At 40.8% G+C, this 57671-nt stretch carries 46 protein-coding genes and 4 pseudogenes (2 of these 50 running past the window's edge); 9 read left to right on the forward strand and 41 right to left on the reverse strand.

Annotated features, from left to right (window positions below; genetic code table 11):
• The 9 genes from LXF01_RS17035 to LXF01_RS17075 all read right to left on the reverse strand — a co-directional run.
• Positions 1-1263, reverse strand: the 5' portion of a protein-coding gene (locus tag LXF01_RS17035; RefSeq protein WP_233945507.1) for a RecQ family ATP-dependent DNA helicase. 843 nt of this gene lie to the left of the window's left edge; only the first 1263 of its 2106 coding nucleotides appear in the window; it begins with the start codon at positions 1261-1263; its stop codon lies beyond the left edge, outside the window.
• 71 nt (positions 1264-1334) lie between these two features.
• Positions 1335-4826: a BREX-1 system adenine-specific DNA-methyltransferase PglX gene (gene pglX, locus LXF01_RS17040; protein ID WP_233945508.1), complete on the reverse strand. Its 3492-nt coding sequence runs from the start codon at positions 4824-4826 to the stop codon at positions 1335-1337.
• Positions 4827-4872: 46 nt separating this feature from the next.
• Positions 4873-8553: a BREX system P-loop protein BrxC gene (gene brxC / locus LXF01_RS17045; RefSeq protein ID WP_233945509.1), complete on the reverse strand. Its 3681-nt coding sequence runs from the start codon at positions 8551-8553 to the stop codon at positions 4873-4875.
• A 41-nt stretch (positions 8554-8594) separates the two neighbouring features.
• Positions 8595-9170 carry a DUF1788 domain-containing protein gene (locus tag LXF01_RS17050; protein WP_004281985.1) on the reverse strand — a complete coding sequence of 192 codons (576 nt, stop codon included), beginning with the start codon at positions 9168-9170 and terminating at the stop codon, positions 8595-8597.
• A 16-nt stretch (positions 9171-9186) separates the two neighbouring features.
• A complete protein-coding gene (locus LXF01_RS17055; protein WP_121523422.1) occupies positions 9187-9798 on the reverse strand; it encodes a DUF1819 family protein in 612 nt (203 codons plus the stop codon).
• 10 nt (positions 9799-9808) lie between these two features.
• A complete protein-coding gene (locus LXF01_RS17060; protein WP_121523420.1) occupies positions 9809-10675 on the reverse strand; it encodes a WYL domain-containing protein in 867 nt (288 codons plus the stop codon).
• A gap of 120 nt (positions 10676-10795) precedes the next feature.
• Complete coding sequence (locus LXF01_RS17065) at positions 10796-11815, reverse strand: HNH endonuclease (protein ID WP_233945510.1); 1020 nt, start codon at positions 11813-11815, stop codon at positions 10796-10798.
• Complete coding sequence (locus LXF01_RS17070; RefSeq protein ID WP_233945511.1) at positions 11808-12392, reverse strand: class I SAM-dependent DNA methyltransferase; 585 nt, start codon at positions 12390-12392, stop codon at positions 11808-11810. The genes LXF01_RS17065 and LXF01_RS17070 overlap by 8 nt, the downstream gene beginning before the upstream one ends.
• A gap of 78 nt (positions 12393-12470) precedes the next feature.
• Positions 12471-14105, reverse strand: a complete 1635-nt coding sequence (locus LXF01_RS17075; RefSeq protein WP_233945512.1) for an HNH endonuclease — start codon at positions 14103-14105, stop codon at positions 12471-12473.
• A gap of 582 nt (positions 14106-14687) precedes the next feature.
• Between LXF01_RS17075 and LXF01_RS17080 the strand changes: the two genes are divergently transcribed.
• Both LXF01_RS17080 and LXF01_RS17085 read left to right on the forward strand, forming a co-directional pair.
• A complete protein-coding gene (locus LXF01_RS17080) occupies positions 14688-15437 on the forward strand; it encodes a metallophosphoesterase family protein (protein WP_233945513.1) in 750 nt (249 codons plus the stop codon).
• A gap of 513 nt (positions 15438-15950) precedes the next feature.
• Positions 15951-16133 (forward strand): hypothetical protein, encoded by a 183-nt coding sequence (locus LXF01_RS17085; RefSeq protein WP_180009562.1) that lies wholly within the window; start codon positions 15951-15953, stop codon positions 16131-16133.
• A 41-nt stretch (positions 16134-16174) separates the two neighbouring features.
• Here the strand turns inward: LXF01_RS17085 and LXF01_RS17090 are convergent, their stop codons facing one another.
• The 8 genes from LXF01_RS17090 to LXF01_RS17125 all read right to left on the reverse strand — a co-directional run bounded on the left by LXF01_RS17090 (position 16175) and on the right by LXF01_RS17125 (position 25081).
• The gene (locus LXF01_RS17090) at positions 16175-16450 is read right to left on the reverse strand and encodes a hypothetical protein (RefSeq protein WP_233945514.1); all 276 of its coding nucleotides are present in this window, start codon (positions 16448-16450) and stop codon (positions 16175-16177) included.
• A 140-nt stretch (positions 16451-16590) separates the two neighbouring features.
• Complete coding sequence (locus LXF01_RS17095) at positions 16591-16773, reverse strand: hypothetical protein (RefSeq protein ID WP_180024857.1); 183 nt, start codon at positions 16771-16773, stop codon at positions 16591-16593.
• Between the two features lie 157 nt (positions 16774-16930).
• Positions 16931-17702 (reverse strand): IS5 family transposase gene (locus LXF01_RS17100; RefSeq protein ID WP_233945515.1). Its coding sequence is split into 2 segments (ribosomal slippage): positions 16931-17491 and positions 17493-17702, totalling 771 coding nucleotides; the frame shifts between segments, so codons are not numbered across the junction.
• A gap of 372 nt (positions 17703-18074) precedes the next feature.
• Positions 18075-18365, reverse strand: coding sequence for a hypothetical protein (locus tag LXF01_RS17105; RefSeq protein WP_180124865.1), 291 nt, complete (start codon positions 18363-18365; stop codon positions 18075-18077).
• Between the two features lie 64 nt (positions 18366-18429).
• Positions 18430-21816 carry an integrase gene (locus tag LXF01_RS17110; protein WP_233945516.1) on the reverse strand — a complete coding sequence of 1129 codons (3387 nt, stop codon included), beginning with the start codon at positions 21814-21816 and terminating at the stop codon, positions 18430-18432.
• Positions 21813-24116, reverse strand: a complete 2304-nt coding sequence (locus LXF01_RS17115; protein WP_233945517.1) for a hypothetical protein — start codon at positions 24114-24116, stop codon at positions 21813-21815. The genes LXF01_RS17110 and LXF01_RS17115 overlap by 4 nt, the downstream gene beginning before the upstream one ends.
• A 1-nt stretch (position 24117) precedes the next feature.
• Positions 24118-24657, reverse strand: coding sequence for a hypothetical protein (locus LXF01_RS17120; RefSeq protein WP_233945518.1), 540 nt, complete (start codon positions 24655-24657; stop codon positions 24118-24120).
• Between the two features lie 217 nt (positions 24658-24874).
• Complete coding sequence (locus LXF01_RS17125) at positions 24875-25081, reverse strand: helix-turn-helix domain-containing protein (protein WP_005399592.1); 207 nt, start codon at positions 25079-25081, stop codon at positions 24875-24877.
• 1072 nt (positions 25082-26153) lie between these two features.
• Between LXF01_RS17125 and LXF01_RS17135 the strand changes: the two are divergent.
• Positions 26154-26532: pseudogene (locus LXF01_RS17135) on the forward strand (transposase domain-containing protein); the annotation flags it as partial.
• Between the two features lie 727 nt (positions 26533-27259).
• On the opposite strand, the gene LXF01_RS17140 reads toward LXF01_RS17135, so the two are convergent.
• From LXF01_RS17140 to LXF01_RS17175, 8 genes are all read right to left on the reverse strand, one after another.
• Entirely contained in the window at positions 27260-29506 is a 2247-nt protein-coding gene (locus tag LXF01_RS17140; RefSeq protein ID WP_233945519.1) for a DEAD/DEAH box helicase, read from the reverse strand.
• Positions 29507-29567: 61 nt separating this feature from the next.
• A complete protein-coding gene (locus LXF01_RS17145; protein ID WP_233945520.1) occupies positions 29568-30758 on the reverse strand; it encodes a site-specific integrase in 1191 nt (396 codons plus the stop codon).
• A gap of 282 nt (positions 30759-31040) precedes the next feature.
• Positions 31041-31640: a hypothetical protein gene (locus tag LXF01_RS17150; RefSeq protein WP_233945521.1), complete on the reverse strand. Its 600-nt coding sequence runs from the start codon at positions 31638-31640 to the stop codon at positions 31041-31043.
• A 657-nt stretch (positions 31641-32297) separates the two neighbouring features.
• Positions 32298-32576, reverse strand: coding sequence for a hypothetical protein (locus LXF01_RS17155; protein ID WP_233945522.1), 279 nt, complete (start codon positions 32574-32576; stop codon positions 32298-32300).
• Between the two features lie 60 nt (positions 32577-32636).
• Positions 32637-32978 (reverse strand): hypothetical protein, encoded by a 342-nt coding sequence (locus LXF01_RS17160; RefSeq protein ID WP_233945523.1) that lies wholly within the window; start codon positions 32976-32978, stop codon positions 32637-32639.
• Positions 32953-33513: a hypothetical protein gene (locus LXF01_RS17165; protein WP_233945524.1), complete on the reverse strand. Its 561-nt coding sequence runs from the start codon at positions 33511-33513 to the stop codon at positions 32953-32955. Before LXF01_RS17165 ends, LXF01_RS17160 begins: the two co-directional genes overlap by 26 nt.
• 79 nt (positions 33514-33592) lie before the next feature.
• Positions 33593-33751 carry a hypothetical protein gene (locus LXF01_RS17170; protein WP_233945525.1) on the reverse strand — a complete coding sequence of 53 codons (159 nt, stop codon included), beginning with the start codon at positions 33749-33751 and terminating at the stop codon, positions 33593-33595.
• Between the two features lie 113 nt (positions 33752-33864).
• Positions 33865-35046 carry a hypothetical protein gene (locus tag LXF01_RS17175; RefSeq protein ID WP_233945526.1) on the reverse strand — a complete coding sequence of 394 codons (1182 nt, stop codon included), beginning with the start codon at positions 35044-35046 and terminating at the stop codon, positions 33865-33867.
• Between the two features lie 285 nt (positions 35047-35331).
• Here LXF01_RS17175 and LXF01_RS17180 point away from each other — a divergent pair.
• Positions 35332-36422, forward strand: a protein-coding gene (locus LXF01_RS17180; protein ID WP_151725855.1) for an IS4-like element ISAba1 family transposase whose coding sequence is annotated in 2 segments (ribosomal slippage) — positions 35332-35872 and positions 35872-36422 — 1092 coding nt in all. Because the reading frame shifts where the segments join, the coding sequence is not laid out codon by codon here.
• Here LXF01_RS17180 and LXF01_RS17185 read toward each other — a convergent pair.
• Entirely contained in the window at positions 36329-37987 is a 1659-nt protein-coding gene (locus LXF01_RS17185; RefSeq protein ID WP_233945527.1) for a type I restriction endonuclease, read from the reverse strand. The two genes, LXF01_RS17180 and LXF01_RS17185, sit on opposite strands and share 94 nt — an antisense overlap.
• Positions 37988-38806: 819 nt before the next feature.
• On the opposite strand from LXF01_RS17185, the pseudogene LXF01_RS17190 reads away from it, so the two are divergent.
• Positions 38807-38983 (forward strand): annotated as a pseudogene (locus LXF01_RS17190) (IS1/IS1595 family N-terminal zinc-binding domain-containing protein); the annotation flags it as partial.
• Positions 38984-38996: 13 nt separating this feature from the next.
• On the opposite strand, the gene LXF01_RS17195 reads toward LXF01_RS17190, so the two are convergent.
• A protein-coding gene (locus LXF01_RS17195) for an IS4-like element ISAba1 family transposase (RefSeq protein WP_085940648.1) occupies positions 38997-40087 on the reverse strand; the annotation gives its coding sequence in 2 pieces (ribosomal slippage) (positions 38997-39547 and positions 39547-40087; 1092 coding nt in all).
• An 89-nt stretch (positions 40088-40176) separates the two neighbouring features.
• On the opposite strand from LXF01_RS17195, the gene sul2 reads away from it, so the two are divergent.
• Positions 40177-40992, forward strand: coding sequence for a sulfonamide-resistant dihydropteroate synthase Sul2 (gene sul2 / locus LXF01_RS17200; RefSeq protein ID WP_001043260.1), 816 nt, complete (start codon positions 40177-40179; stop codon positions 40990-40992).
• Positions 40993-41078: 86 nt separating this feature from the next.
• A pseudogene (gene glmM, locus LXF01_RS17205) lies at positions 41079-41321 on the forward strand (phosphoglucosamine mutase); the annotation flags it as partial.
• A gap of 235 nt (positions 41322-41556) precedes the next feature.
• Here glmM and LXF01_RS17210 read toward each other — a convergent pair.
• The 13 genes from LXF01_RS17210 to aph(3'')-Ib all read right to left on the reverse strand — a co-directional run bounded on the left by LXF01_RS17210 (position 41557) and on the right by aph(3'')-Ib (position 53569).
• Entirely contained in the window at positions 41557-43050 is a 1494-nt protein-coding gene (locus tag LXF01_RS17210; protein WP_001120888.1) for an IS91-like element ISCR2 family transposase, read from the reverse strand.
• 210 nt (positions 43051-43260) lie between these two features.
• Complete coding sequence (locus LXF01_RS17215) at positions 43261-43485, reverse strand: hypothetical protein (protein ID WP_000743213.1); 225 nt, start codon at positions 43483-43485, stop codon at positions 43261-43263.
• Positions 43482-44177, reverse strand: a complete 696-nt coding sequence (locus LXF01_RS17220) for a recombinase family protein (protein WP_233945528.1) — start codon at positions 44175-44177, stop codon at positions 43482-43484. The genes LXF01_RS17215 and LXF01_RS17220 overlap by 4 nt, the downstream gene beginning before the upstream one ends.
• A gap of 126 nt (positions 44178-44303) precedes the next feature.
• Positions 44304-45470: a tetracycline-inactivating monooxygenase Tet(X3) gene (locus LXF01_RS17225; protein ID WP_024160783.1), complete on the reverse strand. Its 1167-nt coding sequence runs from the start codon at positions 45468-45470 to the stop codon at positions 44304-44306.
• A 189-nt stretch (positions 45471-45659) separates the two neighbouring features.
• On the reverse strand, positions 45660-46325 hold the full coding sequence (locus tag LXF01_RS17230) for a tyrosine-type recombinase/integrase (protein WP_015060916.1): 666 nt from the start codon (positions 46323-46325) through the stop codon (positions 45660-45662).
• 284 nt (positions 46326-46609) lie between these two features.
• Positions 46610-48103, reverse strand: a complete 1494-nt coding sequence (locus LXF01_RS17235) for an IS91-like element ISCR2 family transposase (RefSeq protein ID WP_001120888.1) — start codon at positions 48101-48103, stop codon at positions 46610-46612.
• Between the two features lie 111 nt (positions 48104-48214).
• Complete coding sequence (locus LXF01_RS17240) at positions 48215-48520, reverse strand: LysR family transcriptional regulator (protein ID WP_001255015.1); 306 nt, start codon at positions 48518-48520, stop codon at positions 48215-48217.
• Positions 48521-48547: 27 nt separating this feature from the next.
• Positions 48548-49762, reverse strand: coding sequence for a chloramphenicol/florfenicol efflux MFS transporter FloR (floR, locus tag LXF01_RS17245; protein ID WP_000214119.1), 1215 nt, complete (start codon positions 49760-49762; stop codon positions 48548-48550).
• 216 nt (positions 49763-49978) lie between these two features.
• Positions 49979-50863, reverse strand: coding sequence for a DUF3363 domain-containing protein (locus tag LXF01_RS17250; RefSeq protein WP_001447541.1), 885 nt, complete (start codon positions 50861-50863; stop codon positions 49979-49981).
• Positions 50800-51150 carry a hypothetical protein gene (locus tag LXF01_RS17255; RefSeq protein WP_233945529.1) on the reverse strand — a complete coding sequence of 117 codons (351 nt, stop codon included), beginning with the start codon at positions 51148-51150 and terminating at the stop codon, positions 50800-50802. Before LXF01_RS17255 ends, LXF01_RS17250 begins: the two co-directional genes overlap by 64 nt.
• Before the next feature lie 215 nt (positions 51151-51365).
• Positions 51366-51788, reverse strand: a complete 423-nt coding sequence (locus tag LXF01_RS17260) for a hypothetical protein (RefSeq protein ID WP_000656635.1) — start codon at positions 51786-51788, stop codon at positions 51366-51368.
• Between the two features lie 141 nt (positions 51789-51929).
• Positions 51930-52766, reverse strand: coding sequence for an aminoglycoside O-phosphotransferase APH(6)-Id (locus tag LXF01_RS17265; protein ID WP_000480968.1), 837 nt, complete (start codon positions 52764-52766; stop codon positions 51930-51932).
• Positions 52766-53569, reverse strand: a complete 804-nt coding sequence (aph(3'')-Ib, locus tag LXF01_RS17270) for an aminoglycoside O-phosphotransferase APH(3'')-Ib (RefSeq protein ID WP_001082319.1) — start codon at positions 53567-53569, stop codon at positions 52766-52768. The genes LXF01_RS17265 and aph(3'')-Ib overlap by 1 nt, the downstream gene beginning before the upstream one ends.
• A gap of 101 nt (positions 53570-53670) precedes the next feature.
• Here aph(3'')-Ib and LXF01_RS17275 point away from each other — a divergent pair.
• Positions 53671-54761 (forward strand): IS4-like element ISAba1 family transposase gene (locus LXF01_RS17275; protein WP_085940648.1). Its coding sequence is split into 2 segments (ribosomal slippage): positions 53671-54211 and positions 54211-54761, totalling 1092 coding nucleotides; the frame shifts between segments, so codons are not numbered across the junction.
• A 23-nt stretch (positions 54762-54784) separates the two neighbouring features.
• A pseudogene (locus tag LXF01_RS17280) lies at positions 54785-55317 on the forward strand (IS1 family transposase); the annotation flags it as partial.
• Between the two features lie 119 nt (positions 55318-55436).
• Here the strand turns inward: LXF01_RS17280 and LXF01_RS17285 are convergent.
• On the reverse strand, positions 55437-57671 hold the 3' portion of the coding sequence (locus LXF01_RS17285) for a YfjI family protein (RefSeq protein ID WP_233945530.1). It continues 6 nt past the right edge of the window; only the last 2235 of its 2241 coding nucleotides appear in the window; its start codon lies off the right edge, out of view; the stop codon is at positions 55437-55439.

A 57671-nucleotide genomic window follows, 5' to 3' on the forward strand; every position in this document is an offset into this window, starting at 1 on the left:
GTTTCGACAATATTTATTTTGAGCATCTTTATAAATTGGTGATGGTGATTCAACACTTAAAAATTTTAAAACCGCTTGAATTCGACTAAATTTCAAATTCGTCTTCGATTCAATATCATATAACTTTAATCCACCACATTTTTCAATCGCATCTAAGATTTGTTCAATCTCTTCTTCTTTTGGAAAAGCATTTTGAATAAAGTAAGACTGAATCTCTTGCGTTTCAGCTCCATTCATCAGTATCCCATAAGCGTGATCTATGCCACGCCCAGCACGCCCAACCTGTTGATAATATTCAACGATACTGCCCGGAAGCTGAAAATGAATCACAAAACCTAAATCGGGTTTATCAAATCCCATACCTAATGCAGAAGTCGCCACCAGCACTTTTATGCTATTTGACAATAAAGCCTGTTCTAACCGAATTCTTTCTTGATCATCAGCACCACCATAGTAGCATGCTGCTTTTATACCATGATAGTTGAGCCAATCCGCCAAAAGCTCACTATCTCGTACTGTTTTGACATAAACGATTCCTGTTCCTTCAAGCTGAGGAATTTTTTCGGCTAACCAAGCCATACGTTCAACTCGGCTACTTGTCGGTATATTTTGTAAATACAATGAATTACGTTTTAAATCGCCACGAATGGTTTGTAGATACCGCCCTAACTGCTGATTAATATCGGTAATCACACGGTGATTGGCTGTTGCTGTTGTGGCAAGTATCGGCATATTGGCAGGCATATGCTGTAATACGCGAACAATACGGCGATAATCCGGCCTAAAATCATGTCCCCAATCTGAAATACAGTGTGCTTCATCCACCACAAATAACCCAATATTGGAAATGATATGACTGAGTACATCTTCAATCATTTCATCATTGGCTAATTGCTCTGGAGAAATAATCACTGCATCGACATTTTGATTAATAATCTGCTGTTTTGCAGAATGATTTTGATCTTGGGATTGAGATGAATTAATCGAAACGACTTTAAGACCAAGCTGTCCTGCACGTTCAATCTGGTTACGCATCAAAGCAATCAGAGGTGAAATAATAATGGTCGGGCCTTTACCTTGCATACGCAGTAATTTCGTCGCAATAAAGTAAACCGCACTTTTTCCCCATCCTGTCTTTTGCACAACAAGCAGTTTGGACTGATATTCCACCAGTTGTGAAATGGCTTGAAACTGTCCATCGTGGAATTCAGCCGCAGGATTCCCCGTCATTTCCCGTAACAATGCTAATGCTTGATCTTTCATGTCTAACCGTTGTTATAAAGTCTATATCTCTAAATTTATGAAGAAAGAAGTGAGTTATTCCCCCCTCTTCCTCATGTTATCGCTTTCACTTCAGCCAACAAGTCCCCAAACTTGCCGTAGTTCACTTTCACCCCATCATCTAGATCCAGTGATATACGCTGATCGGCATAATGACGCAGTTTTTCTTCAAAGCTACTCAGTTCAGCTTGTTGCTTATGTAAATCTTGCAGTTTTTTCTCGATACGTTTGATTTCAGCCGCAGAGTCGCTATTTTCTTTAGCATTTTCCAGTGAGTTAGCAAAAGCAGCCATTTTAGAAATGAGTGGCATCACGTATTCGGTACGCATACGTGCCAAGGTACTTTCATTATAGCGGTGCAAGTACACCAATGCCTGGAAAGCCCCTTGCTTACCACTGCTAAATAACCAGTAGATCGGTCGCTTTTTATAGGTCTGCATATGGTCTTTATAAAACTTGGTGGCGAAGTAACGGCGAATGGTGTCTTCCGCGGTTTCATTGACTTTTTTATCTAAGCTTTCTGCGAGCCACTGCATATTGGCATCCAGTATGTCTTTGCCCCAAACGACAGTTAAGAACTCTTGGATACGATGGGTTGCGTCATCTTCAAACCAGTGCATTTCGGTCAGTGGAATAATGCCATCCGCATCGGCTGGGAATTTCAGATAACGACTGGCATCAAAGTCTTGATTGCCTGCATGGGCATAGATCAAGCCCGGTTCATCTAGACTATAACGCCCCATCATGCAGCCAAGTGCATAAGAAACTAAACGCTGGCTGTCCTTTTCACGGTCGGCACGGGTTAATGTGATTTGCTCATCGGGGACATCTGGGGTCAGCTCATCCTGTAAACCATAAGCATCAATAAACAACTTGTTGTTTTCTTCTTCAAGACGTTTCATTTCAGCCACGGCGTCAGAGTTTTGTTGCTGCCAGGTATTAAAAGCTTGCTCTAAATTAGATTGCTGGGTACGAATGATTGGGTTTTGAGTAAAGTCCCATGAGGTTTCATAGTTGTCCCAATCATGTTTAGCTAACATTACTAATGAGTCAATCTTTTTTTCTTCAAAATTCGGAAAGGTTTTAACCGGTAATTTCCTGATTTCACCAGCTTGATAATTCAAAGTTGGACTAAACATCTCCAAATAGTAGCTTGATACCTTAGATAATAAAAATGATGTTATGAGAAACAAATCATCATCATTTTTTGTAAAAGCTGTTGGACAGGCTGAATTAAAAACTACACCGATCGGATCTACCCTCATAGAAAAAAGAGAAGAACTAATCCGAGTCCAACTAGCTCCTTTTTTAAAATAGTAGTTCCTTGAAGGTAAATGATTTCCTTGATTTTCAAGAAGTTTATAGCTTTCTTTATCAAATTTTAATACATAGTCAAGATTACCATACCATTTTTTAAAAATCCCTCCCTTTGTATGAGGTACATATCTCATCAATGATTTATGAAAATCTTCGATATTCGTATAGTTGAAACCAATTAGATTGAAATTAATTTCACTCCAACTACGAATAAATTTTTCATTATCCCCTGTATCTAGACCGACACGCGGCTCACAAACTTCTGAAAATAAATTAGCTGTTTCAAAATTACTCAATCCTTGTTCACTCACCCAATAAGCTACTGGACTACCTGGAATTTTCTTAAAATCGCTTACTGAAGCATAAAAACATTGAGATAATTTAAAGGTAGTATCTAATTCCTCATTTGAAGAAACACTACCCTGCTTTTCAAATAGTCTTTTATATGCTCCTTTGTAATTTAAAAGCGGAGCCTTTTGAAATATAAACGCACAACTTCCAAAGTCAGATCCAAACACGCCGCGACCGTTATGGCTCATCGTTTGTAAATTTGTTTTTTCAAACAGCCATTCTCTTAAATCTTCATAACTAGACAAAAACATCCAGTTAGGAATTGTAATCATGCCAATTAATGCACCCGCTTTAGATAAAGAAGAATTTCTAACCATAAAACAGGTATATAAATCACCTTTTGCAACTTTATAATTCTTTTCAATGTATTTTTTTAGCGTAGGCACATAAAATTTACTACCCATATACGGCGGGTTAGCGATCACGGCATCATATTGCTTAGCGAGTAATTTAGCTTGCTGTACTAAAGGCAATAACTCTTGTGCTGACTGCTGCGCAAAAATATCCCCTGACGCTAATGCTGTATTCAGCTTGGTTTCTAAATCAGACAGCTTTTTAGCGAATGCTTGAGGGATTTGAATCAAAGAACCAAAGGTCGAAGCATGTTCAAATAGGTCTAGCAGTTCTTTTAAATCGGTCTGAGCAATACCAGTACTTGCCAAATCCTGACTGAATGCATCCAAACGTTCTGGCTGACTGTCTTGTAACGCAATAATATTCAGCTTCGGTGGATTGCTAAATAAACGGCGGTCATCTTCACGCGCTTTCATCAGCAATGCAAAACTCGCAAGCTGTGCTGCACGGGTATCAATATCAATGCCGTATAGGTTCTTTTCTAAAATCAAACGTGGAATATCGCGGCTACGGTAACCACGTTCTAAGTAAATCGCTTTGAGGCAATCATAGGCTTCCACCAGAATATGCCCCGAACCACAGGCCGGATCCAGCACCGTAATACTTTCAGGGTTTAAAGTATCGCCATCTTCACTGATACGGACATTAATCAGCTGTTTTAACTGGGCATTGACTTCATCGGTTTGTTCCGCTGGCTGAATATAGTATTCCCACTCACTGGCAAGCTTACTATCAGGCTGTGCCATCAGCCATAAACGACCAACACTATTCTGTACCAGATATTTCACAATCCAGTTTGGAGTGAATAATTGTGTCGCTGCAGGAATGTCTTCACTCTTGACGACTTTACCAATCACCTGATCTTTCTTTTCAGAAATATAGAACTGATACAGCCAGCCAATAATCTGTACATCCGACCAGTCTTCTTCCGGAATGCTGCTGACCAGATCACGAATCAAGGAGTCGGTTTTGGTCAGGTTATCCGGTAATAACAGTTCAGATTCATCAGACACCTGTTCGAACAGGAGTGGCATCACCTGATTCAACGCATGACACTGCGCCAGTAACAATTCACGATAGAGTTCTTCGTCTTTATTACCATCCAGCTTTAACTCAGCTACACGGCTGGTATTTAAACCTGGTAACTCAATATCCAGACATTCTTCCAGAATCTGTGGCAAGCCGGCACTGCCATCGGCACTGCTCAGTACACGACGTCCATGATCGAGTAAGCCTTTGCATTCCATGTAACGAATGGCACAGAGACGGTTAAACCAACTGTAAGCGATATAATCAATCGTCTGCTCAAAGCTAGTTGCTTGAATACGTTTGATCAGCTTGTCACGTGGTTTCATGACTGATAGCGGAAAAACCTGATCGCCAATCAGCAGCAAATCCCCTTTCTGTTCTGCCGGTAAAATGCTATCTGCGCTGATGCCATATTTGGCCGCCTGCTTGCGCATCGCTGCGATAAAATCGTTACGTGCTTGCGGTGCGTATTTTTTAATATTACTGGTATTCATCTTTAAACCTTTGATTAATGACTGATGCCGATATCCCTAACCCGAGTTAGCGGATACGCACACGCTTTTTGTCACTCACGATTTTTTTCAGTTCAGCTTTGAGTGCGTCTACGAACTGATCCACTGATTCTTCTGTTTCCAGATAGACACTGCTGGAGGTTTTGCTGTAAATGCTAGCAACATCAACTTCTACCACTGGTTTCGGTGGCACTACCGCGATCGCAGGCTTTACAGGACTCGCAGCAGGTTCTGATGTTGCTGGGCTGGCGGTGGTTGCAGTGTTGGTTACACTCTCTGCTTTGCTCTGAGCCAGTTGTGCCGCTTTGGCCTGACGCTGGATTTCCGCCTGAACTTCGCTTTCCAACTCATACAAGCCTTCATCAAAACGCTCCACGGCGGTTTGGGTTTGCAGCATATAGATGGTGGACAGGCTAGTTTCCACTTCAATATCCGTTTTCAGCAATTGCAGTGGACGCAGTAGCTTGTTACTCAGCTCAGCGGTGGCAATACCACTGTTTTTAATCTCGGCTTCTAACTGTTTGATCTTGTCATCAATGTGTTCTATCGCCTGATTGCGCTTCTCAGTCAGCAATTGCTCATTGACGCTTTCCACTGTGCGCACCAACTCTGCCACTTTATTTAACAGGCCATAGGGCGATTCAAGAGTGGCAATACGATGTAATTCAGACAGGGCTTTTTTTGCCACCTCATCACTGCCCAGCGCCTGTTTGTTTTTCTCAAAATGACGTAAGGCCTGTTGCAGTTGTTGCCAGCTTGGCATCTGATTACTGAAGAACTCATGAATGTCACGATAATCTTCTTCCAGATCCAGATAGTCGTCCTTGTTCTCGACCACGGCCTTAAAGAAATCGAAGCTGTCGCTATTCGCCAGCAGACGTTCCAAAGTCAGAATCGACTTTTCAATCACTTTCTTGCCCGGGAACTGCCCAACATCAGTTTTACTCTTATACGACTTAAAGTTGGCTAACCAAGTCTTAAAATGCTGCAAATAGAATTCAAACAGCTCTTTTTCTGTCGCTGGTCCCATGGCCGAGAACAGTTCTTGGGTCAGTTGGCGTGCCTGTTTCAATACCTGATCATCAGTCTGGCGTTTTTTAATGATCGACACATCACGGCGACGGCGGCTGTTTTGTAAAGGCTCAAAGGCATCTTTTAACTGTAAGCTGCCGCCATTTAACTGCAGAGAAATCCGACCCATTGCCGCCAGCTGACCTACTAGCAGTAAAATCTCGGCATCTGGCCAGCCATAAGGACGTTTGGCAAAACGATCCACCACATCCGATACCAGAATACGTTCGGTACCGGTTGCACGCAGCGAGATGTATTGTTCGACATCCTGCATGGCTTTTGGATTACTCTGCCCACCATTCAGTGACAGGCCTAACTGCGCCATATCATCCACAGTCAAGACGGCGTTCAGTTCACGCCAGGCATCCTGCTGATAGGCCTGCAAATAGCTCAGTTTGGTATAAGTGTTTTCCAGCAAATAACGACAAGCCTCATCCAGCTTGGTGGTTGGACTTGAAGATGAAAGTTGTAGATGTTGACCCAAGGCATAACTTTCCGCGTCCAGCAACATTTCTTCGACCCGGGCACGCAGGCGTTTTTTACGCTCCTGATTCTCACGACCACGGTCTGCCAGAATACGGCTGATATCGGACTGAGTGCCATCATCATTTAAACGGATGAATTTATTGGTTTTCAGCCATGTGCGCAGTTCATTAAAGAACTGTTTATCGTCTGCCAGTTTAAATAGCACCTGCCCTTCGGCCTCGGCGCTCTTACCAATGCAGAAAGCTTCTGTGTAGAGGTTGTATTCCGTATCCAGTGGAGAAATGATTTCAACTTTCAAATCGCTCTCATACTTGCCATCCAGGCTATGACCATCCAGAAAACGACCAATCTGATAGTCCATCTTGTTGGCTTGATGGCGGTATTTGTTCTGATCGCGCAGTAAATCTTTAAAGATTAGATTAGCTAACTCTTTATTTTCTTCTGAAGCCGCTAAGTCTGTGGCTTTAATTTTACGGGTGATATCGCGTTCTTCATTGGTCAGGAACAGGAACTCATCGCCATTCCTAGTAATCAGGCTCTCTTTTTCCAGACGTAGTAGGCTTTCTTCAATCCGCTTGCGTAATGCCAGCTTATCTTCATCAATTTTCTCAATCGACAAAGTCACCAGGTTATCCAGCGTACCTTTGATGATATCGACATAGCGGATCATGAACAGGGTACGCAGCATCTGCACATCAAAACCATCCAGGGTCTTATTCTGCCCTGCCTGGTCGATGGTACGCTTCACTGCTGTATCCAGAAATCCTTCCACTGAAGTATAGAAACGGTGGAAAGGAACCAGGGCACCGACTTCATCTGTAGCAATCGCATTCGCGGCCATCTGGAACGCATCCAACATGGACCGTTCACCATAGGCCAGGTGTGCACCGGTCGCACCTACCTTACGGATTTCTTCAAATACTTTTTGCACCAGCTGGAAATGGTACGGCGCAAAAGGATAGTTATGGATAAAGCTGTCTGGACCCTCATAGTTCTTGAGTGTTGGGCCTGAACGGTCAAAGGTGATCTGGTTTTTTAAGATATCGCCCTTTTGCTCAAACACCGATCTGAGCAATGCTTCAGCTTCTGGGGTTTTACGTAATAAACGTTTCTGGATGACTTCATCGGTATTGGAACTGGACAGTGATAACCGGGTTTTAAAACGTCCAGCAATCTTGGAGAAATCATTGGCTTTGGAAGAAGACATCTCACCTAAAACAGCATCGATGTCTGCCTGCGAGGTGACGATAATCCAAGCGCGGCCTTTACAGATCGTACCCAAGTTTTCAGTAATGGTTTGCAGTGTCAGCATCAAGCGGGTATCGCTGCCAATAAACTGCCCCACTTCATCGACCAAGAACAACATGCGTTGCTGGGGTCCTTTGCTGTCCAGGTATTCTTTCACCCACTGACAGAAGTTTTCCACCGAAACACTAAAGGTCTGCTCAGAATCCTCAAACCATTTATGCGCTGCTTCTGCTGATAGATTCAGTGCCTGAGAAATCGCAGTTTCGACATCATCCTGATAGAACTGATAGCCGTCACGCTCCTCTAGCCAGGACATGCCGCTAGATTCCTCAAACGCCTGTTTAAAGCGCTCATACACCCCTTTCTGGCTCAGGTGACGTTCCATATGGGCAATATGTGGATGGTCAGCACTAAAACCCTGATACTCGTTAAACACACGTAAAAACACATTCAGGATCGGATTGCCATCATCATTGGAGCTGGCTTTACTGTCGATGTTAAACAAAATGACATCAGCATGATGGCTGACGGCCTTGCCAATATCCGCACGGATAAACGCATCACGGATTTTAGTTTCATCAAAGAATTCTGCGGCGCTACGCTCGTTACCTTGCGCATCGCGTGCCACTTTATTGGCCAGAATATACGACAAGGTTTTCAGGAAGTGTGATTTACCTGAACCAAAGAAGCCCGAAATCCATACGCCGACACGGTTGGCAATCGAAGGATCGCTTAGGTCTGTGCCATAAGACTGGAAAAAGTCCCGAAAATGCTTTTCCAGTTCATTGGTGACCACATACTCATCGAGTTCCTGATAAACCGTAGTATTGTCATTCTGGTCTGCTTTTACGACCCCGTTAATCGCACGATCTAATGGCTTGTAAAAAAGTTCTTTAATGTTCATCTCAATCAATTTCCCCGAATTTTTATTTCTATTTGCCGTGTTTAAGGCACTAATCTGAATGCTCTGTAGTAATTATTGCTTGGAATTTTTCCAAATAAACTCATCGCTTGACCGTCGTAATAACCTGGGTAAAACAGCACCACTGGCTTATGCCCCAGTAACGAATGCAAACTGTTCAATAAGTGATGGGCACGTAACAGTGGCCAAACCGACCCTACCCCAGTCATCAACACAATATCTTGTGCATTGGTGGCATATTTACTCACCAGATAGGGCGCGAACTTATCCATATGCAGTGGGCCTTTCAGCGCTTTGAGCAGCGCCTCATCGCCTTTGGCTTTTTGCATTTGAATGGCTTTATCGATGAAGTTACGCTCAGCCAGATAATCCACCACGGCTTGCAGCAGGTTGATATTCACCACCTTCAGCTGACTGTGTTTTTTCTCCAGCATCCCGTCTAGAAAATGCAGATATTCGCGCACTTTCAACTCATCTTCAGGTGCATAATCAAAAATCCAGAAGCCAATTTCATTGCCCAATCCTTGTCCAGTGAGAAACTCGGTGGAAAGTATTCGCTCTGGAATCTGGTTCAGACGCTCATGTATTTTTTGACTCATTGCTGCCCCTCTACAACTAACGCGTCCATACCGACACTTCCATAGATCTTTTAATGCGTTGTTTATAATGTTCTTCCAACAGGCTACGCAGCTCTGCTCTGACGATCACGCGCTGCAACTCCAGCTTACGGGTACTTTTTAAGTAACCAGCTTCTGCCAGCATGCGAAACACCACCTGCCCCATTTTTTTCTTGCTGGACTCTTTCCAATCACAGATATCCGGATCACGTTGTGAGCGTTCATCCAAAAAATCTGACCAGATATAACTGTCCAAGTATTGCGCCTGAGAGATATAGGCATCCCTCATCACCGTTTCCATAAACTCAAGCAGCAACAAGTTGCGTTCCAATGCACCACAAAAAGCCACCTGAGTCGCCAGCTCATCATCCCCATCACGCAAAGCTTTCCAGAAATCAGGCTCTAAGCGCTCCAGACGCTTACGAATAGCGGTGGCATTGCGTTGAGCTGAAGCAGGCGTTCTTTTTTGTAGAATATTGTCAATCTGAATGGCCTGATGCCATTGTTCTGGAGTCGCTTCTCGTAATAACAGATCCGCGATCAGCCGGCTTTCACGCACCATCAGGGAACCGCCAATCAGGTCACTGTCATAATGAAATTGCTCTAACATGGCCAATCTCCTATGAAGCTTGATCAAACAGATAAGACGACAGCTTTTCGATATCTGAACGTTGTAACACTAAGGTATATTTCAAGGCATCTTCCGCCTCAGCCAGCGTGATCGCGGCCTGATATCGCTGCAAAGTATAGTGAGCCAGGGCTTTTTTCACCGGAATCTGTAATCTGCCATCAGGCATGCCGAAGTCTTTTTCGACCAGCGCTTTTTGAGCTTCATTCAATTTTGGATTAGGGATCAGCGTCAGTACAATTTCTTCATGCCATTGCTGATCCTGAGCAGGGTCTACTGACTCAATCGCCACCACAACAGGTGTGCGATCAATTCTGGAGAGTAAAAAGTCCTTAAACTGCTTGCTCTGATGGCAATAGGCACGGACATGCCAGCGAAAACCGGTATACACCAGGGTATGTGGGGAAATCATGCGTTCATGCCACTGCGGATTCTGCATGGAGGCATAAATAATTTTGAGACAGCTTTGTGTTCGACAGGCACGCAAAACTTCCCGAATCACTTCAGGACGTACACTGCGATCAGGTAATTGAACTGCTGCAAGATTCGGTTCTGGTGTCGCAATCAGGGCATGCGATTCACTAACCAAACCTGACAGCATATTGAGATATTCATTGATATGCGCTGTAGTCAGTACAGGCTGGAAGCTGGCCTTAGGCACATAACCCTTGACTGAGGGATCATGAATCAAGGCATCGGGGTTATACAGCGTATTATAGCGCTTGATATCCGCAGAAGCCTGCTGTCGACTCAATCCAAACCAGCTCATCAAACGATTGGTAACCAAACGACCTTCCCAGTATGCAAGGAGTTCAATGGCTCTCATTCTGAGAAGGACTTCATGCTTATCTGTCGTCATATACCAATCAGTCAATAAATAGTAGTTTTAAGATTACCCCATAGCAAATGTACAGTAAACATTTTTTACGGTATTTTTAAAGCAATTGGATTTTTAGTCTAATCTCAGGGGAGCCATGATTTATTTGCTATTTTCCCCCATCCACATTAAATAATTATTTTCTTTCCCTTGAGCATATGCCCACTCCGCCACTTTATGTGACCGCTCTTTATCTGTTAAAAAACCGAGCACTGATATCCGATCCACAATAATCAAATCCTGTTCTTCATTACGCTCTTGCCATTTATAAAGAAATTCATGTGAGGCCAATAGATTGCTTTTCTTAGAATTACAGCGGGAATCGGCTAACACAAAGTTATGCCCGGTATCTGATGGATACATTGACCAAGGAATAAAATGGTCTACGGCGTAATTATTCTTTTTCATTTCCTTATTACAGTAAAAGCATCTGCACTCCTGCATCTCTACCAATACTGTAGCAACTGCATTAAGCTGATTTCGGCTCGGCTCAAACATAAATTGCTCAAGGTTTGGTAACTTATTCAAAATCTCGGCATTACTACTATTTCTACGAATATAATCAATCCAGCGCTTCTGACAGAGTTCTTCAATAATTTCACTAAATTGTCGTAAGCAATACATGACTTGCGGTAATAAAATTAATTGCTTCCCTGATTGCTCAAGCCGGTATAGAAACTCAAAGTTTTGTCCATTGATGTTTTGCAGATAACGGACTGGCATGTCTTTTACAGTGCGAGCGACATCTTTAACTAGCTTCAACCACACCAATGAATCTCGTCTTAACAGTCCAAGGGATGAGTAACTCTGACGAAGCCCAATGATTCGATTTACAATCGCTGCTTGCTTACCATTATTTTGATTTAAGATCAGTTGGCCTTCATCATTAAAGGTATATGGCACTGCTTGCTTCCAATATAGCTCGATAAACTTCTCAGCAATATCCGTATATTCGAGTGATAGACTCTCACCTGAATCTTTACCTTTTTCAATAGCTAATCGGCTTAGGCTAATCAGCAACGCAAATTTATAGGTGCTACTAAAACTACCCGACTGTAAAATCAGCTGAATATTTTTTAAGAATTTAAGTTGTTCTTGTGCAGCAGGAATAAAGTCAGGCATGTTTTTTCCAAAGTACATTCAGCCATTTTTCTTGTCGATCAGGTCGCTGATCTACTGTAATCCACTGTTTTAATACCCTAACCCCATTCAACTGGTCTAACAATTCCTGAGCCTGCTCTTCATTTAAGTCAGTAAACGCCCTACCGCCTTTTTCTCTATCTGATGTTCCATATTTAAAAGACATATAGCACACACCGCCACGGCGTAATGCAGCATGAATACGTTTTAAAACATTAGGGAGTCTATTACGAGCACAATGTAGTAAAGAGGCACATGCCCATACCCCATCATAAACATCGTGCATATCAAGCTCATAAAAACTTTGCTGCTGAACAGCGATACCAGTCAGTTGGCTCGCTCGTTCGACCAATACTTCAGAATAGTCGATAGCATCAACTTGATAGCCTTTATTTTTAAAAGCCAAAGTGTCACGCCCTGAGCCACAGCCTAAATCCAGGATGCGTGCAAAATCTGGCAACTCAGCTAAAAATGGTTGGTATAGGCTTTCCATATCCACATACAACGTGGCTTGTAAAAATTGATCTGCGTATTGGTTGTAATAGTCTATTGTTTTCATATTGGTTGCTTAGGCTAAACACTGATCCCAGTCTACTAAAAAACAAAAAGATAAGGGAGCATTTGCTCCCTTATCTTTTTAGTCAAATAAATCTGCTCTTACTTCTTCCAAAGCACGATCTGACTTAAAACGATTACATATCGGGTGAATAATTGCTCCATTTTCTAAAACACCGTAACCACCTTCTGCTTTCGATTCTCGATGATCTACTTCAGTCGATTCAAGGTATAGAGCGCTATCACATACTTCGCAATAGCTCCATGTTTTCCTTTCCTCACGTTGATAAAGATTTCTTTTGGTCGCGAGTGAAAAATTTAGAGGTTTTTTCTTTTTTGTTAGTCTTACTGATTTCACAAAGCTCACAACATCATCCACAATGGTCTCATCATAATCACCACCAAAACGTTCAAGGTAAAAATCATTAAAATTAATATAATCAAATGATTGACTCATCGAAAGAATGACGGTGTTCAAACAAACTTCATCTTCGAAATCTAAATCCATATTGAGTCCAATACAGATAAATGCTTGATAGACGTTTTTCAATCGCTCATGTGATCTGATCCCGCTACCAAACTTACCGACAGTTTCTTTGATCGCCACAGGAATTTTTTCAATTAAACTTTCAACACCACGGCGTGCTCGAGTAAATCCAATAAAATCTATCTTTTTATTCTGTATTTCAAAACAGTCTTCTTGAATTTCAAAGACGATAGAGAACCAGGCCAAAAAGGATGTCATTTGAAAACGATTATCTTTATAAAAATATAGTTTTGGGTGTAAGCCCAGACTTGGAATCCGAATACTAATTGCTGGTGTAGCGATACGACACAGCACAACTCTAAGTTTTAGCATTAAATTTTCTACACGCTGACCTTGGTCTATACTCACAGTATTCTGACTAGTATCACCAAACATGATATTCAGGAGTTCATTGACCAAGCCGATTTTTTTACCGTGTGTTAAATCAGGCTCTAAAAGTATTATCTTAAAAAGATGATCATGAATTTGCTCACCCAAAGTGATCACTTCATTTATCCGCTCGTAATTCAGTTCAGCCAAGTTGGATTTATTATCGTTTATATAACAACACGCATAAATCACATAAAAAGCATCACTCCCCCTATTTTGTAAATGATATTCTTCATCTGGATCTAACCGTTTCGTATCTGAATTGATTGAACAAAAGGCTTTTCGAGCTTCCTCAGGTGTCCCAATGACTTCAATAAAATTAATTTTGGTTGATTTTAATTTTTGCTGAAACTCAGAATCGCTACATAACTCTTGAAAATCAGCTAATCCACCTAATCGATTACGAATCTGACGAATATCTCGTTTTTGTGGTGCCGTGAATTTTGGGGCTCCTGCTACTTGCTCATCAATAAAGTATCTTTTGATCCAAGCATAAATGATTGAAATCCTGTGCCCACCATCGATAATATAAATATTGCCAGTGGCATCTTTCCAATAGCGAACGCATAAATTGACATTACGATCATTCAAACATTTTAGAATAAACTTCTGAATTTCAGCACGGCTCCAACACTCTGTGGAGCGTTGATTGTCTGCCTTATATAGTTTTTCTAGAATCTCATGGTTGGCGAAGTCATAAAGTGATATTTCAAAATTATTGTGCAGATTTGAGTGTGACATTTCGTCAAGCAGCATCATTTTTCTTTGAATAATATTGGTTAAAAGCTTAGTACGAGCCATTTTATTTTCTCTAAGCAATACTTCTCTAGATCTCGTGAGATTACGAAATTAGAAGTAATTAAAATTAAAATCAGTGATAAATGAATTAAAAACTCATTAACTCAGAAGTATCTTTTTGCTAGAGAAAAAACAGATAGAAATAATATAAAGACGCATTTTAAACCTCGTTGATAGATTGTCGTTTGCCAATATCCTTTCCACGAGATGGAGGCAAACCAAATAGGGTGTGGAAATACCGCTCAACGAAACGGCCAGTCAAAGACTGCCCTACCTGGCTTACCATAAAAGCGCCATGTAGACACAAAAGAGCCACTAAAAGCGACTCTTTAGTTCGTTGAGTAACAGGTTTCCACGCCTGGTCACAGATTTTGCTGTAACATCTTTATCTTATGTGCATAAATTCAAATGGTCAAATTTTATGATCGATATTTCTTCAATTGATTCAAAAATAATTACCTATATTTTTTAGAGGCTTAAGAATACAGATAAGTATCTTATAATTTCTACAATATTTAGTTGCTGTAAACTGATCGCAATGAAACTCTATATATTTAAGCAGCGTGATTTAATAAAGGAAGTAGATTGAAACTGCAAATTTTATCTGATACTCATAATTCTAAATATTCAATATCAGAGCAAGCTGATGTCATTATTCACGCTGGCGATTTTTCTAATCGCTTAAGTGGTGCAATTGAGTTTGCCGAAAAATGTAAATCTCTGAATAAAAAATTTATCTTTGTTTTAGGTAATCATGATTACTACAGCTCTAACTACAGTACAGTCGTGAATTTCTTGAAAGAAAACTACCCAAAAAATGCACTACTTGATGACAACCATATCAAAATTCAAGATAAAATATTTGTAGGTGGCACGCTGTTTACGAACTTTCGCTCCAATTCACCACTTACATCTCCTGAGGTACTTTTACAGTCCCAAAAAGATGCTGAACAATCGATTTATGATTTTGATCAAATCATGATTAGTGATGAAAATAGACCTATAACCGCCGATGACTACATAAAACTATTTAAAAAATATCATCAAAATATTTTGCAGTTTAGAGGGCAAGATCATGTGATTGTTATTACGCATTTTCCACCTCATTTAGCTTGTCTTGATCCTTATTGGGGTACGCACCCTGTTGCATCAGCCCTCAATCCCTATTTTATTAATGACCTAGATGTAAAAGGGTTTAAGTTATGGATTGCAGGACATACGCATACATCAGTGGATACTGTAGTCGATGGATGTAGATTAGTGATCAATCCTTTGGGTTATCCGCCAGAGCAAGGTAAAAATGGGTTTAGAGAAAATTTGATCATCGAAGTTTAAATAGATATTTTTTCTGAAACCTTTTTAAAGCATCAGATAACTCGATTTTAAAATTGTCTGCAATATTAATGATGAAGCATTAGTCCTATCAAAACCTAAAATAAGTGTCGTCACATGTTTTTTGGTACTCAATAGTGCTGTTAGGACTTTTAAGCTTTAGCTCATAGTTAGAATTAGTATAAAATTACATAACACCATTAAAGTTATATGGCAAAATGAGAAGACCGATCGATTTTAAAAATATTGAACAAAGATCACGCCCAATTATTGAAGTTATACCTATGGCATTTGACAACAGTCAAGCAACACAACGTATTGTACTACATCATTTAAAACGTGTAATTCATCAACATAGAGATGAACTACAAAAGCTCGCAGATAGATAAAAACTCATCATGCTCTTCAATAGGCGTAACTGCATTCAGCCATTTTTATTCCCTACATCAATTTATTTTCAAATTTTCTGCGATACTGATAATGAAATTTATACCACATCTGAACTAGGAGAAACTCATGTCGATTCCTTTAGATCCTGAAAATGATTGGAAGAATAAAATTGCAGATCAAATACTTAAAGACCTACTCGATATCCATAAAATCCAAGGTAATTCTATTAAAAAAATGAAAGCAGACCCAAATGGTGTTTTCTATGTAGAACAAGAAATCTCAGTTGAAGACTTCCTCAAGCAATTTTGAGCACTCTTCATTAAAAAACAGAAAGCACTTGAATTGTATATTTAAAAACTCAACCAAATTGTATCACCTGTAGAGGCATACATCGTCTCAGCCGTTTTTTTTAACATATCACATTCATCAACTTCTATTGATAAATCATCACACAGAGTACGATCACTGTCATTGATCGAACCTTCATGCGATTGAACAACTGCACCATGTTGAATCAGTTTAATTCTATCTTGTCTTAAAAGTTGCACACCTCTATAACTCGCACGCATTTGATTTAGAGCTTGAAGACGCCTTTCATTTGTGGTCATTATTGTTTTTCTCGACATCAATTACCCCCTTGATTTTTATTTTAAATAAGACCAACAAATTACAATATAAATTGAAATGAGGGAATGATCTAGCGATCAGATAATCCCCCCCTTTTTAATCACGGCGATCAAATAAAATTTGATCAATGCATTTAAAATCAGTCTTCTAAAAACTCTATCATATCTTGTTCAGTTCTAACGGCTTTCATAGGAAGATGATGAGTTGCATTTAGTATTAACCTTCGATAATTATCTTTTATTATTTCATCTTGCTGATTTTTTACTTCGGACTCAGCGGTTATATTTGTGTTCTCTTTAGAAGCAATCCGATCTACCATCATATTTACCTCACTTTACAAATTGTTCAGGATCTTGCTCTTCAACACGCTGATATGAAGACGAATTATTCATTAAAGCATGCCCACTTCTGAATGCTAATTCTTGAGTCATCTCTTGCTCAGCAATACTAGAGGCTGTTGATCTTTGCTCAAATATCATTCAGCAATGCATTGGCAGCCATACCATGACAAAGGCTAATGCGACATTACTGGCGTAGTTTCTTGCCAGTTTGTCGTAGCGAGTAGCTATAGCCCGATATTTTTTAATCTTTAAAAAAGCGTTCTCTACCAAGTGCCGGTACTTATAAAGGCACCAGTCCATATGACCATTCCCAGTTTTGCTGTTCTCTTTTCTCGGAATATTGGCCACGCAACCTTGAGCTTCAATAAATGCTCGTAAACTATCACTATCGTAGCCCTTATCGGCAGTGACATGGCTTGATTTTGGGGCTTCTGCTATCAAACTCTGCGCATGGGCGATGTCATGTACTTGCCCACCCGAGATTTCGAAGTAAACGGGAAGACCACCGCTATCAACAGCAAGATGAATTTTTGTCGAATTGCCACCCCGACTTTTTCCTATAGCTTCGTCTGCACCACTGGCTGCACCACTGGCTGCTCCGCTGCTATCCTGATGCGCCTTCACGATACTTCCATCAATAAATAGCCATTCAGGGTCATTCTCAGACGATATGCTTTGAAATAGATTTTGAAATACCCCCCTTCTTTGACCAGAGGTTAAAACGTCTAAAAACAGTGTTCCAACGGCCAAATTTTTCAGGCAGATCTCGCCATTGAATTCCAGTGCGCATCCGATACAGAATGCCTTCAAGCGTGTTCCTGTGTTCGTACTTATTATAAACACGCCCCGTTTCTTTGAGGATTTGCTTTAGGGCTTTCCAGGCTTTATCTGTTAACATTGTTCTTGGCATAGCAACGTCCGTTCTCGGTGGTATTTTTGATTTTTGGCGAAACCATTATACCTTGTTGCTATGCCGTTTAATTTTCACTCAAAGATCAACAGCCTCTAGTCTCGCCATGATTTTTTATGTATTCAGCTCGTTTCTGAATAAATGCTCGCTCTCGCTCTTGAACGTTGGAATTCAATTCCATATTTTCCGCTTGACGAATAGCTATATAATTATAAGTAATGACACAAAAAAGTACGATTAAAAAGAAACCGAATTGCCTTTTTACATTTCTACTCACTTATAGTCCTTACGTATTCAGTTTTTACTGAAGTTATCATGTGTTCACACTAATAAATTTAAAAACTATAGCGGATGGCATACTATAAAAGTTAATTACTCATCTCTAGGATTGAAATCTTTAAATTCATCGGCATTGCTAGCAAATTTAACAAAAAAGTTATGCCAAGCAAATAATGACTCTAATTCCTGTTTATTTTGAATCGGCTTAGGCAACTCATATCCAATGATCCAGTATGGTGCTGTACAGCAAACATGTTCAGGTATAAGGACTTGCTGTAAGGCTGTTTCAGCACTTAAAAAATATAAATTATCGTTTAAGTGGACAATACTCCCTTGTAAAGCTTCTTGAATACAATGATCTGCCTCTATATACGTATGCTTCATTTAGTTCGCCTCCATTTTTCAATTAATGGGATTTCCAAACCTGTTAAATTATTTAACGCTGTAATTAGTCATGGATTTGAGCTAACTTCCAACGGAGATAAATCACTGCTAAAAATAAATCGCTCAAGATTTTTTGACACATATTATCTTTATAGTTGTCATTACTAATTATCAGACTTACCCCTTTTTTACTTTTGGCCTTTCTAAGTTCAGCATCTATTTCCCTCCATGATAGTTTTGATGTTCTGATTTTTTTTTCATAAGACTTTTTATATATGGATTTAAGCTCACGACAAAATTTACGAAACTCCTGATACTCTAATTTGCTTTGAATATACACCTCCATACGAGCATCTATAAGACGAATACGGCGCTCAAAATAATCCAACATAAAGTTGCTATCCAGTAAAGCTGTGAAAATTTTAAAATCAGCTTCGCTAAATACATTTCCAGACTTATTTCTATTGATATGCTTTAACAGCATGTCTAAAGGATTACTTTGAGAAATAGCGTTTTTGTGTTGAAAGTGTCTATTTTTATACAGGTTTGAGGCCAAGTCTCTCCCAATTTCTTTCAACTTCAGATTTTCATTTTTTCCTGAAAGTACATCTATAATATCATTCAATTCTGATTTCAGTTTGAGCCTTTCGGTTACATGATCAGTTTGCTCTACATCTTCACATTTTAATATCTGAGTATGCCACCGATCAGGAAATATTGCGTCTTGAATAATCTTTGAATTGGGAGCTATCTTCTCTAAGATTTCTTTTAATTCAAGCTTTTCTTTCATTTGAGACGTATTCAATTGTTTCTTGAATACTCTACAAGAGAGTAAAGCTCTTACAATATTTGCTGATATTTTACTTTCATCTGGACATAATGCATCCCCGACTAACATTGAACCAAAATGTAGGTAATGATTGGCTGTCATCTCAATTGATGAATGACCTACAAAATGTGCCAAAATCTTCCAAACATCCTGACGTCCAGCAATACTGTCCGTATTACCCAGTAAATAATTCTTAATTTTGACAATGTGATCGGGTGAATAGCCGATCCAACTTTTAATTAATGTTTCACTTCCTTTCAAAATTAAAGCTAAATTGTTTGTCGCAGTATGCCTAAAGCTATGAAAGGAGTAATCGTGTGGATCATTATTAAATAAAGTATCAAAAATTTCCTTTGTCTTAGCACGAATAAAACGAGATGAAAAAATTTGACCAAATTCATCTTGGAAGATAAAACAATCTTCTCTCCCCAACTGCTTTTGATCGACTTTTACATTAAGATGCTTTTTGATCAGACCAATAAATCCAGTTAATTCATCTGCAGTTAGCAACTCATCAAGACGAATTCCTCGTTTTGCATTCGTCGTCTTGACCTGACGATGATAGTTATTATGTATAAAGATTTTAATAACTTGAGGATTGCTAGCTATTAAATAATAATATTCCTCATTGCCAATTGTTTTAACTTCTAGCTCAATCATGGCTAAATCTCTTAGCCTTAACCCAAGAATCTCACCAATCCTTAAACCTGTGCGGTAAGCAAGCATACAAATTATTTTGAATATACTTTTTTGTTCTTTACTCAGATCAACTTGGCGACCAATCAAATTATTAAAATGCGCCCACATCACTGGAGTTATATATGATGCCCTACACATCTGAAGATCATCAGATTTTAACTGGTCTAAATAATTAACTCGAGGAACATCAAAATTATGAATTAAACTTTTATGAAATTTTTTTAAATTTTTTACAGCTTTACCATAGCTATTATATTTCACCTCCCTAACATTATTTTTAGATGCTTTATTTTGTCGTTGCTTATCAGCAATAAATTTTTCACTTAAAATATACTCATATGCTCCCTCAAATTGTTCTTCATCCATCTTCAGAAGATCAAGGTCATGAGTAACAACATACATAAAAAGGTCTTCAGCGAATGAGGATTTATAAGTATCCAAGGAACTCAGCGCAATTCCGTCTTTTGCTCTAGAAACATTTGAAGATTGACCGCTCACGAGGTAATCCCGATACCATGTCATCAACGCAATCTGAACACTCACTAGCGCAATATCTTTAGCTATTTTATATGTCTGATTACTATAGCTTTCTTTAAGTGACTGAATATCTTCTGACAATTGTTTAATGGTCTCGGGTTTTTTTCTACCTTGAAATTGCCCTATCAATCCTTTTTTAATTTCTGCGGCACAATGATATTCTGTGCTCAGTTTTTGTATATTTTCAGACTTAGGCTTTCGAAAACTCCCGTTCGGATCATCAAATGCATTTTCGGAAGTAATCAATTTCTTTTTTAAAGATTTATTGTCTTTAAATGCATCAAGTGTCTCAAGCATTTTTAAGGTTGACAATGATAGTGCAGCGCTGTCTAACGCCCCCTTAGATAATGCTGTTGTGAAACCATCAAGCGTATTCTTTTGACTAAAATACTGCACGTAATCGACATGCTCAAATAATTGATATTTTTCCTTTGCAAAATAATCACGTAAAACACTATTTTTATCGACATCCAATATAGCCAAATCAATATATTGATCAAAGCCTTCATCATTTTGAGCATCGATAGACTCTATAAGCTGAACGAGCCTTTTTTCTCCCTGACGCCTTTCACTTTGAGTTTCAAACTCAATTATATTGATGAGTCTCACCATCATTAACAAACTAATTGATGTAAGATAAATTTGTTTAATTTGGAATGAATTATCGAGATATACTAAATTCGCATATTTCTCATTTTCTACTGGATAATTATATAAATAACCCGTTTTTGATGAACCTTGACAATATAGGGATACAAGTCCACTCGACAATTCTGATGGTTTTAACTGATCATTTGAAAAATATGCTCTGAGTGATCTTAAAATCGCCATTAAGTCTTTTTTATGACTACACCCACAATCAATAATTAGTGCCATTAAAAATTGTCGAAGAAGTAATTCCTTTTGCTCATCCGTAAAATCAGCATTAAAAACATCAGTTTTAAGCCTTTTCGGTAATTCAATCTCCCAAAAGAAATGCAATTTTAGCTTAAACTCATGTAACCGTTGCCCTCTAAGCAACTTCATTTGCGTTGATTCAATATCTTTAATATTTGGAGCTGAATATGCTCTTTGAATAAGCTTAATTTCATATTGATCCTTTAACCACGGAATATTTGACTCAATTTCTTGCTTTTTTTTCACACATAATTCAGACCAAAATTCCCTTAGTTCTTCTAGATCTTTTTTTGAGATTTTTCTATAGTGAAAGTATTTCTCAACTTTAGTTCGACTCAAATACAGTTCATTTTGAATGAGGTCATCAAGTTTCTTTTTTTCACAAGATTCCGTGATCTCATGAATAAGAAGTCCTGAGATTTTTTCAAATAAAAGATTCGTCGAAGACTCTAGCTTAATTCGAATTTTCTCTAACTCTTCATCTTTCATGATTGGCTCACCACTGATTTTAATCCCAGTCTTTTAAACAGCTGATTTACTGCATCTTGAATTTCAATCATGTAGGTGTAGGGCTGTAAAGATGAATATTTTGAAAATCCGATCTCATTTTGTTGATCGTGCGCATACCAACTCTTAAAAATCGCATCAGGCAATTCCAGAAAATTCCTTACAAAATGGCGCGTCCAATTGGGATATAACTCATCCATTTCAGGAAAGTTTTCTGATAAATAAGATGCTATATGCTTTTGTGTAAGTGGCTCCAATGTGAAGCTCATGAATTCTGAACCTTTCTTCCAATAAGAAAGGTAATAGATATGATCTGCTGTATTAGCTAGCTCTAAGGCATTAATGTTTTTGATAAATTCATCATAATGCTGTAACTCATTAACAACGAATTCGATCAGAGGTGAATAACGACCATGTGGACGAGATCTACTGCTCTTATCATGGATATATGCAATATTAGTAATAAAATCAAAGTTTTCTCTGATACTAGATGCACCTATAGCAGGACGTGCACCTGAAGACAATAGACAACAAAACCAAATCCAAACACTGAAAGCATTAAATTTTTCAGCAATGTCTTGTTCTTCTTTTAAAACTTGGACAACTTTCAAGTTTAATGTATTCAAGAATTTTTTCGCTTTATCAAATGACCATACACGCTGACTTCCTACGCGGGCTTGCTCTTCTACTTGGATAAATTGCGGACGATCTAAAACATTTACCTCGTTTTTATTTTGAAACCATAGATATATATACTGCTCATATACCTCATTTAACTGTTTATAAGAAAATCCCCCATACGCTAGATCAGGTTGATGTGAAACCTGTCTACCGATTAAGAAATTTTTCGTAAGATCATCTTTACATATTCGGTTCAAATGAAAGGAAAGTTGTAAAGCAATTGAAGTAACTGATATCGGGCCTATACGACGATGATAAAACCATTCTGATAAAGACTTTTCGAAATCTGTATTCGTTAGATTGGAAAGGTTAGCCTCTCTAATTCTATCAATCCACATAGCAGGAATTTGAAATGCCCAAGTTCTATGCTCGTTATATTTATTGTCTTTTTTAGCAATTTGACCTTTCAAATTTTTATTTACATTTGCATCAACGATCCACAAATAATAGGCACGATTGGAGCTACGTTTTAATTGCTTAGTTTTTAGCAATTGGTCGATATCTTGAAATATAACGGCACTCTGCCCGGTAAAGATTGACATCAAGCAACAAGCTGCTTTTGCAGATTCCATGATATCTTTGTTTTCATGAAGTTGGTCAAGTAAAACCTGGTTTACAATTTTTAATAAGGGTATGTCCAAATAGTAAATATTACTCACCGTTGGTTGCTGAGTTCTATCTATATGACGATTCAATCTTTGATTTGAGACAAATGGTGCTAGTCTACGCGTATCTTCATTTAGATTATAATCATACTGCTTAAATACCTTATCTTCATCAACTTCATCATCGATACTATCTTTGTCATCTGAGTAATCAGACTGACTCTCGGTGACTAAAGGCGGGTTATTATAAGTCTGCGGATCAACGTCTAAATCTTCAATACTATCAATCTGATCTGTTTTTTTAATTCTTACATTGTTGTGATAAAAGATATCCTCAACTGCGATTCTGTACTCGTCTAAATACCTTGTTAGAGATTTGATTATATTTTCTGAAACATTAGCATCAAGGCGCTTACAGAATTCTGTGACATGTACATTTTGGGCTTTTGCATAAGTATTGAATTCTTTAATAGTCTTAGCCGTATGATCGAACTCAATAAGATGATTAAAATATTGAGAAATTATAGGTAATACTTCAGAAAGAAAATCTTTAAAACTTTTTTCCACCATTTTTAAAATTAGATAGAAATTATAGTTTAGCCTTTCAATTTTAGCTTGAGAGTTCTCCATATTGGACATCAACCCAACTAAAAAATTTACAACATTAAAAATTTTCAAAATATTTTGGTTAATCGAAAGTTGTTTTTCTTTATCTATAACATCCGAATCTTCAACATTTTTATATAAAATGCAGATACTTGATGACCCCAAAATATTCTTATATTGAGTCTTAGATTTATTTATTTTCAAATATGAATATATATCTTCACATAATACTTTTAATTCTCTCATGAATTCATCCGTCATATAAGTATTATGAAAATCCTTTACATCACATGAGTCCAATACAACCAAATCCCCCCTATATGAAGATAAAATTTTAGTTAAACAAGCACATCTTGATTCAAAAATTTCTAAATTCAATTTATTATTCATTTCAGCATTCCATATTATCAAGTTTATATTTTTCAAAAATATTTCTAGGTAATTTAAAATAATTTATAAAATCTGTTTTATAAATTATTTTAGGAATATGATATTTATCTCTCTTCAAGATTTCCTTATTAATTAAATAAAATAAATTTTCATCTTCTAATTTAGTTAAATAATCAAAAAGTTCCTTATAGAAGTTAATTCTATATTCACATTTTATTTTGTGACTTTGAAGATAAGTAAATAGCTCTAACCAAAAAATATAGTTAGCTTGATTCTTAAACCAATCTTCATGACTTTTGCCTTCAATGGATAAAAGATACGTATATTGAGTAAGGCTCAAATAGTCTTTCATAACGCGATTAATCATTGAATTTTTCAGTCGATCTTTTACCTTCTTTTGCTCACTAACTCCAACAACAGTAAGTTTTACTGTCTGCTCGACTAGATTGGAATATTTTCTTAGCGAACGTTCAATTAAATTAGTTTTTTTCAAACGCGATAGCTTAAAACTCTTCTTTGTTTTAGCTTGATTTTTGGACATTATTAACTCCAAATTTAACCCTCTAAAAATTTCATAAGGGCTTTTTTTGAGCATGACAAAGCCTAGAGCCTAAATTGTGATGAAATTTAAGCTAATGATATTTTTAAAAAAATAGGTATAAAAATTTTCTGGATGAGCTAGCTTTTCTTGTTATTGCATGTCTTTTTTTTATCAAATGCAATAAGCATTAATAACAAGAAAAACTGTCTCGTTTTTTCTAGGCTTCTTCTTTGACACAAGCAAATTTGTAGACTTCCGCCTTACTCCAACGAAGACTACGCCCATGCCTAATAGGATTAATCGGCCCATTTTCGTACAATGCCCATTTACGCAGTGTTTGTTCTGCATACCCTAATAAACGAGCAGCTTCACTAGTAGATAGCAATAATCTATCTTCGGTAATTTGTTTAACTTTATGTTTCATGTTGATTAATGTATCTGAATTAATATATTTATATAAAACTAAACTTTTTAATTAATTCATATACATCTGAAACTTTTTTATGATTTCATAACACTAAAGAATATTTCAAAAAACCAGAATAAAAACCATGATATTGATTTATATGAGATATTTTTGACGAAAATATGGAACCACAAAAGTAAAATAAGTACCTTCCAAAGGACTATCAATCTCATCTATCTTTAACAACACTCAGTTCTGAAGAATCATCTTACATAACCATCGTACAAACCAAAATTCTTTATATACTTTCTATTACTTAATTAAAAAATATAAAAATTATAATTTTACTGCTCAAATTAAATACCATTAAATAAAATAATCATATTTATTATTTTTTTGCAATAATATTATTTAACTATATTCCTCAAACATCATTATTTAAAACCACAATACACTAAAGAATAATATTATAATTAAAAATTTATCATACAATTAACCTACTTCATTACAATAACAGGTTAAATTAATATATCAATTGAGTTTAATTATTATATTTTATCAGCAGTGTAAAATATTCCTATATTAGTATTAAAAGCAACTCAATAGTTAATATAACGTCATTTTAAAATAATAAAAAATTTTATCTTTAGCACAAGAAGTAACAGTCCATACACTGTATAAACAGGGTTTATTATTTCAAGGTAATAAATCAAAAACTTGTAGTATCTAAAAATACAATGTGCAAATATTTACAGCTCAAGTTCACACTACAGTATCGGCTTACAACCTAGAATATGTATTCTTGACTTATATAAACTTTATTTGCTCGAACGCATAAATGCTGTTTATCCTGAATGGATTCCTGCCGTTGTGCTCTACCAAGAAGTTTTAGAGTTTGAATATCTAGAAACGGTCAGAATCTTAAGGGAATATCTTGCAACAATATAATCAGTCACCAAACTTGAACCCTAACAGCTCAACTGTGTTAAAAAAATATGGTTTTTGCTCCCGCATATGTAAGCCCTACTATGTACAGACCAAAGGTAAAGTTGAACGCTTTAATGAATACCTCAAATCAAGACTATATTAATGGCTCAACCAACACCATCAGACGCTGCTATCGAATTCCCTAACCGCTCTGAGGATCAACTACAGCCTAAAAAACTGGCAAGCACTCTGGCCGCTATCTTGTTGATAGTAACTTACCAATCAACATAAGAAGCATTGCTTCATAAGGGATCTAAAATCAGATGTGTTGCAGGGCCTTGGGACGTAATAACTAGTTATTTGCTGGCTCGATGCGCAGTTGTCAGCGAGCAGCTAATATCATACGCCTGATTCAGTCAGCAAAGCTGAATGGACTGGATCCGCATGCCCATTTAAGTGATGTGCCGAAAAGGTTGCCGACACATAAAGTGACCCAGATTGAAGAATTACTTCCACACCGATGGAAACCCAACTCAAATTAAAAAATAGCTATGGGGTTTAGCGGATGCTTACAGAATAATGTTGATTTAAGCTGCTTACCATTTGCTTACTAGAATGCAAAAACAAAAAAACCACTTACGATTAATGCACGTAAGTGGTTGTTTTATATGGTAGGCCCACACAGACTTGAACTGTGGACCAACGGATTATGAGTGGAAACAACACTTTATTTTTTACTATTTAAAATCAATTAGTTGAATTAACAACAAAAATAAAACTTTAATAAAATCAAAAAGACCGCTCACACTAAAGCTAAGTGCATGAAAATTAATTGAAAGCAAAAAATTTGCCCCCATCTCCCCTTTCATCACTCATTCCTAAGTATAAGAAAAATAAGGGATGGATCTGACAAGAAAACAGCCAAAAACCGCAAATGTACCGCAACCGCAGCAAGTACCGCAAAGATAGACCGCAGAAATGTAAGATGTTTTTTATGGACCGCAAAGACCATGATAGCTTTGTAAACAAAGCAACTGACCGCAACTTCTTGAAGATCCCCCACAAAAATTTCAAGAAAAGGAAAATTCCCCTCTGCAGACCACTACTACCCCATGCTGCGTAACACAGTCCGCAATTTTGCAGATTCGAATAATTTTTCCCCCACAGTTCTTCTAGTGAGAAGAACTTACCATTTTTTCAGGTTGAGTCATAAAAGAAACCACGAAAGCTGAAAAAATGGGAATTGTGAGCACGATATGGGCGAGCAATTTATACTGCAAAAATCTCTTCTATACTGACTTTTTTGGCTTTCTTCCTGCCTGTATAGCTATCGTACCTCTCATCGCCTAACGTAAATACATCATGCTTTTCTACAAAATTAGCCTGCAAAGACTCAAGACAAATGTATTGATACCCACCTACAGCAATACCATGAAACTCAAGATAACGCTGTTTAGGCTTATTTTTGTTCTTATCCTTTAACTCAAAATAATTAGAGAAATAATTCAGAGCCTTACTTTCGGATATCTCAAACTCGTCACGAACATCATCATACTTCATCCCTTTGATCAAATTTTCCCTGATAATCGTTCGCATTGGGATGTGTGTTTTTTTCTGCACTTTATTGATCGCCTTTTGCAAAAGTGAAACTGCTTGTACCCCATTCAATCGATACTCTCCAGAAAAACACTTGTCTGCCTGACGAGTATAAAAGTCTTGAACCAAGGTTTGAATAAATACATTATCCGCATATGCCTCACCTGCAACGATGACTCGTCTCGAATCCCTAGCTTGTAAAATAGCCTTAATGTCATGCAAGTTAGAAACATGTTGAGCCAAGTAAATCGTGTCTTCTACCACAGTAACCATCTGGTCAGGATGTGTAGGAGATTCAAACAAGACCTCTGACTCCAAATAGTCTTCCGTATTGGATTTTTCCTTGATGAACTTGTCTGATATGTCTTTTAGCGTATTGATCTCAGAGTTATGGGCTGTGCTAAAGTGATTAAGAAAAAAAGATAACCCATTATCAATACTGGCATCATAAGCACTTTCATCCTTCGCTTTTTCCGCATCGCAAAAGTCCTTAATATAAGTTGGGGTTACCATATTACTGTCGACAAAAAAATTGATAAAACAATTCGGTAAAAAATCCCGAATCCGTTTTGCCAAATAATTAAAGTTGGAGTAACAGTGTGCAGCATCCATTCGATATAAAGTCGCAACCAAACTAGCAATATTCTGTTCAGGCTTCCCTTGATAGACTGTAAACAATTTACAACCGATAAAATCGTTAAAGCTCTCATTCAACCGTTTGATTTTGTCATAGATACTTTGTTTTTCTCTGTCATCTATTTCTGCAAAGAAATCTAATGAAAAATCATGCATTAAAGCTGACATTGATTTAGCAACTGTTGAAACACGTGAAATATAGTTTCGCATTCTCTTCAGATGCTTCTGATGATCTGAAACGAAATTAATCGCCTCATTCTTCATCTCAGTATGCAGTAACAACTCACAAGGTACATTCGCTGTGCGTAACCTTCCTAAAAACTGCACGAGCTCTTCAACATGCGCTTGCTTACCTACAACACAAACACTATCGATCTCAAAGTCAGGATTATTGAGATTGACTGCTTCATCCATAATTGATGTTGTAAAAACAATATCTACACCTGCAGGAATCCTCTGATTTTCAAAGATATCACTGACTTCAATGCTGTTTTTAGTCTTACTATGAACTACCAAGCATCTACAGCCGTGCTTCGTTACAAAATAGCGTTTTGCACGTTCACATTTTTCCCGTGAATTTATTCTGACCAAAATGGTTTTAGGTTTAATCGGCCCACAAAACTCTTTGTTCTGCGTCCTCATCTCGAGTACTTTCTTTTCCAGAAATGCAATATGGGTATAGTGATCCCCATGCTTTAAATACCTAACTGAAATATGGCGTTGGATAGATTCTGCATGCTCAATCTGTAATATGTGATCAAGCGGAATATTCAGAGGAGCATACAATTCCTCTGTAAAAGTAGCTGTTAGCAGTAAAATACTTAGAGTCGTCCGTTGTTGTAATGAAAAAATAATCGGATTAATGGCTTCATCACGGAAGCCACCGATTGAATATGCTTTATGACATTCATCTAGCACAACAAGGGTTTGCTCCTTCTGCTTCCTGCTCATTAATTTATTAATTTTTTCATATTTATCATATGTTGCAACGATGACACCTTTGTGGATACGAATCGACTCATCGGGATTCTGATTAGCAAAGAAAAACTGATATTGATTTTTGGCAGATGAATTGCCGTATTGGTTCTGAAGCTCTGCCACCTTGGCCTGAGTGGGTACAAGTATCAAGACAAGTTCAAACTGTTGAGGCAAATCCTCCATGGTAAATGTGGTCTTACCAACACCTGTAGGTGCAACAATCAAGGTCGTTTGGTTAGCAGGGATCTGTAACTTAAGGGATGACAAATACTGACCCTTTGGAAGTTGAAGTAGCTTTTTTTGCATGAGAAAGTCCTAGGCATATGCAAATACACATGCCTTTTTCAAAGAAGTTAATTAAAGGAAGTTAGATGGCTTGGTCTGGACGAGCACGATTGATGCGATTGGCAAGCAGCTCTGAAGCATTACGCAAAGTATCCTGCTGTAAGTGGGCATAGCGTTGCGTTGTAGTAGGTGAAGCATGACCTAACAGATGCTGTACCACGTAGATATCGCATCCATTATTGACCGCCATACTGGCAAAGTTGTGGTGTAAATCATGAATCCGAAAATTCTGAATGTCTGCTGCATTCAGGATCTTCTGGAATGTTTTACGAATGTCATTGAACGGTTGACCTGTTTCTGGATTGGCAAACACGTACTCATGCTTTCGTGACATCCCTCGAACAATTCGCTGTGCTTCCGTATTCAACTGAATGATACGAGGCTTACCCGATTTGTTTTCATTCAACTTCCATAAGTGATTACTGAGATCAAGGTCAGCCCATTTGAGATGCAGCACCTCACCCTTGCGTGCACCTGTCAGCAAAAGCATTTCCACAATCCCAATAATGATTTGATTCTCAATTCCATACGCCTTCGGATTGGCAAGAATTGGCATTAAACGTTTGAGTTCATCCTCACTCAAATAGCGTTCAATCTGGTTTTTCTCGACATACTTTTTGACACGCATCATGGGATTTTGGCCAATCAATTCACGGTCAAATGCCATCTTCAAGATTGAGCTCAAGAGTGCACGTGTCCGATTGACCGTTGCATTTATACAACCACTCTCCTTGACCTGTGCCAACGTATCCGTCAGCATTGCAGGTGAAATTTGATCAATTTTGACTGCACCTAAAGTCTCCTGAAGATGATTGGTAAATCTGGATTGATCATCTTTCCAAGACTTCTTGTTTTGCTTGGCGTGTGGAAAATAGTGCTTCTCAAAGAACTCCTTCAACGTCGGCATTGCAGCCTGTTTTTGCATCTCTGCAAAAGGATTGATGCCTTTTGCAAGTTGAGCCTGATACCGCAATGTAAGATGGATTGCATCTTCCAAAGAAATATCAGGGTACTTTCCCAATACCTTGGACTCTTTTTTTCCTTCATAACCGTATCTCAAAAGCCAAGTCAAACTTTGTCTAGATTTGACAAGCTTCAATCCCTTCGCCTCAGGTACCGAAATCTCAACTTTGGATTTGCCCTCAGGAACCTGAATTTCCTCTAGGTTCAGCAAAGCGTATTTCGGTGTCACCAACAGATTCTGTCTTATCATGTCTGCTCCATAAAATTTTGGGTGCAAAAATCCAACTCGAATGACATAGTCATTCAAAATCAGTTAGATATATGCAATGGGTTTATTTCAATAAATATAATATTTACCTAAAATTAATTTAAAATCAGGATTTAATGAATTAATACGAATTAAATAGACTAGAATCTAGCTAGCAGTACTATTATTTGAAATAGTAGATATAAATAATTTTATTGAAAATTTAAACAACTGTAGCTGCATGCTTACTACAAATTGAAGAATAACAATCTAGATCATCACCAATTAATCATCTAATGAGGCTATCTCATTTAATGTGGTAATAATAATTTCTTCATCGTCTTCTTTCGGTGTTTTAGCAGTAACCACTTCAAGAGCGTAATAGCCAATCGTTTTTCCATGCTTATCTAATGCATAAAATCCCAAATCAGAATACTTATTCTTTTCTAGTTTTATTGAAAAAACTAAAAGCACAGTCTTAATTTCTAAAGTCGAAAATATATCATGGAGATAGTCCATGCATCCTTCATTTTGCCAATCATTAATTTGATTAAAGTTTCTCCAATAACCAGACTTTTTTGAATAGTAATATCCCATATCAACATTATAAGCTTCTGAAAATATTTTCATTTCATGGGAAAAATCTTCATTAAGTTCATCTAAACTAGATTGTCCAGGATCTAACATCATTCCTCTTCGTTGAATGACTATGCCTTCCTCAGAAATAGTAAAAGTTTTATAAGCTCCAATTGGTGTTTTCTCAGGATCAGTATACCCATTACCTCCATAAATAAAGTTTTCAGGTGAACATCCATTAAAGTCTTCTAACTGTTCCCAGTCATGATCAGTAAATCTTGATTGAACGATAATTTCGTCGTTTTGCATTTTAACTTCCTCTTAAATTCAAAAAATTTAGCTGATTATCAGCTTTGAAAGATGATTACGGATGTCACAAACTCCGTTGGTTCAATCATCAAAATGTCGATGAACTCTGAACATCAAAAACATTCAAGTTCATCTAAGAAAATGGCCTCCAAATCTTCTAATTAAAGACGTTATACATCATAAAAATGGCATGAGGAAGCCCCCCACAAATCACCCTATCCGTCTACTTTCAAGCAATTTTCATCTAAGTTTCAATCGATCTAAAAAACACAACAAACAAAAACCAAAAAAAACTCCAAATCATTGTTTTTATTTAAATATATAAGCGAACTTCATTCTACAATTATGGTTTTCCTCAGGACTTCTAGGCATTTTAGGATAGATCCCATTCCTCCCTAGACCTCTTGGAGAAATCTAAATCCACCCGCCAAACAACTTTTCAATTCATATAAAATATCTATAAAAAACATCAAATTCAGCCTAAAAAAAAATATGATTGAATGGTCACAATTTAATCAAAAAACTTAGTCCTTCGGACTACTAGACCTTGCAACAGGTCATCTACCCCAAGTATCAAGTCTTGCCTTGACTAAAAAAAGCAGTAAATACCATTAAGCCCAAAAAGCTTAACGGTTCATTCTGCGGTACTGGCTACGGTCAATAGTCACTAGGAAGCAAAATCGTAGTCACGGATCGATCTGCTTCGGTAATGATCCAAATACTATCCTTGGCAAATTGATAACTCGACAGGATACGCAACTGCATCACCAAGGCTTCTTCATTGGACTCCCGATCTTCTTCACACACATCACCCCAGTCACCTGTATGGTGGCGTGCAAGCAAGGCGAGCAAGTCAATTTGTTCAGCTTCGGCAAATCGTAAGGCGTTTAATGTAGACACGACTTGGCCCAAAGCGAATAAAGGTAGCTTTGTCATAAAATAATCTCAGATCAAAATTGATAGTGGTTTCGTCACGACAGGACTGCCGTAACAGTGCTAGATCACTTGGAAGCGATGTTGCTCAAAAATGGTTTTTGGAACATAAACTAAGATGCCTTCGTTGTCGTTCAGCAAGATGTAGGCTTCGTACCAGTCCTTCTTCTTTTCCACGAATTCCACCTCCCCTGCATTGAGTTTTTCAGCAAGGCTAAACGTCAAATCTGGAAAAGGCTGAATCAGGTCTTGTTCATCCTCACAAACAACAAACCACCCATGTAGGGTGGCTTGATAGGGTTCTTCATACTGATTTTCGAGCATCTGTATGGTGTCAAGAATGGCATCAGCAATTGGCTGTTCCTGTACCTCTTGGATTTCAGCTTTGCTCTGGATGAATTTCATTGCTTTCCTCCTCCAAGCTCTTTTCCATTGGGACTTTTTCAGCAGCTTTGCTATTACGCTTTTTCGAAGGCTTGACTGCTAATGGATCTTCATCTTGAGATGGTTCTACTTCAGTTCCAGTTTTTAGATAGCTTTCTAATCCAATTGGCCATAGCTCGAAATCCTCTTTGACCTCCAATAAACGTGCGACATTTGGATGCAACTTCAATAATTGCTGATCAAATAATATAGCCGCAAGGAAGCTTGGATTATTCACTGATTTACCAATGAATAGATCCTTGAGCGCTGTTGCATGGAAAGGCTTGCCCTCTTGGTATAACTTGCCGAGCAGTTGGATGATGTCATCCACTTTGATTAGTTCAGCACTAAAGCCCCCTGAAGATTCATTCTTGCTCAGTGCAACAGCAAAAGACTGATCATCTTCATGCTGCCAGAGTTGGTAGTGCAACAGCCCTTTAGCTCGATCAGAAAGCTTATTGCAGGTAAAGGTGTGAATGAGCTTGTAGCCCACTTTGTCATGGATACTTGGTTGCATGGTTTTGATTCCTATAGACGTAAAAAATCCCGATATACTCAAGGCATATCGGGACATAGAAATTTGATGAAATGGTAAATTAAAGCATTACTTCCAAAACAGCACAAACTTTGGAGACATGACTTGATTCCACATCGTTACAGACACGAATCGCCTTGGCGACTGAACGAGTTTGATGATGCGGGATTTTCTCCAAGACATCTGAAACAGCTTCGAGTTCGGGATAATGTTTTTTCATGGTCACTCCTTTTTCTAGACCATAGAAATAATATATCCTTGATCAGCATATCTTTACATTCATATATAGTACTGAACTTTTTAGACGCCAACTTTCTAATATTTAAAAATAAGTTAGAATTCTTCATGAGATTGAGTAAGTGCTAAACAACGCCTTACTTGATATTTTCCATTATCATTCAATCTTATCTCTGCCTCAAAATCTAGACCATTTGTTAAGTAATCATAAAAATTGCTAGGAAATGCTGTTTTATGAAAAAAAGCTTCATTTGAAGTTGTACCAATAAATGCAAAACCATATCCACGCTCTGGTTTATATACTTTTATCGAACACTGCTCTACTTGTAGATTATTAATATTATCAACAAATCCATCAATAGTTTTTATTTGCAATCCTCTATCGCCTCTACCTATACTACAATAAACGTCATCACCGCTATAAATACAATCAACTTGATTAGAATCTAATCTACTAAATTTTAAAGAAAATTCATCATTAATTTCAGGTATAGAAATAACACCATAATCTTTTTCTGGATCATAATTCCTAACTCTCCCTAGTAGTCTTTTACCAATAAAATTAGAATAATTATCCTGAATAGGTTTACTACTATTTCTGTCTATACTAAAGGATATTATGTCTTTAGTTAATTCCCTTTGGCATTCAAATTGATCTTTATCCTGTATTTCTACTAAATGTTTTTTATCTTCATAAATTAAATATTCAGCAAACTTTCTACGAATATAAGATGTTTTTTCAGAGAAAAATCTATCAGACTTATAATAACTGCGAATATCAGATGCAACTTCTGGATCACTTATTGCTGTGGTTATTGCCATTTGATAAAAATAAACAGGATTTTTTGTTGATAATTCATAATGTGCTAGTCCTTTATAAGTAATTGCAAGCTTCTGTGAATCACTTAAAACACTTGTTGAAGGATCATACGGTTCAACTAACCTCAGCATAACTAATTCTTTCAAACAGAGTTCAATATCAATAGAATCAACCCCTAATGCTTCGAAATAATTAGTTAACGATTGTACAGTTAAATGACGTTCCTCAACATCTCTGCCATTAAATTTTTTAACCCTCAATAAAGCTAGTATTCTTAAATTCAGTAATGGAGAATGTGATCTGGCCGAATTAACTTTGAAGGTTGAAATTACACCAAAATCCTCTCCTGTGCTTGACTTATAGGCTTCATAATCACCTCGAAGTAAAGCATCTATAAATTTTGTGTAATTAATAGGTTCAGTCGTAACAAAACTCGTAATAAGATCTTCAATTTTCATTACAGGAGAAGTTATAATCCTTTTCGAAAGATTCATAATTGAACGAATATTATAGTTCGTAAGTTCTCCTAAGGTTTTAGCAGTAAAATTATTTTCTACAAATACATCTTCAAGTACTTTAGCAAAATTAGAAATATCATTTAATGCTATACGGATTCCCTTACTAGATAAGTATTCTCTGCGTTCACTAATATCTGCTTTAATTAATTTTTTACTCTGTACACGACAAAAATAGATAACTCATTGAAATAATGTCACAATAATTGTTTTCTAACGACGAATACTATGACACATCTCAATGAGTTATATCTTATCTTAAACAAATCTCTAAAATGGAACAAGTCACATTTAAAGTGCTTTGCGCTCATCATGCTTGTGATCATTTTAAAGCAAACATGTAATCTTTCTTCTGCATCTAAAGCCTTGCCCATCAAGTGCTTACCACAATCATTTTATCGACGTATGCAGCGCTTCTTTGCAGGTCAGTATTTTGATTATCGTCAAATTTCTCAGTTGATTTTCAATATGTTTTCATTCGACCAAGTGCAACTGACTTTAGATAGAACCAATTGGAAATGGGGAAAACGAAATATTAATATCCTGATGCTCGCAATCGTTTATCGTGGAATAGCGATACCTATCCTTTGGACATTGCTTAATAAACGTGGAAATTCAGATACGAAAGAGCGTATTGCTTTGATTCAACGCTTTATAGCCATTTTTGGTAAAGACCGTATTGTGAATGTGTTCGCAGACAGAGAGTTTATCGGTGAGCAGTGGTTTACATGGTTAATTGAACAAGACATCAACTTCTGCATTCGTGTTAAAAAAACTTCATTGTCACCAATCATTTAGGAAAGAATCATAAAATTAGTGATTTATTTCGCCATCTTAAAGTTGGTCAAATTGAATGTCGTAAACGACGGATTTTGGTTGGTCGGGTGAAACTATATATAAGTGCACTACAGTTAGAAAATGGAGAGCTTTTACTCGTCGTTTCTCCTCAGTTTAATGCCAATGCTATTCAGGATTATGCATTACGCTGGGAAATTGAAACCTTATTCAGTTGTCTCAAAGGACGCGGGTTTAATCTTGAAAATACGCGCTTGACAGACCCTAGACGAGTGAAAAAATTGATTGCGGTGTTAGCTATAAGCTTCTGTTGGTGTTACTTAACGGGTGAATGGCAACATAATCAAAAAAAAGCGATAAAAATAAAGAAGCATGGACGACTCTCAATGAGTTTATTTCGCTATGGTTTAGACTATGTTCAAATGGCGATTCAGCATTTAATTGGTTTTGGGAAAAAAGAAGAGTTTAAGGAAATTTTGGCAATTTTAAGAAAGCAGAATCCTGATAGGATAAGGGTTCTGTGAAATTTGTCGTGTACAGAGAATTTTTTATTAAGATATTCTATTCGCTTCCTAAACACTTCTCTTGGAGCTGGGGTTGGAAGAAAGAAAGATCTAGACTGATGTATTGTGAAAATATCTGTTTTTGAAAAGCTCCATGCAGACTTATCAGTAACTGGAAACATTAACATGCATAGTTTTACTTTACGTCTGTAAGCATTGCACAATTGGAATACTTGAATCTTAAATTCCAGAGTGAATTCATCTGTATTATCTACAATAATTATAGGTAATTTTCTACGATTATGAATCGAAAAATGTAGTAGTTTTTCTAAATAACCTTCCCTATTTTCTTGAACTTCTTTTTCTAAAAAGTTTGCAAATTTTTCATCGAATAAACTTCTATCATTCTCATATATTTTTTTTAAATACCCTGAAGACATTCTTCTATAATCAGAAAAATACATACCTTTTAAGTCATTATAAACTGGAAAGTTTTCTATAAAAAGTTTTTTCTCTAATGCAGATATAATATTTTCCGTCAACCAACTAATTACATTAGCTTCATCACCTGAAGCATCTAAACAATTGATATTAATAGTCAAACATTGTTCACGCGTACTTTTTGGAAGTATCTTGGAAAAGAATCTATCTATATATGTAGTTTTACCTGAACCAGTAGGACCTACAATAAAAACAGATAAATCCGAATCTGCAGGTATTTGAGCTTGTACATTATCTTGAATTAAATTACTTAATTCACTTTCTACATGACTCTGATCTTGGGGTAAATTATTTAAAACACTTTGTGTAATTTTTTCCAAAGAATAATCAGCAATTTGACTTTCATTTGACTCAACAAAACACTCCTTCATTATTTCTGAGTTTTCATCACCAATTAATTGGGTAAAAAAACCATTAAAGATTTTTTCCAAGTCAAATGAAATTGGAGATTTTTGAAGGATATTAATTTCATGTGTTTCGAGAGCAGCTATCAAAGGTAAAGTTAATTGCTCACGATTATTATGCACTTGGTCAAAAAGTGTATTGTAAGTCTTATTATTAAAATTCTCATATGAAAGAAGTTCATAAAAAACACTAAATGAATTTTCTATAGCTTCTAATGAAGGAAAAACAAATGCTTCCTTTTCTCTATATCCCCCCTTGACCCATGTCTTGAATATTATCCAAGTAATACCATCAGTTAGTACAGCAATAGGAATTCCTGCTTCACTAGCATACGCATGAGCTTGTTTAATACCTTCATTTGAGGGTTTTAAAACCGAACCTGAGATTTTTAAAGTTCGGTATTTATCTGTGACTGCAGATTCTACTCCCAAAATTCCTATACGCTTAGCTTCAACAACTAAAGACGGCTCACCATTTATTTTTAATATATAATCCGAAAACCCATTTTCATGATTATTTTCGCAAGAGAACTGGGTAAATGACCAACCTAAGCATTCATGAAAAATTCTATTAATAATTTTAACTTTTGCATCTTCTTCACTTACAATCGTCTGGATATCTTGTCTAACTTCTTTTAACAATATCTTTAATTTTTCTTCGCTAACATCAATACTTGCCATTTAGCACCTTAAAAATTTTTATATTCCACTTATTTATTGATAATAAATCATTTCTTAGATTCAGAGTCAAATGTATATACATTGGAATCTATCCAGTAAACACAGATATACTGTCAAGGGCTATTGTAAATATATGAATCCACTATCGAATACATGATCTTACTAAAAAAAACTTATTGATATAGAAAATTCCCCAAAGAAAATTCGGAAAAGCCCTAGACCTTTAGGCTAAAACAGTACGATCCCAATTCTCCAAGAATCCCCCATAGCCACAAGATCTCATTTCTCTGCTCACAGCTCATTTGATAATAATTCACTAGGGATTAATCAAATACGCTGTTCACATCGAATTGAGCATCAGTGAAATGAATTTGGTGGGTGATTTTCACATGCCTACACCTTAGACCCACGGACTATCATGCAAAATGGACCACATGCGGTCTATCAGAATCCGATGGTCCAAAACCTTTCATTCAGTAAAAAACCATATAATTCAAAGAGTTATTTGGTTCGAAACTGGTGGGCCCAGACGTTACTACACTCAATTTTAAGTATATGTTTTATATATATTTATTATTATTGAATGAAATATGATACAAACTCGGATACATAAAATATTTATGTTATTTTTTGTAATTATTTTCATTTAATTTCCCCGCAAAACCGAATTACATTTTTTCAGACTAGTTGATTAAATAACATTTACATTAATAATGATTTGGATCATTTTCTTGCCGCTATTTACATATAGAAAGATTTTTGGTGGTGTTTCAAAAAGTATGCTGAAAAAAACAGGTTGGCTTTTGATAAAATAGTGAAATGCAAATAACACTAGAAATCAAATGTCCAACCTGTCTAAGCGACAGTATAAAGAAAAATGGCTTCAAACTATATGGTAAGCAAAACTATCAATGCAAAAACTGCAAGCGTCAGTTTATTGGTGATCATGCTCTTAGTTACCGAGGTTGTCATTCTGGTATAACAAATAAAACTCTGTACACGACAAATTTCACAGAACCCTTATCCTATCAGGATTCTGCTTTCTTAAAATTGCCAAAATTTCCTTAAACTCTTCTTTTTTCCCAAAACCAATTAAACGCTGAATCGCCATTTGAACATAGTCTAAACCATAGCGAAATAAACTCATTGAGAGTCGTCCATGCTTCTTTATTTTTATCGCTTTTTTTTGATTATGTTGCCATTCACCCGTTAAGTAACACCAACAGAAGCTTATAGCTAACACCGCAATCAATTTTTTCACTCGTCTAGGGTCTGTCAAGCGCGTATTTTCAAGATTAAACCCGCGTCCTTTGAGACAACTGAATAAGGTTTCAATTTCCCAGCGTAATGCATAATCCTGAATAGCATTGGCATTAAACTGAGGAGAAACGACGAGTAAAAGCTCTCCATTTTCTAACTGTAGTGCACTTATATATAGTTTCACCCGACCAACCAAAATCCGTCGTTTACGACATTCAATTTGACCAACTTTAAGATGGCGAAATAAATCACTAATTTTATGATTCTTTCCTAAATGATTGGTGACAATGAAGTTTTTTTAACACGAATGCAGAAGTTGATGTCTTGTTCAATTAACCATGTAAACCACTGCTCACCGATAAACTCTCTGTCTGCGAACACATTCACAATACGGTCTTTACCAAAAATGGCTATAAAGCGTTGAATCAAAGCAATACGCTCTTTCGTATCTGAATTTCCACGTTTATTAAGCAATGTCCAAAGGATAGGTATCGCTATTCCACGATAAACGATTGCGAGCATCAGGATATTAATATTTCGTTTTCCCCATTTCCAATTGGTTCTATCTAAAGTCAGTTGCACTTGGTCGAATGAAAACATATTGAAAATCAACTGAGAAATTTGACGATAATCAAAATACTGACCTGCAAAGAAGCGCTGCATACGTCGATAAAATGATTGTGGTAAACACTTGATGGGCAAGGCTTTAGATGCAGAAGAAAGATTACATGTTTGCTTTAAAATAATCACAAGCATGATGAGCGCAAAGCACTTTAAATGTGACTTGTTCCATTTTAGAGATTTGTTTAAGATAAGATATAACTCATTGAGATGTGTCATAGTATTCGTCGTTAGAAAACAATTATTGTGACATTATTTCAATGAGTTATCTATTTTTGTCGTGTACAGAGATTATTATAGAAGCCCCCATGAATAAATCGCTCATCATTTTCGGCATCGTCAACATAACCTCGGACAGTTTCTCCGATGGAGGCCGGTATCTGGCGCCAGACGCAGCCATTGCGCAGGCGCGTAAGCTGATGGCCGAGGGGGCAGATGTGATCGACCTCGGTCCGGCATCCAGCAATCCCGACGCCGCGCCTGTTTCGTCCGACACAGAAATCGCGCGTATCGCGCCGGTGCTGGACGCGCTCAAGGCAGATGGCATTCCCGTCTCGCTCGACAGTTATCAACCCGCGACGCAAGCCTATGCCTTGTCGCGTGGTGTGGCCTATCTCAATGATATTCGCGGTTTTCCAGACGCTGCGTTCTATCCGCAATTGGCGAAATCATCTGCCAAACTCGTCGTTATGCATTCGGTGCAAGACGGGCAGGCAGATCGGCGCGAGGCACCCGCTGGCGACATCATGGATCACATTGCGGCGTTCTTTGACGCGCGCATCGCGGCGCTGACGGGTGCCGGTATCAAACGCAACCGCCTTGTCCTTGATCCCGGCATGGGGTTTTTTCTGGGGGCTGCTCCCGAAACCTCGCTCTCGGTGCTGGCGCGGTTCGATGAATTGCGGCTGCGCTTCGATTTGCCGGTGCTTCTGTCTGTTTCGCGCAAATCCTTTCTGCGCGCGCTCACAGGCCGTGGTCCGGGGGATGTCGGGGCCGCGACACTCGCTGCAGAGCTTGCCGCCGCCGCAGGTGGAGCTGACTTCATCCGCACACACGAGCCGCGCCCCTTGCGCGACGGGCTGGCGGTATTGGCGGCGCTGAAAGAAACCGCAAGAATTCGTTAACTGCACATTCGGGATATTTCTCTATATTCGCGGTTCAGCAGGCATGTCCCCTTTGAGGGCGACCCGACGACAGGATAATCGACCTTATGGTGCGCAAATATTTCGGCACAGACGGTATTCGTGGCAAAGCCAACGAAGGCGCGATGACGGCGGAAACCGCCTTGCGCGTCGGCATGGCGGCTGGCCGTGTCTTTCGTCGCGGTGACCACCGCCATCGTGTCGTGATCGGCAAGGATACGCGCCTGTCGGGCTATATGCTTGAACCCGCGCTCACAGCCGGTTTCACCTCGATGGGCATGGACGTATTCCTTTTTGGCCCGCTGCCGACAACGTATAGGAAGAATAAACGCCCTTTTCACCCAAGTCCAACAGCTTTGGACCGCAGTTGACTCTTTCGACACCCCTGCGATGCAACCCAATCCGGCTGACGGGGAGCCAGCAACGCTGAAAATTTACCCTCCTCTTTCCCACTAGCGGCTCCTTTTCCGACAACCAGCACGGCGGATCCCTGCCGCGGCGCTGTGAACGCAGCATTTTGATTGGTATCGTTGGCCTTCAGGCTCGTCAGTCAAACAGACCCAGGAGCAGCTCAGCCGGTGGCGCCCGGCTTTCGGGTAACGCCCTGGTCCCGCTGGTTTCGGCTTTGTGCTTCAGGTGATCAAGGATCTGCTTGATCACTATAGGGTCTTCAATGCAGGCGATGACTTTCATGGCGCCGCCGCAGCCGCTGCAGGTCTCGATGTCGATATTGAAAACACGCTTGAGCCGTTGCGCCCATGTCATCGACGCTCGCCGTTGTGCTGGTGTTGCCGGTTCATCAGCCACCCTGACCTTGTTGCCCCTGCCCCGTTTTGCCGGCGTGACCAACGCCCGGTGCCGACTGTTGGGTGCGAACACCCCGTGGAAGCGGGTTAGGTTGACTCTGGGCTTCGGTACCAGGGCGGCCAGCCTTGCAATGAAATCCAATGGTTCGAAAATGACGTGCGTGGTGCCGTCCCGGTACGGCGTCTTGAGCTGGTAGCGCACGTTGCCGCCTCGTGTTAACGACAGCCGCTTCTCGGATACCGCCGGGCGGCTGATGTACCGGCACAGCCGTTCGAGCTTCTTGCGTTCATCGGCCCTGGCCGCCACGCCGGCGTGCAGGCTGGACCCGGCTACCTTGCCAATCCCGTCACCGAACGGATCACCACTGGTCGGCAGAGTTTGCAAAGTGAACACCTTTCGCCCCGCCTGTGAACCGACAGCGATACGGTAAGTGATCGAGTGCCCCAGCAGGGGTGTCATCGGGTCGTCATCCACCGCATCCGAGGCCAGATAGCTGTTTTCGACATCCCGTTCCAGCAGGCCTTGCCGTTCCAGATAGCGACCCACCCGGTGGGCGATGGTGTGCGTCAGCTGGGTGAGCTCTGGGCTGGTCGGCGCCTTGACCCAGCGGAAACGCGCTGAGCCGTGGGATTGCTCGACATACACACCGTCGAGAAACAGCATGTGGAAGTGAACATTCAGATTGAGCGCCGATCCAAAACGCTGGATCAGGGTGACCGCGCCCGTCTTGGCCACTTGGTGGGTATGGCCCGCTTTCTTGACCAGGTGCGTGGCAATGACGCGGTAAACGATGCCCAGCACCCACCCCATGATCTCGGGCCGGCTGGCAAACAGGAAACGCAGCTGAAACGGGAAGCTCAACACCCACTGACGCATGGGTTGTTCAGGCAGTACTTCATCAACCAGCAAGGCGGCACTTTCGGCCATCCGCCGCGCCCCACAGCTCGGGCAGAAACCGCGACGCTTACAGCTGAAAGCGACCAGGTGCTCGGCGTGGCAAGACTCGCAGCGAACCCGTAGAAAGCCATGCTCCAGCCGCCCGCATTGGAGAAATTCTTCAAATTCCCGTTGCACATAGCCCGGCAATTCCTTTCCCTGCTCTGCCATAAGCGCAGCGAATGCCGGGTAATACTCGTCAACGATCTGATAGAGAAGGGTTTGCTCGGGTCGGTGGCTCTGGTAACGACCAGTATCCCGATCCCGGCTGGCCGTCCTGGCCGCCACATGAGGCATGTTCCGCGTCCTTGCAATACTGTGTTTACATACAGTCTATCGCTTAGCGGAAAGTTCTTTTACCCTCAGCCGAAATGCCTGCCGTTGCTAGACATTGCCAGCCAGTGCCCGTCACTCCCACTCGATTGTAAACAAGCACACAAAACCCTTTAGTGACAACAATTTGCAAGAACTATCAGGCTCAGTGCCATGAAAAATACCATGACCAGATCATGAGGTTGAACACGGCTTGCGCCGGCAGCGTTCACGCTCCTGGTCGGCGATCTCGCCCGGCTGCAATGCTAGCTCAGCATCGGTCATGCGCTCCAGCACGTCGCGTAGGCGGATGGTGCAAGGAATGGGCGGCAGCTCGAACTCATAGCCGCCGGCGATCATTTCGGCCGCAATCTCCTCGGTGATGAAAAACGGCTCGTCGTCTTGGTTCGGCTTCTTCATGCCCTTTCCTCCTGGCGCTCATCCTGGCCGACAGCGGCCAGGGCATCGGCTTCCGTCAATGCGTCCTCCACGAACGCGCCGTGCTGCTTCGCTTCGGCCTGGCTGACCTCGGCCCATATCCGTTTCACCTGGGCCGCACTGTACCCGGCCAGCTCGGCGGTCTTGTTGATGCTGTAGCCGGACTTGCGCAGCGCGACAACTTGGGCGCGGCGCTTCGGATCAGCACGGCGGCCCTTGTACCGCCCGGCCTGGCGGGCCAACTCAATGCCTTGGCGCTGGCGTTCGCGCCTGTCCTCGTAGTCGTCGCGGGCCATCTGCAAGGCCAGGCGAAAAAGCATGATCTGCACGGCTTCCAGCACGATCTTGGCGACGCCCTGGGCCTCGGCCGCCAGGTCGGATAGATCGACCACGCCAGGGACGGCCAGGCGTGCGCCTTTGGCCTGTATCGAGGCCACCAGGCGCTCGGCCTCGGGCAAAGGTAGGCGGCTGATGCGGTCGATCTTCTCGGCAATGACCACCTCGCCGGGCTGTAGGTCGCCGATCATGCGCAGCAGCTCAGGCCGGTCGGCGCGTGCGCCGGATGCCTTCTCACGGTAGATGCCGGCGACGTAGTAGCCGGCGGCCTTCGCGGCCGTAGTGATCGCCTCTTGGCGTTCCAAGTCCTGCGCATACTTGCGGGCTCCTTTGGGCATACTCAAATGCACCCATCTTAAACTGGCAGCTAATGTACAAAAGTTGATAGAAGCACACAAGTTCAATTTTGCACTTCTGCCCCACTATTGCAAAACTGCTTGTTAGTAGCCGTTTTTTCTTACTGTTTATAGATTCAATAATTTTTGAAACGAAAAATTGGGACTAAACATTTCGGTTTCGTTTTCTGTCGATTCGTCCTGCGTATCTTTTGCATAAACAAACATTTGTTGTTCGTAGTTTTCGATGGCATTTTCAATACTTGTAAATTCTCCGTTTGTAAGGTTTTCAGACAATATCAAAGCATCCAATAATCCCGTATTTACACCCTGTCCTGCAAAAGGCGACATCAAATGAGCAGCATCGCCAATCATTGTTATGGGTAATGGACGGTTACTTTTCCAATCATTGTTCAAAGGAAATTTCCTTGTGGGCAAGCATTGAAATGTTGATACCGAACGTATTAATTGTTTGTAAACTTCACTCCATTTGGAAAATCTTTTCAATAAAAAATCGGCAACGCTGTTTCTGTCCTGAAAATCTAAGGGAATTTTATTTTTCCATTCATCGGGCGTTTTAAAACTAATTCCTAAATACAATGCACCATTATTATTGGGATTGGCAAACAATAAAATGCCCTGATGTCCCGCCATTAATCGGTTGCCGTTGCATAGCTGAAAAAATCCGGGACAGTTTATTTCCGGTTGAAGAATATCAGCTTGGATGTTGAAAGTACCGGTTTCTTCAACTTGCGTGTCGGTAACAAAGCTCCTTATTTTCGACATTCCACCATTGGCAAGAATAACCAAATCTGCTGTTTCACTCGGTTTATTCTCAAAAGTTAGTGTCCACTTCTTCTTACCAGGTTCAAGCATAACAAGTTTTCTATCCCAAATAACCGTGTCGTTTTCTAAACTATTCAACAAGATAGCCCTTAAGTCATTTCTGTTTATTTCAGGATTGTCAAATCGATTTTCGGGCTTTACATTTTTTGTGGATAAAATATTGCCTTTTTCATCAGCAATATTTACACCCATTGGTAAGGCTAAGTCATAATAAGTTTGTAACAATCCCGCTTTTTTCATTGCTTCCTGACCTGAACCTTTGTGTAGGTCAAGGGTTCCACCAAAAATTCTTGCCTCTCGGTCGTTGTCTCTTTCGTAAACTGAAACGTCTATGCCGTTTTGCTGTAATAATTTTGCCATAGTCAGTCCAACGGGTCCACCACCAATTATTGCAACGTTCTTATCACTAAGTAAATTCATTTGTTTGTCCGTATCTATTCGCATTGTCATTCAAAAATGGCACATAACAAGTGGCTATACGCCAAATGGCGTATATATCCACTATATCTTATTTTGCTAAACCTTTCATTATCAGTGACAAATCCGTTTTCAACCGTTTACCGTTCGTTTCTACTCTCTCAAAAGGATTTATATTCATAGTGCTTTTTGTTAAGTTTTGCTCAAATATACAAATCCTTTCTATATATCTAACAAATCCATCGGACTTTTTAATTGTTCCATTCCCTTGGTGGTAATATGTGTATAAACCTCAGTTGTTTTACTGCTTGAATGACCTAACAACGATTGAATATAACGTAAACTCGTACCATTCTCAAGCAAATGCGTTGCAAAGCTATGTCGTAAGGTATGTACAGTAACTTCCTTTTGAATCTTTGCTTTTAAAACAGCTGCTTTAAAAATGTTTTGAATACTTCGGCTTGAGTATGCGCCACCTTTTTGACCTTCAAATAAATAATCTTTTGGTTTATATTCCATAAAGTATGTTCTTAAAATAATTAATGTTTTCTCAGATAAAATGGTATAACGATCTCTTTTTCCTTTTGACTGTTCTATACGAATTTGCATGCGCTTGGAGTCAATGTCTTTTATTTTCAGGTTTATACATTCAGAAATGCGCAAACCTGCCGAATAAATAGTCATCAGAATAGCCTTGTGTTTCACGTTTTCAATAGCGCGTAGTACCCGAATGGTTTCTTCTTCACTCATCACAACAGGAAGTGTTTTTTCTTTTTTTGGTCTTTCGATGAAATATGTTTTCCGTTGTCCACCCAAAACACGTTCGTAATAAAACTTAATCGCATTGATTGCCTGGTTTTGATAAGATATTGAAACTTTTCGCTCCATAACCAAATGTCGGAGAAATGATTGTATATGTCCTTCATTCAATCGATCGACGTATAGGAAGAATAAACGCCCTTTTCACCCAAGTCCAACAGCTTTGGACCGCAGTTGACTCTTTCGACACCCCTGCGATGCAACCCAATCCGGCTGACGGGGAGCCAGCAACGCTGAAAATTTACCCTCCTCTTTCCCACTAGCGGCTCCTTTTCCGACAACCAGCACGGCGGATCCCTGCCGCGGCGCTGTGAACGCAGCATTTTGATTGGTATCGTTGGCCTTCAGGCTCGTCAGTCAAACAGACCCAGGAGCAGCTCAGCCGGTGGCGCCCGGCTTTCGGGTAACGCCCTGGTCCCGCTGGTTTCGGCTTTGTGCTTCAGGTGATCAAGGATCTGCTTGATCACTATAGGGTCTTCAATGCAGGCGATGACTTTCATGGCGCCGCCGCAGCCGCTGCAGGTCTCGATGTCGATATTGAAAACACGCTTGAGCCGTTGCGCCCATGTCATCGACGCTCGCCGTTGTGCTGGTGTTGCCGGTTCATCAGCCACCCTGACCTTGTTGCCCCTGCCCCGTTTTGCCGGCGTGACCAACGCCCGGTGCCGACTGTTGGGTGCGAACACCCCGTGGAAGCGGGTTAGGTTGACTCTGGGCTTCGGTACCAGGGCGGCCAGCCTTGCAATGAAATCCAATGGTTCGAAAATGACGTGCGTGGTGCCGTCCCGGTACGGCGTCTTGAGCTGGTAGCGCACGTTGCCGCCTCGTGTTAACGACAGCCGCTTCTCGGATACCGCCGGGCGGCTGATGTACCGGCACAGCCGTTCGAGCTTCTTGCGTTCATCGGCCCTGGCCGCCACGCCGGCGTGCAGGCTGGACCCGGCTACCTTGCCAATCCCGTCACCGAACGGATCACCACTGGTCGGCAGAGTTTGCAAAGTGAACACCTTTCGCCCCGCCTGTGAACCGACAGCGATACGGTAAGTGATCGAGTGCCCCAGCAGGGGTGTCATCGGGTCGTCATCCACCGCATCCGAGGCCAGATAGCTGTTTTCGACATCCCGTTCCAGCAGGCCTTGCCGTTCCAGATAGCGACCCACCCGGTGGGCGATGGTGTGCGTCAGCTGGGTGAGCTCTGGGCTGGTCGGCGCCTTGACCCAGCGGAAACGCGCTGAGCCGTGGGATTGCTCGACATACACACCGTCGAGAAACAGCATGTGGAAGTGAACATTCAGATTGAGCGCCGATCCAAAACGCTGGATCAGGGTGACCGCGCCCGTCTTGGCCACTTGGTGGGTATGGCCCGCTTTCTTGACCAGGTGCGTGGCAATGACGCGGTAAACGATGCCCAGCACCCACCCCATGATCTCGGGCCGGCTGGCAAACAGGAAACGCAGCTGAAACGGGAAGCTCAACACCCACTGACGCATGGGTTGTTCAGGCAGTACTTCATCAACCAGCAAGGCGGCACTTTCGGCCATCCGCCGCGCCCCACAGCTCGGGCAGAAACCGCGACGCTTACAGCTGAAAGCGACCAGGTGCTCGGCGTGGCAAGACTCGCAGCGAACCCGTAGAAAGCCATGCTCCAGCCGCCCGCATTGGAGAAATTCTTCAAATTCCCGTTGCACATAGCCCGGCAATTCCTTTCCCTGCTCTGCCATAAGCGCAGCGAATGCCGGGTAATACTCGTCAACGATCTGATAGAGAAGGGTTTGCTCGGGTCGGTGGCTCTGGTAACGACCAGTATCCCGATCCCGGCTGGCCGTCCTGGCCGCCACATGAGGCATGTTCCGCGTCCTTGCAATACTGTGTTTACATACAGTCTATCGCTTAGCGGAAAGTTCTTTTACCCTCAGCCGAAATGCCTGCCGTTGCTAGACATTGCCAGCCAGTGCCCGTCACTCCGCGGTCTTCACTGCGTGATCGAGTTGATCGACACCCGCCGTGACACGCTCCATGAAGTGCCTGCCTGCGTCTGTTAGCCGAACGCCCCGCGCATGGCGCTCAAATAGCAGGACACCAAGGTTATCCTCCAGCGCTTTCACACGCGCGCTGACGCTCGACTGGCTGATACCAAGTGCCTTGGCCGCATGCCGAAAATTCAGATGCTCGGCGACGGCGATGAACTGAACAAGGGAAATGAGCGGTATCCTGCCAGACAGGATACCGACATTCACGAGGTTTCGATGGTTAGTGCGCCGCATCGGAGCGGGCCTGCTACCAGTCGTCGGTTAGACGACTGGCGACTTCTCGGTGGCAGCCCCACGGAGCCGAAGGAGCACCAGCCCCAACGAAACCAGTACCGCCATCGCCGTGGCGTAACAGATCACGGGCCACGCTGTGTCACCGTTTAAAAGTGCCACCGCCAATGTCCCGACAATGCTGACTATCAGGCTTTGAACGCAGAAGTAGAACGCGACCGCTGATCCCGCGATGTCGTCGAACTCTGCCAAAGCGCCGTTCGCGGTAACGGACACCGTGAAGACAATACCGACCGCGACAACCCACATCGGTAGGATGAAGGTGAGGAATGACGGCGAGCCGTAAAGTTCGCCGATCCCCAACAGGACCGCTCCGCAAACAAGCAACGCCATCCCACGCGCCACGCATCCTGCGATGCCCCATCTGGCGACAAAGGACTTCGCGAAACGGGTTGTCACGATCATTACAAGCGCGACAGTGGCGAAGGCAAAGCTGAATCCGATCTCGGAATATTCCGCTTGGCCTATGAGCACACGGGGAGCCGTCGAGAAGAAGACGAAGAAGGTGCCCATACCGGCGCTAAAGCCGACAGTGTAAACCCAAAAAGCCGGACTCGCGAAGATCGGCAAGACAGATCGGCGCGTCTTGACTTGATCCAGAGGGCGGGTTTCGTGCCACCTGAAACCCGCATTTAGGAGTGCGAGCATCGCCAGTATAGCCAAAGTAATGAATATCGCCTGCCATCCCAAGAACTCGCCGATCAATGCTCCGGCGATAGGGCCGAGCGCAGGCACGAACGCCAGCATCGAACTGAAAAGGCCGTAGATGACGACACCCTCAGGACGGTTGGCATAAACGTCGCGAACCGTCGCGAACGTCGCCACCAGCATGGCCGACGCGCCCACTGCTTGAAGTAGACGGAAAGCGACAAAGGCCGGTGCAGTTGAAGACCAAGCTGCTCCCAGAGACGCAATGACGAAAGCCGTTGCGCCCGCAAGTAGAATTGGCCGTCGCCCGATTCTGTCTGAGAGCGGACCAAAAATCACCTGGCCCACGCCGAGCATCACCATATAGAGGCTCAACGTGAGTTGGATCATAGCGGGCGTCGTGTTCAGGATGCCGGGCATCGCTGGAACGACAGGGAGATAAATATCCATCGCCAGTGAAGCGAGGATGTCGAAAGGAGCCATCAGCAGCAGTGCTGCCGGCAGCGTATAGGCCCACGCGGGGCGTGTGGTGGTCATGACGAATCAACCCTCGATTAAGGAATACCGGGCGACGTCTGCTCGTCAGCAATCAGATGAGACTAGCCTTACAGAGCGCCGCAACAACAATACTGGTTGTTGCGGCTTACTTGTCTGCTGACTTGGAATTTCCCATCTGATTACTCCACGCTTACGAATATGAATTGCTACATTTTATCCGATTATCTTTTGCTTCGCAATGCGGCATGGGCGCACTCAGCGTTCCAGCCCCCTCTGCCGCCCTAACTGCCACGACACCGACCCGCCCTGCACGATGCCCATAACCTCGCGGCCGAGTTGGCGGTCGATGATCGGCCGCCACGGGACAAGGGTGAACTCATGGGATTTCTCGACCACGGCGAACTTGCCGCTCGATAGATGCACGGTTCCGGTAAACTTGCCGCTGACGCTCTCGCCGTCCGTGGCGGCGCGGAACGGCAGGCCCTTACTCAAAGCCATATCCGATCCGACGCCGGCTACCTCGCGCTCCCGCAGGATGGCGAGAAGGTTGCGCCGGTAGAAGACGCGGCTGTCCCGGCTGCGGGTGGCGTCGCCCTGTTCGATATGGTGCTCGCGGCGCTGGTCCATGGCTTCGCGGACTTGTTGCCCGAAGCCGGTTGGCGCAAGGTCGGCCGTCTCGCCGTGGATCAGCCGCCGGTCCAGCCAGGTCGCGCCGTCCGATCCGATCTGTTTGTTCAGATCGACCGGGGAAAGGACGCGAACGCTGGCCTGACTGTCTCGGCCGGCGTCATGGGCGGCGGCACGGCTGACCAGATCATCGGGGATGCGCCATTGGTCGGCGTCGATCCGCTCGACGATACCGGCCCGGCGTAGCGCCTCCAGCCGGCGCACATGGGCATCGACATAGCCCTCATAGTCGCCGCCTGGAACGCGGCACGTATAGGAAGAATAAACGCCCTTTTCACCCAAGTCCAACAGCTTTGGACCGCAGTTGACTCTTTCGACACCCCTGCGATGCAACCCAATCCGGCTGACGGGGAGCCAGCAACGCTGAAAATTTACCCTCCTCTTTCCCACTAGCGGCTCCTTTTCCGACAACCAGCACGGCGGATCCCTGCCGCGGCGCTGTGAACGCAGCATTTTGATTGGTATCGTTGGCCTTCAGGCTCGTCAGTCAAACAGACCCAGGAGCAGCCTTTTTCTTTTGCAATTACTTCCGATCTGATTGCATTAAGCATATCTACAATTTGAATTGCTTTAGGGTCAATTTGATATTCCCTAGAGCTTTTCCCATTAATCCAAAGTTGAGCATCACGGCTATTGTACTTAGTTTCTTCCGTGTGGACTACCTTGTAAAATTCAATTATTTGCTCTGGGCTATATAAACCATTTCTGAAGCATTCAATTTTGAATTGAGCATTATTCATTTTTTCAGTTCCTTAATATTCATTATATGATACGCAATGAACCGCATTTTTTTGAAGCATTAGAAATCTAAACATCAAAAAAATGCGGGTGACTATTACCCCTATTTATTTTCAAATAAGAGCCTTAAATATAATTGCCAATCTTTATATATTAATTTTGAATGCTTCATATTTTCCTCTGTAGTGAATTGACCCCCTTCAGGGGGTCAACTGTTTTATGCGTATGATGATGTATAGCAGCGTTTATAAACTTTTGTACCTGTCGGCAATAATTCAAAATCTAATACTGTTGCATTTGCAGACTGATGAATCACGATATAGTTATCCATGATCTTTTTTTTCATTGGCTCTTTGCTGGTAAATTCATTCGGTAAAGGCACAACATAACCTTGCATTGAACCTGTTGCATCATAAGCCTGTTTAAGTTCACGGATGACACAATATGCCCGGCTTTTCTCAATAACTTGATAGAAGTCTACATTTGTTTGCTCATATCCCCATGAGGTATATAAGATCGTCCCGATCTCTAACTGATCACGGAATTTTTTAATTCGGGCTTTTTGTTCTTCCTTGTTCTTGATGGCGTTTTGATGGCTCAAGTTGTCTGATTGAATATTTTGAGAAACAGCTTCTTTCATACGTTCAACTGTTTTAAATCTAGTGTAGATAAAAGGGGGTCGTTTGCGGGAGAGGGCGAAATCCTACGCTAAGGCTTTGGCCAACGATATTCTCCGGTAAGATTGATGTGTTCCCAGGGGATAGGAGAAGTCGCTTGATATCTAGTATGACGTCTGTCGCACCTGCTTGATCGCGGCCGCGATAGCTAGATCGCGTTGCTCCTCTTCTCCATCCGCGTTCCAAGCTGCGGAAAGGCACCCATAAGCGTACGCCTGGTCGAGCAGGCGACGCGGATCGACGTCCAGCGCACGAGAGAATGCGTCCGCCATCTGTGCAATGCGTCTAGGATCGAGACAAAGGTCGTCTCTGTCAGCCGGATCGTAGAACATATTGGCGGCGCCAAAGCCCACTTCACCGACCAGACCGACGGGATCTATCACCAGCCAGCCGCGACTGGAGAACATGATGTTTTCATGATGCAGATCGCCATGTAGCCCACGCAGTTCCGAGGCATTGCTCATCATTTGATCGGCTATAATCGCCGCGTGGACGTAGTCAGTTTGACAACCTGCGTTTTGATCATCGCGCGCCCGCTGAAACAAAGCTGCAAAGCGATCCCGGATCGGGAGAAGGGCAGAAGGCAGGGGTTCCTCAGATGCGGCATACAGCTTCGCCATTAGTTCCGCTGCAATTTCGGTCGCCTGGTAGTCGCCGTGCTCGGCAACGATGTGAGAGAGCATTCGCTCCCCGGCATATTCGAGCAACATCAGATTGTTCTCACGACCGAGCAACCGGACTGCTCCCCTCCCATTGCGCCATACCAGATAGTCGGCCCCGCGCAGTTCATCAGCAATGTCTTCTATAGGTTTCAATCCCTTGACGATTGCAGGAGTCCCGTCTGGCAATGAAACTTTCCAAACGAGGCTGGAAAAGGTGTCCGCAATGAGAACAGGTTGCGAAACGTGCCAATGAGCAGGAAAAACAGGCGGCATGAACATCAACCCCAAGTCAGAGGGTCCAATCGCAGATAGAAGGCAAGGCGTTCGCGGTCGGGGGCTTCGATCCCCAATACATTGAATAGGACAGCGAAGGCGCGCTCTGCTTCATCTGGCGCTGCCCAGTTCTCTTCGGCGTTAGCAATCATGAGTGCCAAATCGGCATAGCGATCTGCTGTTCCGAGCCGCCCAAGGTCGATCAGACCCGTGCATTGAAGAGTTTTAGGGTCCACCATGAAGTTCGGCATGCAGGGATCACCATGGCAAACAACCATATCGGTGCGCTCTTGGTCGAGCCGCACCGGTAGCTCTCGTTCGACACGAGCCAAAAGATCGAGCTGCGGCGTACTCTTGTCCTCGTCCGGTAAGAAGTCGGGATTGACGGCATTGCGGGACACCACATCAACGGCGCGTCCGAACATTCGCGACAGCCTGCGCTCAAACGGACATTGATCAACCGATAGGCTGTGAACAGCGCCAAGTTGCTGCCCCATTGACGGCCACGCTTTGAGCAAATCCGCTCCAGACAGATCAGCCGCCGGTACTCCCGGAATTGCCGTTATCACCAAGCATGCACCCTCCTGTTCCTCCTGCCAGTTGATCACCTCGGGGCAAGCCACACCTCGACCTTTGAGCCAAATGAGGCGGTCACGCTCTCCAGCGAGCTCACCGCGGCGGGAAGCAGGTGCGATTTTCGCGAAGGCATGCCCGTCACCACGTCGAAAAACAAAATCACCAGATTCTCCGCCTCTGACAGGCAACCAGTCAGAATGCGATTCACCAAAAAAAATATTAGTTCGATTCAATGGAGGTTCCTTCAGTTTTCTGATGAAGCGCTCTGTACACGACAAAAATAGATAACTCATTGAAATAATGTCACAATAATTGTTTTCTAACGACGAATACTATGACACATCTCAATGAGTTATATCTTATCTTAAACAAATCTCTAAAATGGAACAAGTCACATTTAAAGTGCTTTGCGCTCATCATGCTTGTGATTATTTTAAAGCAAACATGTAATCTTTCTTCTGCATCTAAAGCCTTGCCCATCAAGTGTTTACCACAATCATTTTATCGACGTATGCAGCGCTTCTTTGCAGGTCAGTATTTTGATTATCGTCAAATTTCTCAGTTGATTTTCAATATGTTTTCATTCGACCAAGTGCAACTGACTTTAGATAGAACCAATTGGAAATGGGGAAAACGAAATATTAATATCCTGATGCTCGCAATCGTTTATCGTGGAATAGCGATACCTATCCTTTGGACATTGCTTAATAAACGTGGAAATTCAGATACGAAAGAGCGTATTGCTTTGATTCAACGCTTTATAGCCATTTTTGGTAAAGACCGTATTGTGAATGTGTTCGCAGACAGAGAGTTTATCGGTGAGCAGTGGTTTACATGGTTAATTGAACAAGACATCAACTTCTGCATTCGTGTTAAAAAAACTTCATTGTCACCAATCATTTAGGAAAGAATCATAAAATTAGTGATTTATTTCGCCATCTTAAAGTTGGTCAAATTGAATGTCGTAAACGACGGATTTTGGTTGGTCGGGTGAAACTATATATAAGTGCACTACAGTTAGAAAATGGAGAGCTTTTACTCGTCGTTTCTCCTCAGTTTAATGCCAATGCTATTCAGGATTATGCATTACGCTGGGAAATTGAAACCTTATTCAGTTGTCTCAAAGGACGCGGGTTTAATCTTGAAAATACGCGCTTGACAGACCCTAGACGAGTGAAAAAATTGATTGCGGTGTTAGCTATAAGCTTCTGTTGGTGTTACTTAACGGGTGAATGGCAACATAATCAAAAAAAAGCGATAAAAATAAAGAAGCATGGACGACTCTCAATGAGTTTATTTCGCTATGGTTTAGACTATGTTCAAATGGCGATTCAGCGTTTAATTGGTTTTGGGAAAAAAGAAGAGTTTAAGGAAATTTTGGCAATTTTAAGAAAGCAGAATCCTGATAGGATAAGGGTTCTGTGAAATTTGTCGTGTACAGAGCAAATAAAATACGTCACCTGATAGTTAGAGGGAGTGGCGTAAGAGATATTGCAGAAACCGAGCGTATAAGCATAGGTAAGGTTTTACGAACATTAAGTAAATCCACTTATCAAATTTGTCCTAAGCAAAGTTATTATGAATCTCTTGAGGTTGATGAGTTTTGGACTTTTATAGGAAATAAAAAGAATAAACAATGGCTTATTTATGCATACCATAGAGAAACAGGTGAAATTGTTGCTTATGTTTGGGGTAAACGAGATCTAGCGACAGTACAACGACTGAAGGCAAAGTTAAAGCAGTTAGGTGTTCACTACACCCGAATTTCAAGTGATCACTGGGATAGTTTTGTGACTGCCTTTAAAAACTGTAAGCAAAGTATTGGTAAGTTTTTTACAGTAGGTATTGAAGGAAATAATTGCAAAATAAGGCATCGAATTAGACGTAGCTTTAGGAGAAGTTGTAGTTTTTCGAAAAAGCTTGAAAACCACTTAAAGCCTTCGACTTAACCTTTTTCTATATCAATAATGGCTTCATTTAATCTCAGCATACTTTTTGAAACACCACCAGATTTTTTAGTTTTCTGATTTACGTAATTGCTTAAAATCCTAACTGACAAAACTGACAAAACTATGTTCTGTCAGTTTTGTCAGTGTGGTTTTAGATCATTTCGTAAATTTTTGGATTTATCCAATAACGTTTTGTCGGTCTCCCACCTTTAACGGTCGCTTCAACCTCTTCAACGTGTACCCAACATGCTTCATTTAAGATATCCAGTGCTTCATATATATGTTGTATGTCTGTTAATGATTTCCAATTTTTGCGAAATACTTCTCGAGCGCTAAAACCATCCGTGCGCCATTTATCTGACTCTGGGAGTTTTATCAATTTGTTAGCTAATATACTTGCTTTAAAGTTAGAAGAATGTAATACGAGTCCATAGATTCTTCTAGCATGACTTTCTAGGTAGTCACACCACTCAATTGCCATTTCAGTAGCTCTTTTGCTAACTCCACCTACAGCCCCTAAATTGATGCCATCAATAACATGAAACAATAATGCCAATCCTGCCATGAGTTTAGGATATTTAGATAAATGCTCTTGGATTATCTGATGATCTTCATTCTGTATTTTCTTCGTATGAAGTGAAGTTGTCCATTCAATAAAAAGATTTTGAGCTTCATCTGAAAATATAAAATAAGGACTCTTGTTATAACTATCCGAACTATTAGAACCAATACTACAAAGAGAAACTTCATTAAGTTTATCCATACTTTCAAATATTGAGTAAACTGCGTTTCGTGCATTGTTATCTGGTTTTCGGTCAACATACTCCCAGGTTTCACTATCAGGGTACACAAGCAATTGGAAGCGTTGTATAAGTCCATCATTTCCTAAGCCCTTTATTGCTGGTTCTAGATATTGAATTAATTTATCAGGCTGAATTCCTCCCATGACGGTTAAGCAATGGTTTGGAATAAATTGTGACCCTCTCCCAATCCGATCGATTTGATATGATCCTGTACCATTCCATCCTTCAAGAAAGAAAGTTCTGCCTAATCCACCATCTTTTTCAAGAAAAGCAAATAATCCAACCAACTCATCACGGAATACTAAAATTCCATTTGGATTATTTACTTCCAAGTCTGATAACGCTTCTATCGTTGCATCATCAGTTTGATAGCGCTTTTCAGGTGTTTCCTCACTATTAGCTGCTACTTCATTTTTTTTATTGGCTTCAATTTTAAGTTCTTGCTTAGCAATTTTTAAAAATAGCTCTTCACGCTCGGTTTCATCTTTTATTTTAGTAAGTTCTTTTTTTAGCTCTCTGAGTTCCTGCTCCGCAGATAATTTTTCAGCTCGTATCTTAATAAGTAATTCTTCAGTTAAGTCCTTAGATTCTTGATTTATCGAGCTTATAGCTGTTTTTCTATCAAGATCTTTGCACTTACTTGTTTCTTTTGCTTTATCTATTAGTTGTGAAATTGGACGAAGCCCAGCTTCATAAGCTGGAGATTTCTTCATACTAGGTGTTCCTACTACTGCACTCCATAGATTTGTCATCACCCTCCAATCTCCAAGAGGCTTGGGTTTAATCGTCACTTTTGTACCTAGTAGCGAACCTAGTGATGACAATAACGAGACCGCAACAAAATCTACGGGCATTTTATCTGCACGCTCTGCCTCATCAAAAACATAATCAGCAAGATCCATTGGTAACATACTTTTATTAAGTTTTTTTACAGGCAACAATTCAGCTCTGACTGGTTGTGGCTCTTTCCAATCAATTAGTTGAGTGCTAAGAATAAGATTATTTATCTCACTCTCTAATTCTTTGGTACATGTAAAAGAGTCTACAGGCAGAGATAATCCGATAATTTTGATATTTAAACTACTTAAACGCCTTTTTAGATCCCTAATATGATCACAAGTAGTGACAACACAAATGTCATTAAATCTTGCTTTAATCTGCTGAGCTTTGTTTTGACTCAAATTATTTACTAATAATATTTTGTATTTTGAATCTGATAGTTTAAAAGCAGTTTGGCTATCTTCTGTTACTAAAAGTACTGACTTAAAGTGTTCATTAAAAATAATATTACCATTTCCAATATTTATCTCATTACCTTCAATTAAATTCATGAATCGTAATCCAACAATTTCACCATTTAAATCTATCAATGGGATAACTGGCATGTTCTCTAGGTTCGGATAGTTTTCTAAATTTCTGGTAGCTCTTTTGAATTCTTTAGGCACTATCCCATAAATTCTATTCATAGCATTAGCTATTTCAGAACCCTGCTGAATTACAATTGAATCATATTCAAAGTAATTGGAAGCATTTGTACTATTTGCTTCTTCATCAACCATGCTCGTATTATTTGAAAATTTTGT

Origin of the sequence: Acinetobacter sp. SH20PTE14 (assembly GCF_021391555.1) — a bacterium.
GTDB classification, from domain to species: domain Bacteria; phylum Pseudomonadota; class Gammaproteobacteria; order Pseudomonadales; family Moraxellaceae; genus Acinetobacter; species Acinetobacter amyesii.

Excerpts from the sequence above, each read along its gene's own strand:
- LXF01_RS17085 (WP_180009562.1), top strand. The coding sequence starts at position 15,951 with ATGTCGATTCCTTTAGATCCTGAAAATGATTGGAAGAATAAAATTGCA.
- LXF01_RS17220 (WP_233945528.1), bottom strand. The coding sequence starts at position 44,177 with ATGCCCAAAGGAGCCCGCAAGTATGCGCAGGACTTGGAACGCCAAGAG.
- LXF01_RS17240 (WP_001255015.1), bottom strand. The coding sequence starts at position 48,520 with ATGCGGCGCACTAACCATCGAAACCTCGTGAATGTCGGTATCCTGTCT.
- LXF01_RS17210 (WP_001120888.1), bottom strand. The coding sequence starts at position 43,050 with ATGCCTCATGTGGCGGCCAGGACGGCCAGCCGGGATCGGGATACTGGT.
- LXF01_RS17250 (WP_001447541.1), bottom strand. The coding sequence starts at position 50,863 with ATGCTGCGTTCACAGCGCCGCGGCAGGGATCCGCCGTGCTGGTTGTCG.
- LXF01_RS17115 (WP_233945517.1), bottom strand. The coding sequence starts at position 24,116 with ATGAATAATAAATTGAATTTAGAAATTTTTGAATCAAGATGTGCTTGT.
- LXF01_RS17175 (WP_233945526.1), bottom strand. The coding sequence starts at position 35,046 with ATGAAAATTGAAGATCTTATTACGAGTTTTGTTACGACTGAACCTATT.
- LXF01_RS17095 (WP_180024857.1), bottom strand. The coding sequence starts at position 16,773 with ATGATGGTAGATCGGATTGCTTCTAAAGAGAACACAAATATAACCGCT.
- LXF01_RS17125 (WP_005399592.1), bottom strand. The coding sequence starts at position 25,081 with ATGAAACATAAAGTTAAACAAATTACCGAAGATAGATTATTGCTATCT.
- LXF01_RS17090 (WP_233945514.1), bottom strand. The coding sequence starts at position 16,450 with ATGTCGAGAAAAACAATAATGACCACAAATGAAAGGCGTCTTCAAGCT.
- LXF01_RS17255 (WP_233945529.1), bottom strand. The coding sequence starts at position 51,150 with ATGAATAATGCTCAATTCAAAATTGAATGCTTCAGAAATGGTTTATAT.
- LXF01_RS17150 (WP_233945521.1), bottom strand. The coding sequence starts at position 31,640 with ATGCAAAACGACGAAATTATCGTTCAATCAAGATTTACTGATCATGAC.
- LXF01_RS17260 (WP_000656635.1), bottom strand. The coding sequence starts at position 51,788 with ATGAAAGAAGCTGTTTCTCAAAATATTCAATCAGACAACTTGAGCCAT.
- LXF01_RS17165 (WP_233945524.1), bottom strand. The coding sequence starts at position 33,513 with ATGCAACCAAGTATCCATGACAAAGTGGGCTACAAGCTCATTCACACC.
- LXF01_RS17070 (WP_233945511.1), bottom strand. The coding sequence starts at position 12,392 with ATGAAAACAATAGACTATTACAACCAATACGCAGATCAATTTTTACAA.
- LXF01_RS17170 (WP_233945525.1), bottom strand. The coding sequence starts at position 33,751 with ATGAAAAAACATTATCCCGAACTCGAAGCTGTTTCAGATGTCTTGGAG.
- LXF01_RS17235 (WP_001120888.1), bottom strand. The coding sequence starts at position 48,103 with ATGCCTCATGTGGCGGCCAGGACGGCCAGCCGGGATCGGGATACTGGT.
- LXF01_RS17120 (WP_233945518.1), bottom strand. The coding sequence starts at position 24,657 with ATGTCCAAAAATCAAGCTAAAACAAAGAAGAGTTTTAAGCTATCGCGT.
- LXF01_RS17110 (WP_233945516.1), bottom strand. The coding sequence starts at position 21,816 with ATGAAAGATGAAGAGTTAGAGAAAATTCGAATTAAGCTAGAGTCTTCG.
- LXF01_RS17265 (WP_000480968.1), bottom strand. The coding sequence starts at position 52,766 with ATGTTCATGCCGCCTGTTTTTCCTGCTCATTGGCACGTTTCGCAACCT.
- brxC (WP_233945509.1), bottom strand. The coding sequence starts at position 8,553 with ATGAACATTAAAGAACTTTTTTACAAGCCATTAGATCGTGCGATTAAC.
- LXF01_RS17075 (WP_233945512.1), bottom strand. The coding sequence starts at position 14,105 with ATGGCTCGTACTAAGCTTTTAACCAATATTATTCAAAGAAAAATGATG.
- LXF01_RS17185 (WP_233945527.1), bottom strand. The coding sequence starts at position 37,987 with ATGGCAAGTATTGATGTTAGCGAAGAAAAATTAAAGATATTGTTAAAA.
- LXF01_RS17050 (WP_004281985.1), bottom strand. The coding sequence starts at position 9,170 with ATGAGTCAAAAAATACATGAGCGTCTGAACCAGATTCCAGAGCGAATA.
- LXF01_RS17155 (WP_233945522.1), bottom strand. The coding sequence starts at position 32,576 with ATGACAAAGCTACCTTTATTCGCTTTGGGCCAAGTCGTGTCTACATTA.
- LXF01_RS17140 (WP_233945519.1), bottom strand. The coding sequence starts at position 29,506 with ATGCAAAAAAAGCTACTTCAACTTCCAAAGGGTCAGTATTTGTCATCC.
- floR (WP_000214119.1), bottom strand. The coding sequence starts at position 49,762 with ATGACCACCACACGCCCCGCGTGGGCCTATACGCTGCCGGCAGCACTG.
- LXF01_RS17145 (WP_233945520.1), bottom strand. The coding sequence starts at position 30,758 with ATGATAAGACAGAATCTGTTGGTGACACCGAAATACGCTTTGCTGAAC.
- LXF01_RS17055 (WP_121523422.1), bottom strand. The coding sequence starts at position 9,798 with ATGTTAGAGCAATTTCATTATGACAGTGACCTGATTGGCGGTTCCCTG.
- LXF01_RS17160 (WP_233945523.1), bottom strand. The coding sequence starts at position 32,978 with ATGAAATTCATCCAGAGCAAAGCTGAAATCCAAGAGGTACAGGAACAG.
- sul2 (WP_001043260.1), top strand. The coding sequence starts at position 40,177 with ATGAATAAATCGCTCATCATTTTCGGCATCGTCAACATAACCTCGGAC.
- LXF01_RS17060 (WP_121523420.1), bottom strand. The coding sequence starts at position 10,675 with ATGACGACAGATAAGCATGAAGTCCTTCTCAGAATGAGAGCCATTGAA.
- LXF01_RS17105 (WP_180124865.1), bottom strand. The coding sequence starts at position 18,365 with ATGAAGCATACGTATATAGAGGCAGATCATTGTATTCAAGAAGCTTTA.
- LXF01_RS17065 (WP_233945510.1), bottom strand. The coding sequence starts at position 11,815 with ATGCCTGACTTTATTCCTGCTGCACAAGAACAACTTAAATTCTTAAAA.
- pglX (WP_233945508.1), bottom strand. The coding sequence starts at position 4,826 with ATGAATACCAGTAATATTAAAAAATACGCACCGCAAGCACGTAACGAT.
- LXF01_RS17215 (WP_000743213.1), bottom strand. The coding sequence starts at position 43,485 with ATGAAGAAGCCGAACCAAGACGACGAGCCGTTTTTCATCACCGAGGAG.
- LXF01_RS17230 (WP_015060916.1), bottom strand. The coding sequence starts at position 46,325 with ATGGAGCGAAAAGTTTCAATATCTTATCAAAACCAGGCAATCAATGCG.
- LXF01_RS17225 (WP_024160783.1), bottom strand. The coding sequence starts at position 45,470 with ATGACAATGCGAATAGATACGGACAAACAAATGAATTTACTTAGTGAT.